Source organism: Streptomyces sp. NPDC107528 (assembly GCF_055639295.1).
The window spans coordinates 353,852-411,522 of sequence record NZ_JBVKAV010000010.1; the positions used below are offsets into that span (position 1 = coordinate 353,852).

Annotated in this window: 45 protein-coding genes and 7 pseudogenes; 26 read left to right on the plus strand and 26 right to left on the minus strand. The window is 66.0% G+C overall.

Annotated features, from left to right (window positions below; all coding sequences use genetic code 11):
- Positions 1–67: 67 nt before the first annotated feature.
- Positions 68–919, minus strand: coding sequence for an SDR family oxidoreductase (locus ACZ7L5_RS31000; protein WP_471520746.1), 852 nt, complete (start codon positions 917–919; stop codon positions 68–70).
- Between the two features lie 63 nt (positions 920–982).
- Between ACZ7L5_RS31000 and ACZ7L5_RS31005 the strand changes: the two genes are divergently transcribed.
- Entirely contained in the window at positions 983–1,324 is a 342-nt protein-coding gene (locus ACZ7L5_RS31005; protein ID WP_471520748.1) for a winged helix-turn-helix transcriptional regulator, read from the plus strand.
- Here the strand turns inward: ACZ7L5_RS31005 and ACZ7L5_RS31010 are convergent.
- The 4 genes and pseudogenes from ACZ7L5_RS31010 to ACZ7L5_RS31025 form a co-directional block, all read right to left on the minus strand.
- Positions 1,230–2,138, minus strand: a complete 909-nt coding sequence (locus tag ACZ7L5_RS31010; RefSeq protein WP_471520750.1) for a tetratricopeptide repeat protein — start codon at positions 2,136–2,138, stop codon at positions 1,230–1,232. The two genes, ACZ7L5_RS31005 and ACZ7L5_RS31010, sit on opposite strands and share 95 nt — an antisense overlap.
- Before the next feature lie 155 nt (positions 2,139–2,293).
- A complete protein-coding gene (locus ACZ7L5_RS31015) occupies positions 2,294–3,757 on the minus strand; it encodes a DUF1996 domain-containing protein (RefSeq protein WP_471520752.1) in 1,464 nt (487 codons plus the stop codon).
- Positions 3,758–4,351: 594 nt separating this feature from the next.
- Positions 4,352–4,713: pseudogene (locus tag ACZ7L5_RS31020) on the minus strand (enoyl-CoA hydratase/isomerase family protein); the annotation flags it as partial.
- Positions 4,714–4,756: 43 nt separating this feature from the next.
- Positions 4,757–4,974, minus strand: a pseudogene (locus tag ACZ7L5_RS31025) (helix-turn-helix domain-containing protein); the annotation flags it as partial.
- Here ACZ7L5_RS31025 and ACZ7L5_RS31030 point away from each other — a divergent pair.
- Positions 4,900–5,199, plus strand: coding sequence for a hypothetical protein (locus ACZ7L5_RS31030; RefSeq protein WP_471520914.1), 300 nt, complete (start codon positions 4,900–4,902; stop codon positions 5,197–5,199). The pseudogene ACZ7L5_RS31025 and the gene ACZ7L5_RS31030 sit on opposite strands and share 75 nt — an antisense overlap.
- A 313-nt stretch (positions 5,200–5,512) precedes the next feature.
- On the opposite strand, the gene ACZ7L5_RS31035 is transcribed toward ACZ7L5_RS31030, so the two are convergent.
- Positions 5,513–7,432: a ricin-type beta-trefoil lectin domain protein gene (locus tag ACZ7L5_RS31035; RefSeq protein WP_471520754.1), complete on the minus strand. Its 1,920-nt coding sequence runs from the start codon at positions 7,430–7,432 to the stop codon at positions 5,513–5,515.
- 865 nt (positions 7,433–8,297) lie between these two features.
- Between ACZ7L5_RS31035 and ACZ7L5_RS31040 the strand changes: the two genes are divergently transcribed.
- A complete protein-coding gene (locus tag ACZ7L5_RS31040) occupies positions 8,298–10,094 on the plus strand; it encodes an alpha-L-fucosidase (RefSeq protein WP_471520756.1) in 1,797 nt (598 codons plus the stop codon).
- A gap of 91 nt (positions 10,095–10,185) precedes the next feature.
- On the opposite strand, the gene ACZ7L5_RS31045 is transcribed toward ACZ7L5_RS31040, so the two are convergent.
- From ACZ7L5_RS31045 to ACZ7L5_RS31060, 4 genes are all read right to left on the minus strand, one after another.
- Positions 10,186–11,298, minus strand: a complete 1,113-nt coding sequence (locus ACZ7L5_RS31045) for an ABC transporter permease (RefSeq protein WP_471520758.1) — start codon at positions 11,296–11,298, stop codon at positions 10,186–10,188.
- 80 nt (positions 11,299–11,378) lie between these two features.
- Positions 11,379–12,077, minus strand: coding sequence for an ABC transporter ATP-binding protein (locus ACZ7L5_RS31050; protein ID WP_471520760.1), 699 nt, complete (start codon positions 12,075–12,077; stop codon positions 11,379–11,381).
- On the minus strand, positions 12,074–13,105 hold the full coding sequence (locus tag ACZ7L5_RS31055) for a peptidoglycan-binding protein (protein WP_471520762.1): 1,032 nt from the start codon (positions 13,103–13,105) through the stop codon (positions 12,074–12,076). Before ACZ7L5_RS31055 ends, ACZ7L5_RS31050 begins: the two co-directional genes overlap by 4 nt.
- Before the next feature lie 37 nt (positions 13,106–13,142).
- Positions 13,143–13,625, minus strand: coding sequence for a hypothetical protein (locus ACZ7L5_RS31060; protein ID WP_471520764.1), 483 nt, complete (start codon positions 13,623–13,625; stop codon positions 13,143–13,145).
- 268 nt (positions 13,626–13,893) lie between these two features.
- Between ACZ7L5_RS31060 and ACZ7L5_RS31065 the strand changes: the two genes are divergently transcribed.
- Positions 13,894–14,565 (plus strand): response regulator transcription factor, encoded by a 672-nt coding sequence (locus ACZ7L5_RS31065; RefSeq protein ID WP_471520766.1) that lies wholly within the window; start codon positions 13,894–13,896, stop codon positions 14,563–14,565.
- Positions 14,562–15,713, plus strand: a complete 1,152-nt coding sequence (locus tag ACZ7L5_RS31070; protein ID WP_471520768.1) for a sensor histidine kinase — start codon at positions 14,562–14,564, stop codon at positions 15,711–15,713. The genes ACZ7L5_RS31065 and ACZ7L5_RS31070 overlap by 4 nt, the downstream gene beginning before the upstream one ends.
- Positions 15,714–15,744: 31 nt before the next feature.
- Here the strand turns inward: ACZ7L5_RS31070 and ACZ7L5_RS31075 are convergent, their stop codons facing one another.
- Positions 15,745–16,443: a TetR/AcrR family transcriptional regulator gene (locus tag ACZ7L5_RS31075; RefSeq protein WP_471520770.1), complete on the minus strand. Its 699-nt coding sequence runs from the start codon at positions 16,441–16,443 to the stop codon at positions 15,745–15,747.
- Positions 16,444–16,495: 52 nt separating this feature from the next.
- Between ACZ7L5_RS31075 and ACZ7L5_RS31080 the strand changes: the two genes are divergently transcribed.
- Complete coding sequence (locus ACZ7L5_RS31080; protein WP_471520772.1) at positions 16,496–18,205, plus strand: CocE/NonD family hydrolase; 1,710 nt, start codon at positions 16,496–16,498, stop codon at positions 18,203–18,205.
- Between the two features lie 860 nt (positions 18,206–19,065).
- Positions 19,066–19,353, plus strand: coding sequence for a hypothetical protein (locus ACZ7L5_RS31085; RefSeq protein ID WP_471520916.1), 288 nt, complete (start codon positions 19,066–19,068; stop codon positions 19,351–19,353).
- A gap of 28 nt (positions 19,354–19,381) precedes the next feature.
- Here the strand turns inward: ACZ7L5_RS31085 and ACZ7L5_RS31090 are convergent.
- A pseudogene (locus ACZ7L5_RS31090) lies at positions 19,382–19,615 on the minus strand (hypothetical protein); the annotation flags it as partial.
- Between the two features lie 128 nt (positions 19,616–19,743).
- Here ACZ7L5_RS31090 and ACZ7L5_RS31095 point away from each other — a divergent pair.
- The 4 genes from ACZ7L5_RS31095 to ACZ7L5_RS31110 all read left to right on the plus strand — a co-directional run bounded on the left by ACZ7L5_RS31095 (position 19,744) and on the right by ACZ7L5_RS31110 (position 22,900).
- A complete protein-coding gene (locus ACZ7L5_RS31095; RefSeq protein ID WP_471520774.1) occupies positions 19,744–20,055 on the plus strand; it encodes a hypothetical protein in 312 nt (103 codons plus the stop codon).
- A 548-nt stretch (positions 20,056–20,603) separates the two neighbouring features.
- The gene (locus ACZ7L5_RS31100; protein ID WP_471520776.1) at positions 20,604–21,398 is read left to right on the plus strand and encodes an alpha/beta fold hydrolase; all 795 of its coding nucleotides are present in this window, start codon (positions 20,604–20,606) and stop codon (positions 21,396–21,398) included.
- Between the two features lie 570 nt (positions 21,399–21,968).
- Positions 21,969–22,211, plus strand: coding sequence for a hypothetical protein (locus ACZ7L5_RS31105; protein ID WP_471520778.1), 243 nt, complete (start codon positions 21,969–21,971; stop codon positions 22,209–22,211).
- 143 nt (positions 22,212–22,354) lie between these two features.
- Complete coding sequence (locus ACZ7L5_RS31110) at positions 22,355–22,900, plus strand: class I SAM-dependent methyltransferase (RefSeq protein ID WP_471520780.1); 546 nt, start codon at positions 22,355–22,357, stop codon at positions 22,898–22,900.
- Between the two features lie 310 nt (positions 22,901–23,210).
- Here the strand turns inward: ACZ7L5_RS31110 and ACZ7L5_RS31115 are convergent, their stop codons facing one another.
- Together ACZ7L5_RS31115 and ACZ7L5_RS31120 are read right to left on the minus strand one after the other, a co-directional pair.
- On the minus strand, positions 23,211–24,068 hold the full coding sequence (locus tag ACZ7L5_RS31115) for a hypothetical protein (protein WP_471520782.1): 858 nt from the start codon (positions 24,066–24,068) through the stop codon (positions 23,211–23,213).
- A 782-nt stretch (positions 24,069–24,850) separates the two neighbouring features.
- Positions 24,851–25,360, minus strand: coding sequence for a hypothetical protein (locus ACZ7L5_RS31120; protein ID WP_471520784.1), 510 nt, complete (start codon positions 25,358–25,360; stop codon positions 24,851–24,853).
- Positions 25,361–25,636: 276 nt separating this feature from the next.
- Here ACZ7L5_RS31120 and ACZ7L5_RS31125 point away from each other — a divergent pair.
- Both ACZ7L5_RS31125 and ACZ7L5_RS31130 read left to right on the plus strand, forming a co-directional pair.
- A pseudogene (locus tag ACZ7L5_RS31125) lies at positions 25,637–25,781 on the plus strand (DUF58 domain-containing protein); the annotation flags it as partial.
- A gap of 445 nt (positions 25,782–26,226) precedes the next feature.
- Positions 26,227–27,312 (plus strand): hypothetical protein, encoded by a 1,086-nt coding sequence (locus ACZ7L5_RS31130; RefSeq protein ID WP_471520786.1) that lies wholly within the window; start codon positions 26,227–26,229, stop codon positions 27,310–27,312.
- 31 nt (positions 27,313–27,343) lie between these two features.
- Here the strand turns inward: ACZ7L5_RS31130 and ACZ7L5_RS31135 are convergent, their stop codons facing one another.
- The 5 genes and pseudogenes from ACZ7L5_RS31135 to ACZ7L5_RS31155 all read right to left on the minus strand — a co-directional run.
- Complete coding sequence (locus ACZ7L5_RS31135) at positions 27,344–28,465, minus strand: IS630 family transposase (RefSeq protein ID WP_471520787.1); 1,122 nt, start codon at positions 28,463–28,465, stop codon at positions 27,344–27,346.
- A gap of 215 nt (positions 28,466–28,680) precedes the next feature.
- Positions 28,681–28,881 (minus strand): hypothetical protein, encoded by a 201-nt coding sequence (locus ACZ7L5_RS31140; protein WP_471520789.1) that lies wholly within the window; start codon positions 28,879–28,881, stop codon positions 28,681–28,683.
- Entirely contained in the window at positions 28,863–29,060 is a 198-nt protein-coding gene (locus ACZ7L5_RS31145; RefSeq protein ID WP_471520791.1) for a pentapeptide repeat-containing protein, read from the minus strand. The genes ACZ7L5_RS31140 and ACZ7L5_RS31145 overlap by 19 nt, the downstream gene beginning before the upstream one ends.
- A 2-nt stretch (positions 29,061–29,062) precedes the next feature.
- A complete protein-coding gene (locus ACZ7L5_RS31150; RefSeq protein ID WP_471520906.1) occupies positions 29,063–29,290 on the minus strand; it encodes a pentapeptide repeat-containing protein in 228 nt (75 codons plus the stop codon).
- Positions 29,224–29,730: pseudogene (locus tag ACZ7L5_RS31155) on the minus strand (pentapeptide repeat-containing protein); the annotation flags it as partial. The pseudogene ACZ7L5_RS31155 and the gene ACZ7L5_RS31150, both read right to left, overlap by 67 nt.
- Between ACZ7L5_RS31155 and ACZ7L5_RS31160 the strand changes: the two are divergent.
- Positions 29,666–29,860 (plus strand): annotated as a pseudogene (locus ACZ7L5_RS31160) (helix-turn-helix domain-containing protein); the annotation flags it as partial. The pseudogenes ACZ7L5_RS31155 and ACZ7L5_RS31160 overlap by 65 nt on opposite strands.
- A 221-nt stretch (positions 29,861–30,081) precedes the next feature.
- Positions 30,082–30,726, plus strand: a complete 645-nt coding sequence (locus ACZ7L5_RS31165) for an SMI1/KNR4 family protein (protein ID WP_471520793.1) — start codon at positions 30,082–30,084, stop codon at positions 30,724–30,726.
- 160 nt (positions 30,727–30,886) lie between these two features.
- Here the strand turns inward: ACZ7L5_RS31165 and ACZ7L5_RS31170 are convergent.
- Positions 30,887–31,237: pseudogene (locus tag ACZ7L5_RS31170) on the minus strand (IS630 family transposase); the annotation flags it as partial.
- A gap of 732 nt (positions 31,238–31,969) precedes the next feature.
- Here ACZ7L5_RS31170 and ACZ7L5_RS31175 point away from each other — a divergent pair.
- The 3 genes from ACZ7L5_RS31175 to ACZ7L5_RS31185 all read left to right on the plus strand — a co-directional run bounded on the left by ACZ7L5_RS31175 (position 31,970) and on the right by ACZ7L5_RS31185 (position 34,863).
- Positions 31,970–33,490 carry a DNA primase family protein gene (locus ACZ7L5_RS31175; RefSeq protein WP_471520795.1) on the plus strand — a complete coding sequence of 507 codons (1,521 nt, stop codon included), beginning with the start codon at positions 31,970–31,972 and terminating at the stop codon, positions 33,488–33,490.
- The gene (locus ACZ7L5_RS31180; protein WP_471520797.1) at positions 33,487–33,873 is read left to right on the plus strand and encodes a DUF6009 family protein; all 387 of its coding nucleotides are present in this window, start codon (positions 33,487–33,489) and stop codon (positions 33,871–33,873) included. The genes ACZ7L5_RS31175 and ACZ7L5_RS31180 overlap by 4 nt, the downstream gene beginning before the upstream one ends.
- A gap of 600 nt (positions 33,874–34,473) precedes the next feature.
- Positions 34,474–34,863 (plus strand): nuclear transport factor 2 family protein, encoded by a 390-nt coding sequence (locus tag ACZ7L5_RS31185; RefSeq protein ID WP_471520799.1) that lies wholly within the window; start codon positions 34,474–34,476, stop codon positions 34,861–34,863.
- 977 nt (positions 34,864–35,840) lie between these two features.
- Here the strand turns inward: ACZ7L5_RS31185 and ACZ7L5_RS31190 are convergent.
- A complete protein-coding gene (locus tag ACZ7L5_RS31190; protein ID WP_471520801.1) occupies positions 35,841–36,347 on the minus strand; it encodes an ATP-binding protein in 507 nt (168 codons plus the stop codon).
- Positions 36,348–36,501: 154 nt separating this feature from the next.
- The gene (locus ACZ7L5_RS31195; RefSeq protein WP_471520802.1) at positions 36,502–39,180 is read right to left on the minus strand and encodes an SAM-dependent methyltransferase; all 2,679 of its coding nucleotides are present in this window, start codon (positions 39,178–39,180) and stop codon (positions 36,502–36,504) included.
- Positions 39,181–39,386: 206 nt separating this feature from the next.
- On the opposite strand from ACZ7L5_RS31195, the gene ACZ7L5_RS31200 reads away from it, so the two are divergent.
- Positions 39,387–39,764: a hypothetical protein gene (locus tag ACZ7L5_RS31200; RefSeq protein WP_471520804.1), complete on the plus strand. Its 378-nt coding sequence runs from the start codon at positions 39,387–39,389 to the stop codon at positions 39,762–39,764.
- A gap of 2,389 nt (positions 39,765–42,153) precedes the next feature.
- Here the strand turns inward: ACZ7L5_RS31200 and ACZ7L5_RS31205 are convergent.
- Both ACZ7L5_RS31205 and ACZ7L5_RS31210 read right to left on the minus strand, forming a co-directional pair.
- A complete protein-coding gene (locus ACZ7L5_RS31205) occupies positions 42,154–43,008 on the minus strand; it encodes a GNAT family N-acetyltransferase (RefSeq protein WP_471520805.1) in 855 nt (284 codons plus the stop codon).
- A complete protein-coding gene (locus tag ACZ7L5_RS31210) occupies positions 43,008–46,337 on the minus strand; it encodes a serine hydrolase (RefSeq protein WP_471520806.1) in 3,330 nt (1,109 codons plus the stop codon). Before ACZ7L5_RS31210 ends, ACZ7L5_RS31205 begins: the two co-directional genes overlap by 1 nt.
- Positions 46,338–46,624: 287 nt before the next feature.
- On the opposite strand from ACZ7L5_RS31210, the gene ACZ7L5_RS31215 reads away from it, so the two are divergent.
- The 5 genes from ACZ7L5_RS31215 to ACZ7L5_RS31235 are packed head-to-tail and all read left to right on the plus strand — an operon-like array spanning position 46,625 to position 53,738.
- On the plus strand, positions 46,625–48,184 hold the full coding sequence (locus ACZ7L5_RS31215) for an ABC transporter substrate-binding protein (RefSeq protein WP_471520807.1): 1,560 nt from the start codon (positions 46,625–46,627) through the stop codon (positions 48,182–48,184).
- On the plus strand, positions 48,184–49,146 hold the full coding sequence (locus ACZ7L5_RS31220) for an ABC transporter permease (protein ID WP_471520808.1): 963 nt from the start codon (positions 48,184–48,186) through the stop codon (positions 49,144–49,146). The genes ACZ7L5_RS31215 and ACZ7L5_RS31220 overlap by 1 nt, the downstream gene beginning before the upstream one ends.
- 2 nt (positions 49,147–49,148) lie before the next feature.
- Complete coding sequence (locus tag ACZ7L5_RS31225) at positions 49,149–51,050, plus strand: dipeptide/oligopeptide/nickel ABC transporter permease/ATP-binding protein (RefSeq protein ID WP_471520810.1); 1,902 nt, start codon at positions 49,149–49,151, stop codon at positions 51,048–51,050.
- Positions 51,047–52,021: an ABC transporter ATP-binding protein gene (locus ACZ7L5_RS31230; protein ID WP_471520812.1), complete on the plus strand. Its 975-nt coding sequence runs from the start codon at positions 51,047–51,049 to the stop codon at positions 52,019–52,021. The genes ACZ7L5_RS31225 and ACZ7L5_RS31230 overlap by 4 nt, the downstream gene beginning before the upstream one ends.
- Positions 52,022–52,049: 28 nt before the next feature.
- Entirely contained in the window at positions 52,050–53,738 is a 1,689-nt protein-coding gene (locus tag ACZ7L5_RS31235; RefSeq protein WP_471520814.1) for a PucR family transcriptional regulator, read from the plus strand.
- Here the strand turns inward: ACZ7L5_RS31235 and ACZ7L5_RS31240 are convergent.
- Both ACZ7L5_RS31240 and ACZ7L5_RS31245 read right to left on the minus strand, forming a co-directional pair.
- The gene (locus ACZ7L5_RS31240; protein WP_471520816.1) at positions 53,722–54,717 is read right to left on the minus strand and encodes a pyridoxal-phosphate dependent enzyme; all 996 of its coding nucleotides are present in this window, start codon (positions 54,715–54,717) and stop codon (positions 53,722–53,724) included. The genes ACZ7L5_RS31235 and ACZ7L5_RS31240 overlap by 17 nt on opposite strands.
- The gene (locus tag ACZ7L5_RS31245) at positions 54,714–55,649 is read right to left on the minus strand and encodes an ornithine cyclodeaminase family protein (protein WP_471520818.1); all 936 of its coding nucleotides are present in this window, start codon (positions 55,647–55,649) and stop codon (positions 54,714–54,716) included. Before ACZ7L5_RS31245 ends, ACZ7L5_RS31240 begins: the two co-directional genes overlap by 4 nt.
- 139 nt (positions 55,650–55,788) lie before the next feature.
- Between ACZ7L5_RS31245 and ACZ7L5_RS31250 the strand changes: the two genes are divergently transcribed.
- Both ACZ7L5_RS31250 and menC read left to right on the plus strand, forming a co-directional pair.
- Positions 55,789–56,199 carry a carboxymuconolactone decarboxylase family protein gene (locus tag ACZ7L5_RS31250; protein WP_471520820.1) on the plus strand — a complete coding sequence of 137 codons (411 nt, stop codon included), beginning with the start codon at positions 55,789–55,791 and terminating at the stop codon, positions 56,197–56,199.
- A gap of 92 nt (positions 56,200–56,291) precedes the next feature.
- Positions 56,292–57,404 (plus strand): o-succinylbenzoate synthase, encoded by a 1,113-nt coding sequence (gene menC, locus ACZ7L5_RS31255; protein WP_471520821.1) that lies wholly within the window; start codon positions 56,292–56,294, stop codon positions 57,402–57,404.
- Positions 57,405–57,671 lie beyond the last annotated feature (267 nt).

The window sequence follows — 57,671 nt, forward strand, 5'->3', positions numbered from 1 at the left end:
GAGTACCTGTCGTCGACTCGCCTCCGAGGACCGCCCCGCCCACCCGCGGCCAGGCCGGACTGCCCCGTCAGAAGGCGATGTCGGCCAGCCATTGCGCGGGCGTGCGGGGCGTGATGCCCAGCAGCCGCTGAGCCGACCGCTCCGGGTCGATCTCGAAGCCCGGCAGCCTGCCGAGGGCCTGGTAGAGGGCCGCGACACCGGCTGCGGCGCCCTCGCCGATGACGGGAGCGACGGCGGCACCGAACTCCTCGGGAGCCAGGGCCTCGAAGCCGACCGGCCGCCCGGACCTGGCCGCGAACGCCTCGGCCAGGCCCGGTCCCGTGACACCCGGAAGCTGCCCCACGCTCACCACCCCGGTGATCTCCGTACGGTCGACGAGCAGCGCGGCCGCTACATCGGCCATGTCCAGGTGCGAGGCCCACGAGACCCGGAAGTCCCGCCGCAGCGGGTAGCCCAGGACATCGCGCTCGCGTACCCCTGCCGCGACGCTCGGCAGCAGAAGGTTGTCCAGGAACAACGTCGGTGCGATCACCGCGTGGGAGAGGCCGAGGTCAGTCAGGCCGCAGGCCAGCACGGCGACCGCGTGGGGCTCGCTCCCTCGCGGCTCCAGCGAATCACCGCTGGTGGAGAACACCACACGCGCCGGCCGGGTCTCGCGGAGCGCGGCGAGGACGTTGTGGGCCTGAGCCACACGCTCCTCCTCCGGGCTGAGCGGCAGGTGGACGAATACGCCCTTGGCGCCCTGGTAGGCACCGATGAGGTCCGCGGTCGAGGAGGCGTCGGCCACCACCACGCGCGCTCCGGGCACCTCGGCGTCCGCACGCCGGGTCAGTGCCGCGACCTCCCTGCCCGCGGCGGCGAGAGCGGCGACGACGGGAGCACCCTGGGCGCCGGTGGCGCCATGCATCACATAGGTCATGGGGCCATTAGTGCATAGAGTGCACCAGTTACATCAACTGCACTATTGGGCTACGGTGGAAAAGTGACGAAAAAACCGCTCCCGGAATGCGGCGTCGCCCGATTCCTCTTCCTCACCGTGCTGGACGGGCCGTGGGCACTCCTCATCGTGCGTGAACTGCTCGGCGGACCGCACCGCTTCACGGCCCTGCGCGACGCCCTGCCGGGCATCAGCCCGCACACTCTGACCCGTAGGCTCCGCCAGTTCGAGGCCCACGGCATAGTCATCCGCACCACCTATCCGGAAGTACCGCCGCGTGTGGAGTACAGCCTCACGCCGATCGGCGAACAACTGCGTGATGTCCTGGACGCCATGGCCGCCTGGGCTTCTGCGGTCCCGGACGCCGCACCCGCACGCGAGGCGTGAATCCGGTCGGCCGCGCGTACCCCCTGCGCCGTTCCCACTCCTGGAGCAACGTCTGATGTTCTGGGCCGGCGCCCGGTAGGGGTGCGTCAGCGGCCGCGTCGCCACCAGCGCCGTCCGGGTTCGGCGCGGAGGGTCTTGAGGTTCTGCGCCCCGACCGGGTTGCCGGACTCCGCCGAGCGCCGGAACCAGGTCTCCGCCTCGTCTGTGTCGCCGCGCTCGGCGAGCAGGCGGCCGAGATTGTTGGCCGCGTCCGCGTCCCCCGCTTCGGCGGCCCCAAGAGCCGATCGGCCTCGGCGAGGTCGCCCCGGTCGCGCACGAGGACGCCGAGCAGTACCGCGCCGTTGGTGCTGCCGGCGTCGACCGCACGCCGGAACCAGGTCTCGGCCTCAGCGAGGTCGCCCCGGTCCCGGAGCAGAACCCCGTAGGTGCCCGCGCCTTGAGGATCGCCGCCCTCCGCCGCCCGGCGCAGCCACAGCTCGGCCTCGGCACTCTCGCCGCGCTCCTTGAGGAGGGTGCCGAGGTAGAACGCGGAACGGACGTCCCCCAGTTCGGCGGCCCCGCGCCACCACACCTCCGCCTCGGCCAGATCCCCGTCCCCGGCGAACAGCAGGCCGAGTACATGCGGCCGGCCCGGGGAGTCCGGCTCGATGGCCCGCCGATAGCGCTGCCGAGCCTCATGTTCCTCACCGGCGTCCCGCAACCGCAGGCCGAAGAGATAGACCGCGTTGATCTCGCCCGCGTCGGCGGCCACCTCCAGCCCCGGGTGGTGGCCTTCAGGTCTGCCTGCCGAGTCCGCCGAGTCCGCCGTGTCCATCCTCCGGTGCTCCCTTCCCCCTGCCCCAACCGGCAGGAGGATTATCGCCGAGGCCCGGCAACACCGCCATGTCGCACGTGAGTTACCCGCCCCCCCGGGGGGAGCAGACCCACCGCATCCCGAGGCCGGGGGAGGCGCGACGCAGGTTCAGCCGGTCATGTGCACTTCTGACCCCGGTTGATGCAGTTGGCGATCTTGCGCGCCAGGTTTCCGGTCGTGATGTTGATGAAGTCGTCGTGATCGGTGGCCGCCTTGTGCATCTGCTCGGGGAAGCCGTCCACCGCGTAGGGGTTCTTCACCTGCCCGTTGACGATGGCCGGCCGGTCGACCTTGTACACGAGACGCATCGTCAGCTGCGGGATCGCCTTGAAGCCGTTCGCGCAGTTGCCGTTCCGGTCGGTGAAGGCGACATGGGAGCGGTGGTTGGCGCTGTCGGCGTTCTTCCCGTCCCAGCAGCTCTGGAAGGCGAACGAGCGCACCACGTTGCTGCCCCGCGGGCAGATCGGGTACTGCTCGGTCAGCTGCACCCGGTCCTCGAACCCGGTGCAGCTCCAGTTCGCGTTGGCGTTCGCCAGGCCGTTGGTCGTGGTCTTGGCATCACCGGTGATGATCCGCAGGAACTGCGGCATCGGCACGACCTTGCCGTTGCGGTTGCCCACGTACCTGATCTCGACCTTCTGCGGGGTGAGGATCCGGCCGACGTTGCCTTCCTTGCCACCACCGGGCTGATTGTGGTCGAACTCCTTCGTGCCGTCCTGCACCCGGAGCACGGGCCAGTAGTAGGAGGATCTGTCGTTCTTGTTCCGGCAACTGGTCGCGCCTTGCAGGAAGTTGCTGTTGTCGGAGAACGCGTCGATCTCCTGGTTGCCGACATAGTCGTGGGTGTGATGGGCACCGTTCGTGACACCGGGCGCCACGATCACATTGTCCGAGTTGTACAGCTTGTTGGCGTTCACGCCGCATCGTGTGATGAAGGTGCCGGTGGAGGCCTTTCGGCCGTTGGCCGCCTCGGCGTGGATGTTCGGGCGGACCTTGGTGATGTCGACGAAGTCCGCCGCGGTCGGCCCGTTGCCGGCCTGCCCTCCGTTGCCGTCCTGCCGGCCACCGCCGCCGTCCTGCCGGCCACCGGTGTCGGTCTGGCCGGCGGGCACGGCGGTGCACCGGGCGAGATCGAGGAGATCTCCGGGCGCGGTACCGCCCGCCTGTGTGATCTTCACCGGGATGCGCTGAAGCACGGTCGTCCGGCTTCGCTGGAGCAGCCGGATGAGGGAATTCTCGATGAAGTCGGGGTCCTTGGCCTGTTCCTCCCCCGCAGCCGCCAGCCGCTGGTTGAAGGCGGTCGTCTGACGGTCGAGACCGGCCAGTTCCCGGTCGATGTCACCCTGGATCGCGGGAGGCACGGTCCCCAGTCTCGGTCTGACGTCCGGACAGGTGATGGCCACGATGCGATTCGATGCCGCCGTGGTCTGATTTCCGGCCCCTGTGTGGTTGGCCGACTCGTCTGCCGAGGCGTAGAAGTTCGCCCACAGCAGCCCGCCCCCACCAAGCGCCAGAGCTGCCGAGGCGGCTACCGCCTTGACGGCCAGCGGTGTACGGCGCTTTCGTGCGTTGCGCTTCATGGAACTCCTCAAGCTTCCTGGCATGCTCGCTGCGGCCCGTTCGTCGCCTGCGAGACATCCGCGATGTTCCCCGTGGCTGCTGCCTGTCCCCGATGGCGTCGGGTACGGCGAGGTCAGGCCGACCGTTCATGCCCTTTCCGGCTCCATCCGGTACGGCGACCGCCCGCTGGTCGAGCTCAGTGCTCGTCCGGCAGCCGTGGCCCGCCGGCGCCCGTCACGGCCGAGCGAGGCTGAAATCCGGGCCCTTTGAGGCACAAGGGGCCCGTGGCCTGGGGTTCCGGTCTGCTCCGGCCCTATCCGCATCCCGCTCGTGTGGTCAGGCCGGCCGTCGACGGCGGGCCGTCCGGGGGCGTTGGCGAGGCGTCGGCGAGGCGTCGGCCGGCCGGGGAATCGCTCGCCCGGCATGAGCGGTGCCGACTCCCCGGTCGTAAGGGGGCGACGCGGTCCCATGCCCTGGGGCATGAGCCTTCGCCGCGCATCGTCTCCCGCGTTCCCGCGCCGGAGCCTGCCGCCGTTCACCCCGCGGCCCCGTGCCGGAGCCGCCGGTCGCCCCGCGGCCGCGCCCGCGCCCGCGCCCCCACCCTGGGAAGCGGCGAGGTGCGACGCCAGCAAGTGCGAGTCCAGCAGCCCGGCATCGGCGGCCCGTCCGGCGCGGGCGTAGCCCGCCAGCATCCGCTTGGTCAGGACGAGCGCCTCGGGCGAGCGTCGCAGCAGCGGCTTCGTCCACGTGCCGAGGACATGGTCCAGCCGGTCCAGAGGGGCCACCCCGTGGAGGAGGCCCATCCGCTGGGCGGTGAGCGCGTCGAACCGGTCGCAGGTGAGCATGAGTTCGCGGTCCGCGCGGAGCCGGCCTCGGCGCGGATCCGCGCGGAGCCGGCCTCGGCGACGAGATGGCCCATGGCCTCGCCCCACGCGGGCGGGAGGCCCAGACCGACCTCAGGCATCCGGAACCGGCAGAGTCACGACCGGGCCTCGTGCCGGACAGCGCAGGCCGCGTGCTCACGCGAGACCGGCGGAGATGGCCCGGCGGACGGCATCGGCCCGGTCCCGGGTGTCGGCCTTGGCGAACAGGTCGCTGATGTGTGTCTTCACGGTGGCCTCACTGATGAAGAGCCATTCGGTGATGGCCTGTCGGGAAGCCCTTGTCCGATCAGAGCCAGCACTTCACGTTCACTGGCGGTGAGACCGGCGGGCAGCGCCACTTCCGGAGCGGGGGCCGTGCCCGGGTCATGCGACTCCTCGCGCAGCGCACGCACCGTCCACTGGGCCTGTTCCAGTTCTCCTTCACCCACAAGGTGCAGGTCGCCGAAGGTCTACGAGACCGCTCGGCGGTCACCGCATGGCGGGCCGAGGACAACGCTGCGACCCGGCTGCGGCACGACGAAACCCTTGCCGCCATGTGCCCAGCCGATGAGGTGTTCGCCGGCACAGCGGCGACATAACTGCGCATGGCCCGTAGGGTGTCTCGGCCCTGCTGTTGATCATCGACCAGGTGACCGTCCAGGTGACGGTGCACCACTCGACCCACACCGTCGCGACCGTAGGCGCCAGCCGTACGGAACTGCGCTGCCGGCAGCGCCTCCGGCACGAGGTTCCGGAACAGCTGACAGCCAGGCCGCCCGTCTACGACTACGGGGCGGGCGGCCATCGGGATTCGACGTGCGGTCGGCTGCCTCCTCGAGCCCGGCACCGAGCTCCCGCTGCTCGAGCTCGGCACTTCCTGGATGCCGGCAGAAGGAAGCAGGTGGTCCTCACCTACTTACGCGACCACTGCTGGAGAGCCGTCAGCGGCTCCGTGCATGCGCTCAGTTCCAGTGCGGCACCAGGCGTCGTCTGGCCGCCGCGTACGCTCAGGCACAGACCGGTGTTGTCGTGCACCAGCGCCTTGTCGGCGGCGCGGTAGGTCCACGTCTGTGCGGCTGCACCGGCGCTGTTCTCGTCGGCGCACGGTGAAAGCTGAACGCCTGTGCCCGCGACCGCTGGTGTGTCCTTCGGCACGATGCATGACCACCTCATGGCCAATTGCCCATTGGTTTTGGAGGTGACGTCCTTCGAGCTGCGTTTGTAGCTGCCGCATGTACCCGTGACGAGGTCCTTGTCCGCCACCGCGTCGTTGCCTTCCACGACGAGGCACAGGCCCGTCGCACCCGGGCTCCAGAAGGTGGTCGGAGTGACCTCGCCGTCGCCCCCGGCATAGTCGCTCTTCTTCCAGGCGTACTTGATCCGGTCGTGGAGCGACCCGTTGGTGAGGTTCAGCTGTGCTGTCGTCGTTCCGGCGCCGCTGAGCGTCGTCAGGGAGAAGCCGTCCTCCTCGCCGTAACCGGGCCAGTACAGGCCCCCCATCCCCGCTTCGCGGATGACCTCCGTCATGGCGTACATGTAGGACACGTGCATGTCCCCGTCGCGCGGACCGTTGTAGTCGATGCCGGACCGGGACCAGTCACCGAACTCCGTGACGACCGTCCGGGCCGAACAGAGGGAACCGGTTTGGCCGGAGGGGATGCCGAGGCGGCTGCGCATCGTGCTCTTCCAAGCGGAAACCGTCGTATGGAAGGACTCAAACACGCTGTACTGGTGGTAGCTCAGCACTGTGCCGTTCAGGCGCGGGTCGGCGCAGATCTCCCCGGGGTTGGTGTCGTCCTTGGTGCCGGCGACGACAACCTGGTTGCGGGGCAGTTGCGGGTACGTGTGGAGAAACTGCACCGCGAGGTCCCGCCACCCCTGACTCGTTCCGTTGGGCTCGTTCACGATGTCGGCGTAGAACCGGGGGTTGGAACCGTAGGCGTCGACGAGGGTGTCCCAGACAAGCGTGAAGTCGCTCGCCGGAATGGCGGCATACCCCCCTCCCGCGTAACCCGCCCAGAGGCCGACCATGATGTTGAGGTCCTCGTCGAGTGCGGCGTCCAGCGCGGCTCGGTAGCCGCCCCAGTTCTTCACCGTGGCAGAGTTGACGCCGAATCGTATGGTGTCGGCGCCCAGCCGCTTGAACTCACGCACGATCGGTACGGCCTTCGCATACGTCGCCGCGTAGTCGTCGGATGCGCTCAGGCCCGAGGGGACGATCGGATCCCAGCGGAAGTTGTCGCCCTTGGCCGACCAGTTCACCCCGCGTAGAGCAGCAGGTGGCTTGGCCGTGATCACATCGGGAGTGGTCCACCGTTGGTTGGGTCCGTACGTGCACGATTCGAGAGTGACTCGACTCCCGTTCGGCACGGTCCCGTCGGGCTTGGTGACGCACAGACCGCTCGCCGAGTGCACGAGGGTGTCGAACACACCGCGCGAGAACTTCGGCGTGATGCTGAGCGTCGGCGTGCTCGCAGGCTGACACGTGGCCGTCCGCACTTGGGCCCCCGCGACGAGCGCGCCGTCGGCGCTCTTCAGGCACAGTGTGTCGGACATCGAGCGAAGTTCGCCGTTGGCCCGGAACGTAAACCTCTGGTTGACCCCTGAGTTGCAGGACCACACTCCGAGGACCCCGCCGGGGCTCCAGTTCATGCCCTGAACGTCGAGGCATTGCCCTGACTCGGTGTTCACCAGGGCTACGGACTCGGCTGCTGCGGATACTTCGGCGGCCGCGGTCATGGAATCCGGCGCGATCACCTCGAAGGCGGCGCCAACGACCAACAGCCCCGCAGCCGTCGCCGCTGCCGCGGCCCGGCGGCGGACCCACCTCATCGGTGCTCTCATCTCATTCCTCTGCAGATCGGCGCCGGGGTGACCGCCGCGGTCGAAAGTTGCAAGAAATTAGCATGACTCTGATGAATTGGACCCCGTTCGGAAAATAATTATCACCACTTGGTGGCCGGAGATGCTCACCGAGTCGCCGAACACGCACCTGAGATGGGCGGACGTGCGATGCACACGCGCAGCAGTCAACGGCGCCTTCGGTTCGGCGCCTGGGCTCGCGACGCGAGCACACCCGACGACGTGGCCGTGTCCCCGGAATGCTCGCGTGGCCCGGAATGCTCGCGTGGCGATGACACTCTCGGCCATGTCCGCTCACACCGCGATGCTGCCGCGGCCTGGATGAACATGTCTCGACGGGGTGAAGCAGCCGCAGGAGCCTCCCGGGCTCGTGAGGCCGGCGAAACGCGAGGTGTCGTAGGACTGCACACCACGTGGTGACGGCACTGGTGCCGTGCCCTGGATCCCAAGCCACCGCGAAATGCTCACGGATGCTGAGCGTTACGTGCGGGAGCACGCTCGTCCGCGATGCGCGCGACATGCGAGCCACTCGGCTTGTCCGGCATCGAGCGCTGCGGTGATGCCGCGAAGGCCGTGGCGCATCGGGTTCGAGCGAGCCCGGGCGCATCGGCCCCCGGCCCCCGCCGCTCTTTGTGGTGCCGTCCGCATAGTCGTGTCCGCGCACAAGCGCAAGAAGTCGAACAGAAATCAGCATCTCGTGTTCGGCCGCCCTGGACGCTTCCGGACGCAGCGTCAGATGCTCCTGGACGTGGCGACGCGGCACGCTGATGTGCCTGCAGCTGCTTTACCGCTTGCTCTCAACTCCCCAAGCACTTCCCCTTTCTGGAGGTCACCGGTGTCCTCGGCCCATCTCACCAGACGCTCCATGATCAAAGCTGTCGCGTTGGCCGGAGGAGTCGCGGCCTTCGGGCTGCCGCAGGTCCTGTGGCCCGCGGCAGCCCAGGCGTACACCGTCCCCGCGAAGCTGAACTGGTGGTATCAAGCCCGCTTCGGCATGTTCATCCACTTCGGGTCCTACTCCCGTCTGGGCCACGGCGAGTGGGCGTTCCACAGCGAGAAATGGACCAAGGCCGACTATCAAGAACAGGTCAGCGCGCCCTTCGCCCCCACCTCCTTCAACGCCGCGACCATCGCCGAGCTGGCCGAGAAGGCCGGCATGAAGTACCTCGTGATCACCGCGAAGCATCACGAGGGCTACGCGATGTGGAACTCCGGCGTGGGCGGCTTCACCGACACCACGGGCACCCGGCGGTACAACACGTACGACTACAGCGGCCACCAGGTCGACCTGCTCGCGGCGTTGAAAACGGAGTGCGAGAGCAGGGGCGTGAAGTTCGGGCTCTACTACTCGATCCTGGACTGGAACCACCCGTCGCAGACCATCGATCACCAAGCCGTCTTCTCGACCATGGGGTCACAGGCGGCCCGCACCGGCTACATCGCCGATATGAAGGCGCAGTTGCAAGAGCTGCTGGACCGCTACGACCCAGCCCTGCTCTGGTTCGACGGCGACTGGTGCCGCGACGAGCCCACACCCACTCTCGCCCACTGGTGGACGAGGGCCGACGGCGAGGACCTGTACAACTGGCTCATCGACCGCAAGCCCGCCCTGATCGTGAACGAGCGGGTCAAGCGTGGCCTGGGCCTCGGCGACTTCCTCTGCCCCGAGGAAACGATCCCGGCGGCTCCGCTGAACCGGCCCTGGGAGACCTGCCGCACCATGAACGGAGCGTGGGGCTACAACCAGGCGTCGGAGCCGTACTACCGGTCCGTCCGAGAACTGCTCAGGGAACTTGTCACGGTTGTCTCCCGCGACGGCAACTACCTTCTCAACATCGGCCCCAAGGGCGACGGCACCGTCACCACGGGCTCTTTGAACATCCTCAACGGTTTCACCGCATGGATGGCCGCCCACGGCAGCAGCATCCACGACACCAGCGGCAGTCCGTTCGCCGCGGAGCCCGCCTGGGGCAAGGTCACCAAGACGAACGGAAAGCTGTTCGCCCATGTCTTCAACTGGCCCGCCAGCGGCGTGCTTCGGATTCCCGAGGTCCACAACACCATCAGCGGCGTGTACCTGCTGAACAACCCCTCCGTCCCCCTCTCCCACACTGTCAGCGGCGGCACCATCGACGTCACGGTGCCGGCCACCGCACCACATCCCGACGTCTCGGTGGTCTGCGTAGAAGTCAGCGGCATGCCCGAGGTCTTGAGCAACGGTGTCTACCAACTCGTGTCCGCCCACAGCGGCAAGGCCCTGGACAACGGTAACGTCACCACCGAAGGCGGCCCGGTCATCCAGTGGACCACGAACGGCGGAGCTCCCCAGCGATGGGAGGTCACCCACACGGGCCATGGCTACTACAGGCTGATCTGCGTCCGCAGCGGCAAGGCCCTGGACAACGGCAGCCTCACGACCGATGGCGGGCCCGTCATCCAGTCCGCCTCGGACGGTGCCATCGCCCAGCAGTGGGCGATCTCCTCACTGGGAGGTGGCAGGTACACACTTGTCAACCGCCACAGCGGCAAGGCCCTCGACAACGCCAGCAGGACCACCGAAGGCGGCAGGATCGTCCAGTGGACCAAGAACGGCGGCGCCCCGCAGCAATGGATTATGACCAGGACCGGCTGACTCGAGGGCCGTAACTGGCGGGGACGGTCCCGGGCGGTCCATACGCCGCTGCCCCGCACGGCGCCCAATGTGGTGCCGTGCGGGGCGGTTCTCATGCGGCTTGGAGTGCCAGGGTGGGGGAGAGGCGCGCTGCCCGCACGGCTGGATACAGGCCTGCTACGGAGCCGATGACGAGGGTGGCGGCGAAGCCGCTGCCCATGGCCCATGGCGGTACCACCCAGGGAATGCCCGACGAGAAGGCGTACATCCACGTCGCGATCGATCCGAGGACGACGCCCGCGAGCCCCCCGAGCCCGGACAGCATGAGTGCTTCACTCACGAACTGCAGCCTGATGTGCCCGCGTGTGGCGCCGAGGGACCGGCGGAGGCCGATCTCGTGCCGCCGTTCCAGCACGCTGATGATCATCGTGTTGGCGACACCCACTCCTCCGACCAGGAGCGCGACCGCACCGAGTCCCAGGAGGAGGTTGGTGAAAGCCGCCTCCGATGACGCCTTCGCTGCGAGAGCGTCGGACGGGTTGGAGACGGCCACCTTGCCGGGTTCCTTGGGGTTCGCCGTCCGGGCGAGCAGCTCTTGGACCTGCTTGACCCGGTGGTCCGCCGATCGCTCGAAGATCGTCGTCGGGTACCCGTCGAAATCGAGCAGATCCCGGGCCGCATCCCAGCCCACCATCGCGGAGCGCTCGATGTCCGGCACGAGTGGCAGTGGATCGAGGATGCCGAGCACGGTGAAGTAGCGGCCATCCATGAACACCTTCTCACCGGCCGCCGAGATACCGAGGCGCTCGGCCGCGACGTTCCCGAGCACCACAGACGGATACTTGCCGGTCGCGCCGTTCAACCACGTCCCGGAAGCCGTCGTGCCCCGCAGTGTGCCCAGTAGTGACTCGCTCGCCGCCAGGACTTTGATACCGGAAGTCAGGTCCGGGTCGATGTGCTCGTTCCGGTAGATCGACGCCTTGGTCTCTCCGACGGAGCCCACGTGCTCGACACCTTTGATCTGTTTGATCATCGAGGGCGCCTCCTTGGGCAACTTGGGCTCCTCACCCCCGAACGACTGCCCCGGCGTGATCCGCAGCATGTTCGTGCCCAGCTTGTCCAACTGGCGCATCAGGTCGGCCTTGGAGGACTCGGAGATCCCGACGACACTGATCATCGTGGCGATGCCGAGGGCGATACCGAGCGCGGAGAGAATGACGCGCATCGGGCGCCCCCGCAGGCCCGCCGAACCTACCTGCCAGGCGTCCAGTCCCGACAGCCGCGCCGGCGACAGCCGACGCGCCCTCACAGCGCACCCGCCAGGGCCGTGTCCATGACGATCTGCCCGTCGTGCAGGGCGACCTGACGCGGCAGATTCGCGGCAAGATCACGGTCATGGGTGATGACAGCGATGGTCGCCCCGTCCTGATGCAGATCGTGCAACAGCTCCATGACCTGCTCACCGGATTGTGAGTCCAGAGCGCCGGTCGGCTCGTCCGCGAGGAGCAGATCGGGCTCTCCGGCGACGGCGCGGGCGATCGCGACGCGCTGCTTCTGCCCACCTGACAGCTCATGCGGCCGGTGCTGCATCCGTTCCTCGAGACCGACCCGCGCAAGGGCCTGCGCGGCCCTTTCCCTGCGGACGGATCGGCTCAGCCCCGAGTACCGCAGGCCTTCCATCACATTGCCCAGTGCGGTCAGCGCAGGGACGAGGTGAAAGGCCTGGAAGACGAAGCCGATGTGCCGCGAGCGCAGCGCCGACAATTCCCGGTCCTTCAGGGCGCTGATGTCGTGGCCCGCTATGCGCACCGTCCCGGATGTGGGCTTGTCCAGTGTGCCCACGATGTGCAGGAGCGTCGACTTTCCCGACCCGGACGGGCCGACGATCGCCAGCAGCTCGGACCGACCGATGGTGAGGTCCACCCCGCCGAGTGCGGTCACCCCACCGGGGTAGAGCTTGGCTACCTGGTGCAGGGCGACGACCGGTTCTGACGCGGACGTCATTTCTTCGGCACCCCGACCTTCATTCCGGCCCGCAACCCTTCACCGCTGACCTCCACGCGACCGTTTGCGAACAGCCCCAGCTTCACGGATACCTCCCGCACCCGGTCGTTCTCGACCACTTGGATCCCGAACCCGCCCGCTTGGAGCGCCACCAGTGCTTCCACCGGGACGGACAGGACGTTCTTGCGCTTCTCACCGGCAAGGTGCACGGTCACGGGCGCCTCATCGACGCCGGTCACCTTCGTCTTCTTGTCGAACTCGACGGTCAGGCTCACCGTTGGAGCCTGGGCCTGCTGCTCCTTGGCGGCGACCTTGCCGATCGTCGAGACCTGGCCTTCAACCGTCTTACCGTCCGGCAGATCCACCTTCACCGGGTCACCGGCCTCGACGCGCGCGGCCTCCTCCACCTCCAGGTCGAACTTGACGATCTTGCCCGATCCGGTGGTGTCCAGCACTGGTGTGCCGGGCTGCAGCACGGCACCGGTCGACGTCTTCGCGGCTGCCACGCGTAGCGCGCCCGGTGCGAAGGTCACCTGCTCTGGAGTGATCTCACCGGTCTGCTTGAACCCGTGTGTCTTCTGCCAGGCCTTGGCAGCCGCTTTTGTGCCGGATGTGAACTCGTCGTCCGGGGCGATTCCGTTTCCGAGCCCGAGAGCGATGAGGTTCTGTTTGAGCTGCGCCACGTCGGGGCCCTCGTCACCCTCCTTGAGCGAGCGGGACATGGGCCGCTTCCCATAAAAGAGGTAGACCGGTCCATTGCCGATCTCATACACCTTGTCGTCCCTGCCGATGTCGGCGCCGGTGGAGGGCAGCCACGTCACCACACCCGAGCCACCCGCGTTGAGTGTGCGTTTCCCGGTGAAACCGAGTGTTCCGCTCACCTGCGACGTGACCTGCAAGTCCCCCTGTGTCAGGGTCGCCGTCGCGGGCGGCAGGTCCGCGTCCTGCACCCCGCTCGATGAACCGCTGCCACCATCCAGGGTGACCGCGCCGAGCCCGCCGACGGTAGCGAGCACACCGGCCGCCACTGCCGCCACAATCAGTTTGCGCCTCATCACGGTCGCCTCAGCCCTGAATCTTGGACTGGCACTTGGCGTCCGCGTCCTTGACCTTGGGGTCGTTCTCCGGGCTCGTCTCGAACTGCGCCCCGCCGTTCTCGAACTTGGGGTCCGCGAAGTCCAAACCCTGGTCACGCATGCATTGGGCGTAGTCGAGCAGCATTTGCTGCGTCTTCTCATCCATCTCCGTCACATCGCCGGGCCCGCTCGAATCCAGACCGCACTCCTTGTTCACCTTGTTCTTCTCGGCGTCGGTCATGTCGCCGTACTGAAGACCGCGCATGCCGTCAGCCTCGTCGCCACTGAACGTCACGCCGTGCTTCTTCAGGCATTCCTCGACCTTGAGCTGATCGTCCTGTGCCTTGCCGTCGGACGACGTGCCGCCGGAGCCTGACGATCCATTCGAGGACGTGTCGCTGCCACCGTCTGATGAGCATCCCGTCACCATCAGGGCCAGTAGGGACAGCCCGGTGAGGGCGAACATCTGCATACGGTTCTTCTTCACGGGAGAGCCTCTCGGTCGCACCGGATCGGATGCCGAGAACCGTGGCCTGCGCTGACGTCTCTTCGCTCGAACAGCCGGTGTTACGGCCACGAGACGCCGGACTGAGGTACACCTGGCGTGCCCTACGCGACTACGCAGGACCAGCACCCCATGGCTGTGAAGCCGCGACTGTCAAGCGAATCGTCGCAGTCTGATGAGACGGAATGCCGTCTGACCAGACGGAATGCCCACGTCCCCTGCCACGGAGGAGCACATGCGCGTGCTGGTCGTCGAAGACGATGTCTTTCTCGCCAAGATGATCGCCGATGGCCTGCGCCGCGATGCGCTCGCCGTCGACACGGCCGCCGACGGCCTCGAAGCGATGCGAAAGCTTCAGTTCGGTGCTTACGAGGTGATGATCCTCGATCGAGACCTTCCCCGACTGCACGGCGACGAAGTCTGCCGGCGCGTCGTCGCCCAGAAGCTCCCCACCCGCATCCTCATGCTCACCGCGTCTGTGGACTTGCACGAGAAGGTGCAGGGGTTCGGACTCGGCGCCGACGACTACCTGGGCAAGCCCTTCGCCTATGACGAACTCCTGGTCCGCGTCCTTGCCCTCGGCCGGCGCACCCAGCCCGCCCTCCCGCCCGTCCTGACGTTCGGAGGCATCCGGCTCGACACCACCAGCCGCCAGGTCACCCGCGACGGCCAGAACCTCTTCCTGACACGCAAGGAGTTCGCCGTCCTCGAAACCCTCATGCGCGCCGGCGGCGCCATCGTGTCCCGGGACGACCTGGTCGAGGCGGTCTGGCCCGAAGAGATCGGCTACGACACCAACGCCACCCGCGTCACCCTCTCCCGCCTGCGAATCAAGCTGGGCGAGCCGGCCGTCATCGAGACGGTGCCCGGCCTCGGCTACCGCATCGCCACCGGGATGCGCACGTGAACCGCGTCCGCGCGGCCGCGTGTTCTCTCGCAGGGGAGCGCGGACGTCTCACCGCCCTGTACGCGGGCATGCTCCTCATCGCGGGCGGCGGACTCATCACGCTGATCTATGTCCTGGTGCAGCAGGGCCTGAGAGCGTCCATCAGTGGTGCTGTCACCCGTCAGACCACTGACATTCCGCATCCGCAGCCGTCACGCGGCGCAATAGACGATGGGCCGCCTCCGCCCGGAGCGCACAACCTCACGTCCAGCATCGAACAGGCCACTCTCCACCGTCTGCTCATCGTCTCGCTCGTCGCGCTCGCCTTCTTCGCGGTGATCTCCGTCGCCCTTGCCTGGTGGATGGCCGGCCGTGTCCTGCACCCGGTCTCGGTCATCGCGCGCACGGCACGTCGTCTCTCCGGCACAACCCTCCACGAACGGATCGCTCTCGATGCCCCGCCCGGCGAGTTGAAAGAGCTGGCGGACACCTTCGACGGCATGCTGGACCGCATCGAGGAACTGCTCGCGGCTCAGCGCCGATTCGCCGCCAACGCCGCACACGAACTGCGCACTCCCGTGGCCAGGCAGCGCGCCGCAGCCGAGATCGGGCTCGCTGGTCACCCCGACGAGAAGCAGATCGCGTACGTCCGCCACGAGCTGATCCAGTCCAGTGAACACAGCCAAGCACTGATTGACGGGCTCCTGCTGCTCGCAAGATCGGAGCGGGGACTTGAGACGCGGCAATCGGTTGCACTGCACGAAGTCGCTGCGAACGTAGTGCGGCAGTCGGCCGACGACGCAACCCTGCATCGCGTCACGGTTCACGTCGAGGCGGGGCCACTCACGGTCGCCGGCGACCCCCGCCTCCTGGAACGGCTGGTCCACAACCTCGTCAACAACGCGATCCGCTACAACGTGCCCGGCGGGCACGTCCTGGTTCACACCGGGCGCGACGGGCTAGCTGTCACCAATACCGGGCCCACCATTGCCGCAGATGCGGTGGAGGGCCTTTTCGAGCCCTTTCACCGCTTGACCGAACGCCAGCAAGCACCAGGTGAGGGCGTCGGGCTCGGGTTGTCCATCGTCGCGGCCATCGCACGTGCTCACCACAGCCGCATCCATGCCGAGCCGAACCCAGGCGGCGGGCTGACCGTGCGCCTCGGATGACCGCGCCCGGTGCAGGCCTCATTTCTTCGTGTCAAGGGCGTCGCAGGAGCGCTGCCGTCAGTGTCGAACGGACCCACTGCTCCAGTTCGTCGTGCGTCATGCCGGCTCGCCGGACCAGTAGTTCGTAGGACTCCGGGCTGGCGATGACCCAAGCGGTGTCGGCGGCCTGAGTTGTGCTCAGTCCAGGGCGAAGGCTGTCGGCGGGCATGGCGTCCATGAGCGCCTGGAAGGCCTCACGGCGGGTCTGCTGAAGTTGCTGCCAGTCCGCGGCGATGTCGGTATCGGTCGCGGCGGCGTCCCGGTAGGTCTGCCATGCCGAGGCGGCTCGCTCGGCAAGGACGCGGTAGCGGTGGGCCACGTGAGCGAGGAACCGTTCGGGATCAGCCGCGTCGTCGGCGGTGATCGAGCCGAGGAGAGGTTCGTGCAGATCGCGGCCGCTCACGAATCCCGCCTCGTGGTCGGTGACCGCGGTCTCCAGCACGGCCCGCAAGACGGCCCTCTTGCTCCCCCAGGCGTGGTAGACGGTCTGGACGGCGACATCGGCTCGGGCGGCGATGCGGGCCACGGTGGCCTTGGCGTACCCGCGCTCGGCGAATTCCGCTGTCGCGGCGGACAGGACGCGCCGACGCGTCTCGCGGCGCGTGACGGCCCCGGCTTCCTGCTGCCGGCTGACGCGCCTCGTGGGCTTGTCCGGCGGGTTCCGGTTGACTTCCGGCTCTTCCCTCGTCATGGTTTGGAATAGTACTACAAACCTTTGTAGTCGTACTCTAAGGAGGCGGAGCATGGGTACGAACCACGACGACGCGGCTGGTCACGACAAGCCCTGGCACAGGCCCGGGCGAGCGCGCTACGCCGCCGCCCGCGTCCGCGGAATGCTGAGGCCGTCGTTCTCGGTGTACCGGCCCGAGCCCGGAAGCATCGTCATCGAAAACGATCAGCAGGTCGTCACCAGAGATGGCACCGTCCTCCGCGTCAACGTCTACCGCCCCCGGAGCGAGGAACCGGTGCCGGTCGTCATGGCGACCCACCCCTACGGCAAGGACAAGCTCCCGAAGTTCACTCGCGCGGGCCGGTGGAAGGTCTCACCCCAATACCGGATCCTGCGTCAGACGGGGACTGTCCGGTTCTCTTCGCTCACGAGCTGGGAGGCGCCGGACCCTGCATGGTGGGTCCGCCAGGGCTACGCCGTGGTCAACTGCGACCTTCGCGGCGCCGGCACCTCCGACGGCGTCGGATCACTGATGTCCCAGCAGGAAGGCGAAGACATCCATGACCTCGTCGAGTGGTCGGGAGCGCAGCCGTGGAGCAACGGCTCCGTCGGACTGCTCGGGGTCTCCTATCTGGCGCTGTCCCAGTGGAGGGCCGCCGCGACCCGTCCCCCTTCTCTGAAGGCGATTGCACCGTGGGAGGGGTTCAGCAACGCCTATCGGGGCCTGCTCCGCCCCGGCGGCGTGCCCGAGGTCGGCTTCCTCAAGCTCTGGAACCTCGGTATGAAAAAGACGCGCCAGACGTACTCCCTCCAGACGGAGAGCGCACAGCGACCGGTGATCGATGACTGGTGGCTTTCGCTGGACCCGGACCTGGCCATGATCAACGTGCCGGCACTGATCTGCGGCAGCTTTTCCGACAACAACCTGCACAGCCGCGGTTCCATCGCAGGATTCGAGAAGATCAGTTCCACCGAGAAGCACCTCTACACCCATCGTGGCGGCAAGTGGGCCACGTTCTACAGCGACGAGGCCCGGACCGCACAGCTCCAGTTCTTCGACCGTCATCTGCGTGGTCGAGACGTCCCGTCCTTGCCTCGCGTCCGGCTCGAAGTACGTGACCGCGCCGACCACATCGCGCAGGTGCGCGAAGAATCAGCCTGGCCGCTGGAACGCACCCAGTGGACACCGCGCTACCTCGGCGCAGACGGACTCACTGCGAGCCCCTCGCAGAGCGGATCGATCTCCTTCGACGTCCGCCGCGGCGCAGCACGGTTCGGCTGGACGGTTCCCGAGGACCTCGAGGTGACCGGGCCCATGTCGCTGCGCCTGTACGTCGAGATGTACGGCGCGGACGACATGGACCTGGTGGTGGGTGTCGAGAAGTGGAACCGTGGCCGGTTCGTCGGCTTCGAAGGCTCCTATGGGTACGGCCGCGACCGCGTGACCACGGGTTGGCAGAACCTCGCGCTGCGCGAACTCGATCCCCAGCAGTCGCGCCCCTTCGAACCCGTTCCCGCCTGCCTCACCCGCAAGCCGGTAGCGGCAGGCCAGATCGTCCCCGTCGACATCGCCCTCGGCGCCTCCTCCACCCTGTTCCACGCGGGCGATCAGCTGCGCCTCGTGGTGGCCGGCCGATGGCTCTCCCCCCGCAACCCCATCACCGGCCAGTTCCCTGCCGCCTACCGGACCCGTCGCCAGGGAAGCTGCAGGCTGCACTGGGGGCCCGACCACCGGGCGCACCTGCTGCTTCCGATCATTCCGGAGCAGTCGCCGGGGCGGTGATACCGCTTCCATGGAGGAACTCGCCCGGATCGTGCCGCACTTAGGGTGGGCGACTGTCTCCTCGAAGTGAAGAGCCCAGATAGGGCGTGCACACCCCGTCCCTTGGCGTACTAGACGCCGCCGAGGCTGATCGCCGGGCCGTCGTCGGACCGTCGTCGGCCCGTCTGCTTGCTGTGCTGCGGTCGCATTCTAGGCTCCCATCCGTTAGTCGCGGACACTCAGTCCAGAGCGCTCAGACGAGCGTCGCCCATAGGCGGCATAGGCAGGGCGGCGACGGTCGTCACGGTATGCGCGCGCTGAAACGCAGGGTGCTCCCGCCGTAGGTCGCCATGGCGTCGGCGCACAGGAGGAACGACGTGTCAGGGTCGCGTTCGACGGTGTCGTCACGTCCCAGGGGCACGGTGAAACGAGCCGCCTGTGACGAGTTGGCTCTGCGGGGGGGGCAATGGCGCGTAACTGCCAGCCAACTGAGGCGGACGCGTTCCCGAAGGCGGCCCGCACGGTGAAGGCCTTGTCGCGCGCCGCGCGCCCGGGGCCGGACGCGAGGACGCGTGCCCTGCAAACTGTTCCACCAGCAGGATCGCGATGCGTCGGTCGGTCAGGGAGCGCACGATGGGCAGGAGCCGGCCACCACGATCGGTGCGAGACCCAGGCTCAACTCGGCGAGCAGCAGGAGCCGAGTTGCCCGTCTTGGCCGCTGGAGACAGCAAGGCGCGGGCGAGAACGAGCATCTGTTGCCCGCCGCCCGACAGCCACTGCAAGCAGGAGGGGGGAAGGGGTCCGGTTCGAGCTGTTCCTCGCTCCACGGCGTTGCGTGGGGGCCGGCCTGGGCGCAGGGGCTGTTCACGCTGATCCTGACCATGGCGTTCGCGCAGCTGTCGGGGACCGTCCCGGACCTGCAGTTGTTCTACATCCTCGCCTGCTTCCCGCCCTACGCGCCGGACACCCTGCCCCAGCGCCTGGCCGGTGTGGCCGTCGGCATGACGCTGCTGTGCTGTGTGAGTGGCGCTGCCGGACCCGGAGGAGCCGTCGGCCGGCGGGCGGGTCGCCGACGCTCTCGATCTCGCGGCCCGCGCGGCCTTGCCGCCACCGCCCCCGGCGGTGACGATCTCCACAACTGGTGTCGAGGACGAGTCCGGGGCCGGTGAAGTATCCGGCGTAGCTGTGTCCGCCGGAGCGCAGTGCCAGCGGTATGCGGCTGGTGCGGGCGAAGTTGACGCATCCGACGACGTCGTGGACGTCGGCCGGATAGGCGATCGCCTGAGGGCGGATGCCGTCGAAGCGCTGGTTGACCAGCAGGCGAGCCTGTTCGTAGGCGGCCTGTTCCGGCCGCAGCAGCACGCCGCGCGGACTCGCCTCCAGCGCCGGCCAGTCCGCCCCGCCGTCCCGGGTGGGCATCCGCCGGGTCATGGTGGCGGGTACACGCGTCCTGCGCAGCGCGGACAGGGTGTGGATGTCGGTGAGTACCGGGTAGTCGAAAGGACGAGGTCCGGTAAGCCGGCGCCGGTGAGGTCCGCGGCGTCCGGGAGGGCGGCCAGTTGCAGACGCCGGTCGGCCACAAGTTCCCCACCGACGTCAACGCGCTGAACGGGGCGCTCGAACTGCGCGAGCCGGTTCCGGCCGTGGACACCTCACACTTCACCGTGGTGCACGGCGTGGTGTCGGCCCGCTTCCAGGGCACCCCCCGACCGGACCGGGAGTCCTTTCTGCTGGCCGGCGGTGAGGGGATCAGCTGGCTGGGCCCCGGCCAGCAGGTCGGTGTGATGCCGAGGTGCGCCTCGGCCAGTTTCATCGATTCGGTGCTCACCTGCTGCTCGATGAGCGTGTTTCCCTGCGCGTCGAGCTTGTAGTACCAGACGCCCTGCGCCGGAGCGGGCCCCGCATGCCGATCAGGAACTCGTCGTCCCCGTCGTTGTCCATTACCCCATCGAAGCGACCGCCATGGTGCTGCGGTCAGACCTTCCCCAGCCCAGCGCCCAGTACGACGCCGTAGGACACCACGGCGTCGTGGCGGACTTGCCCTCGTCGGCGATCTCCAACCTCATGCACTGGTGCTCGGCCGCGGCGAAGCCAGCGTCCACTTGCCCGTGCACATCATGCCCGCGCCGGGGTTCCGCAGCCAGGAGATCTTGCCGTGCGGGGATGGCCCCGCCGCGGATGCCGCTGGACACACCCACCGCAACTGCACCACCGACGCGCCCAAGACGCGCGGCCTCAGCCCCGTGAGAGGGCTACCCAGGACGGCTCCACCTGACCGCGTGCGGCCAGTGGTTGCCGGAAGGCGGAGCGTGTGTCGAGCGCAGCCGCAAATTCAGTTGTGGAAATGCAGGCTGTAGTTCACGCTGGTGCGCTCGCCTGGCGACGTCCCCCTGACCCGTAGTTATGAACAGGAGTAGTTGTGCCCCTCACCGAAGGACCCGCCGGTCCGGTGCATTGGACGGGTAGCGGCCGTGGAGAGCCGGTGGTGTTGCTGCATGGGCTAGGGGGGGACGCGTCGTTCTGGGAGGCGGAGAGGAGTTCGCTGGCAGACCACTTCCGCGTCATCTCGATCGACCTGCGCGGTTCTGGTCTTACGCCGACGTCCGCCGTCGGAGCCCGCATCGACGACCTGGCTGACGACGTGGCAGCGGTCCTGGCCGGCCAGTCCCTCGGCCCGGCCCACGTAGTGGGGTTCTCGATGGGCGGCCTGGTGGCGCAGTCGTTCGCGGCGCGCTATCCCGAGGCCACTGCCGATCTGGTTCTCGCCGCTACCTATGCCGTGATGAATCCGCAGGCCCGGCTGTTCCTCGACGCAGTCCTCGATGTCTACAGCGGCGGAGCAACGCCCCGGCAAATGTTCGATCTCATCTGCCCCTGGCTGTTCTCGACCGCATTTCTCGCGCACCCCGACAACCGCGCCTATCTCCAGTATCCCGAGAACGACCCGATGGAGCAGTCCCTCGACGACTGGAGAGCTCTCTATCTGGCTCAGCGAGCCTTCAACGGAATCGATGCCCTCCCCACGATCAGCGCACCCACCTTGGTCCTCGCAAGCGAGGAGGACCGGCTGGTCTCAGCCCAGGACTCCGAGACACTTGCGCGCCTCATTCCCGGCGCACGCCTACAAACCCTCCCCGGCGGACACCTCTTCAACGTGGAGGCCCACGACGCCTTCATCACTGCTGTGCGCAACCACCACACCCACAGGCACTGAGATACGCCCCGGCTAACACGGGCATGGGCATGGGTCACGTCCGTGAAAGCCACAGGCGCAAGCAAGCCTCCTGGGCTGTGAGGGGAACCCCAAGTCAGCTGCCCCCTTCGAGGGCGCGGGCGCTGACGGAGCCGATCGCGCACCGCGACCAGTCCAGGTCCCGCGGAAGCCGAGTCGTCCTGGAGCAGGCGGTGGCGAACTCGGCCCACGCCCGGGCCTCGGCCCAGTAGTCGGCGAAAGTTGGTCACCCCCGACAGCCCGAAAGCCCGAAACCCGGTGGCAGTTGGTTCCAGGTGTATCCCGAGGTGGCCACGAAGATGATCGCGGTCACTGAGGATGACGGTTTCGTTAGAAACCCCGCTGCCCGAATCAAACGCTTACCTCGCAGCCTCTGCACATGACTCGTGATCCGTTCCAGTGCCGCTGCGTCCTCTGCCATGAATACGGTGACCGGGACGAAGCGGACCGCATTGGATCTGACGATCATCGAGAATGTGCAGCAGCATGGATGGCACGTCGTAATGGTTTCCGAGGACGAGATCGCTCCTGGAGTATGTCCCGCTACTTCAAGTGCGCGAACGCCCTTGCCCTTGGCCTGGCCGCCTGACCACGGTCACCGGCCTGCCAGCAGTGACTAAGGCCATCCTCGCCGTCCGTGTCCGCGCCGGCACACTGATCGGCCCAGCAACGTCCAACCTGAGCCGCCTTGGCCACGTCATCGTCACCGGCCGCGATCCCGTCGCCGTCGACGACCACGCGGACCGACTCCTGCGCCAGATAACGATCACCGTCGACCAGGAGAGCCAGATATGAGCACACCATCCGTCCCGGCAGATACGGCCGGCCATCAGACGACCAGCGCAGCCAGTTCGACCGGCTCTTTCGCAGCGAGGACCACGACAGGGCTTTCAGCAACATCGCACGCTTTCGACCCCGCCCTGCCCCCGGACCTCGACATGTTCTCCTCCCTCTGCGCCGACCTGCACCAGCGACACGGCCTCGTCGACTTCCGATGCGGCTCCGGCGGACCCGGCCTATGGATCGCCGGCCTCGCACACGCGACCCTGGTCGGCCTCGACTTCTCCCCAGTCGCCAACACGCAAGCCCGCCAGCGGGCCGCGGCTCTGCCGGTCGACGCGTCCTTCCACGTAGCCGACTTCGCCAGTCTCCCGTTGAACGAACAGTCCGTGGACCGCGCCTTCTCCCTGGACTCCCTGCAGTACGCCTCTGACCACATCGCCGCAGCCCGGCAGATCCACCGGATCCTTCGGCCCGGCGGACGCCTGGTGCTCACCGGCTGGCAGCCGCACACCCCTGGCGACGAGCGCCCTTCCCCACGCCACCGGCACACTGACTGGACTCGTGTGCTGCGCAAGGCGGGATTCACCGACGTGCACTGCGACGACAACCCCGTGTGGGACTTCGCCTATCAGGAGATCTGCCGCTTCGTGCTGAGGATGCCCGCCGAGCCCGGAACGGCCCTCGCCGGGCTCCGACGCTAGACCCAGGGTCGTCTGCCCACCGCACATCTGCTGCACCGTGTCGCTGTAGCCGCCGTGCGAGGCTGAGCTTGTCTGTACCCGTTGCCTCCGGTGGCCCGATGCCAGAGTGTCAGTGCCCGGTGGTAACTGTAGGGCGTGGAAGATGCGATTTCCCGTGCGATAGCCCTCCTGCGGGAAGCCATGCCGGCAGAGGTCCGGCACCGCCCTATGGGCTGGGAGGCAATGCGGGCGTGGGAGCGCCGGCACAGCGTGGTGTTGCCTTAGCCCGGTTGCCCCGACGGCGCCGAGCCTCAGTCCGTGGCCCGTGGTACTAGGTCCATCGGACGCCCGGCGTCAGTTCGATCCGCGTCGCGTCGTTCTCGCGGAAGATGTAGACGGAGTCGGTTGCCGCATTCCATCCGACGGGTACCACGTAGTAGTTGTCGTCACGCTCGATGAGCAGCCGCAGGCCCGTGTAGCGGTAACGCAGATAAGTGCCCGCACCCAGATCGTCGGCCTTGAGGCCGGACGGGCCGGTCAAGCTCAGACGCTCGGTGCTGAAGAGGACGATCCCGGGCCAGCGGACGACATGGTCCGCTGCCTGCTTCGCCTCGCGATCGCCGAGCTGTGCAGCAAGCAGAGTGAGGGCGAGGAGCAGGAAGGCTAGGGCGGCGAAGAGCGGTACTGCCCTCTCGAGGAGCCCTTGGCCTCTGCCACGCAACGCGGCCTCGCTCTGACCCATCATCAGACCGGCGGCTACCGTGGCGGGGGCAGCCCAGTTCGGCTCGATCCGCGGCCACAGCAGGAAAAGCACAAGGCCAGCTGCCACGAACAGCCAGTACTGCCGCGCCAGGGCGCCCCACGCGGCTGCGGCACGTCGTCGGAGGCGGCTGGTGAGCGGTAGACGCCTGATGAAATGCGGTGCGCTTGTGAGCAGAAGCAGGGCGACCACGGCGACGAGAACCGGTCGCGACAGCAGCTGGAGACTCTCGACTACGTATTCGTTGAATCCAAAGCCGAGGGAGGAAGGAGAGAGATGGAAGTTGCGATAGTACCGGTTGGTGTAGATAAGCCCCACGTAGAACATGAGCGCTGCGATGAAGGACGCCTCTGCGATGACGAGCTTCAGGATCGCTGTCGAGTCGACGTCGCGACCGGAATCCCCGCGTGCATTGTCCGGAGCCGTCACGGTCGGGCGGCGCCTGGGGTGATTCCGTCAGTCGGGACACCACCGTCGCTGCCGTCCGGAGTCGGCTTAGGGCCGTCGCTGCTGGGAGGGGGAGGAGGAGGGGGAACGTTGGTGTCTCCGCCGCCATCAGTCGGGGCCGGCTCGTTGGTGTCTCCGCCGCCGTCGGTCGGGGCGGACGTGTCCGAAGGGGGGGTGGGCTGATCGGTTTCCGGTGTGCTGGTCTCGGTGGTGGCTTCCGGTGATGGGCTTGCCGATGGTTCGTCGCCACCGTCATCCCCGTTACAGGCGGCGACAGCCAGACAACACGCCACCAGTGGGCCGACCAGCGTCACACGGTGGACCGCACGTCGCATTCGGAACCTCCTCGCTTTCGCCCCGGACAGTAGCCTCCGAGGGTGAAACGGACACACGCCCTCCTCTTGTGTCGGCCAACTCCACGCTGATGGCTCAGGCGGCGCCCGAGGGGGAGATTGGCGGAGCGTCGACGTCGACGCTACTGAGCCGAGTACGTTTCCGCGTACCTGGCTGAGTGGGCAGCGGACCAGTAGGAAGCTCGGGAGGTGCGTTCGACGGTAGCTCGCTGGTGCCCAACGGCCCCCTCGCCCTGTCTCTCGCGTCCTGGGATTAGTCGACGAAGTCGGCTACCAGAGTGGCGAATTCGTACGGGCTGGTAGGAGGATGCTCGCCATCCTGCCCGCCCTCACTGACAACGCCCCTGGGACTCGATCAGTTCTTGGCTGGTCAAGGCAGAAGAGAGCTCGCACTGAGCTGAGTGCCAGCTCTCAATCTTCATGCGACACACCGAGGTCGTGGCGCATGGCGGTTCTCATAGTTCGGAGCATCTCCCAGACCTCGTACTGGGCCTGGGCCGCGGTCTCCATTGTTTCGCCTGGTTCGGGGGCACCGCGTTCGAGGCGCTTGACCTGGCCGTAGACCTTGTTCAGGGCTTGGTTGACGACACTCGCTCGCCTGAGTACTTCTTCGGGGGCGATCATCTGTGCTTCGGAGTATCGATCGCGGTGCGCGTTCTTCGCCTCATCGAGTGCGTCGCTGTCGGCCTCCTCCACGCCGCGTTCCCTCATGACGTACAGGTGTCGGTTGAGAGCGGTGGTGAACTGCCGGGCATCCCGGTTGAGTTCCACATAGCAGGTGCGTCTCAGCGAACAGGCCTCGCGAACCTCCTCATGGTCTCGAACGAGCTCGATCTCCAGGCGCTTCGCTCGTTCGGAGCCGCGCTGGGTGAGTAGCGCCCCTCCCAGGGTTCCTGCGACGCCTGCGACAGCGATGATCACTGAGCTGAGATCCACCGACGTACCCCGTGAAATTCTTCGGCCTCGTGCCGGCTGCACATGGCCCAGGCCGTCAAGTTTGCGCTCCTCGGTGCGCCGGGGTTTGGTGCCCTTCTCGTGGTGGGGCGGGGCGGCTGTATGCCTCGCCGGTGGCAAGGACTCACGTCATGACGGATGGCCGGGCGGCGGTTCTTCGAACGCGGCGGCCGGCCAGGCCCGGTACGAAGCCGTTTCGGTGCACTGGCCGGGGAGCCGGCCTTCCGCACAGGTTCCTGACCCCCTGCGGACCCGGGCATCCTCGCGGTCAACGCCCCCCTGGTAGCGGCCTGCGCCTGCGACTTCGCCCTGGCCGCCCCCGTACGCCGCCTCGGCCTGACCCGCTCAGGCGACACCTCCGTACGCCTGGGCGAAACGTGTGGCGTGAGCCTATTCGGCGGAGCCGGTCTCCCAGGGGCGCGGAGATCGGTGGCCAGCGGCCGCGCGAGCCGGAGCTGGGCAAAGGCGGCGATCACTAGCCACGTCCACCGGTCGGAAGCCGGCGAGCTGCGAATTCGGGGCTTGGTCTACTCGAGTGTCTGCTTGAAGAGGCGGCGCACCTGGCTGGAGGAGCAGGCGGGAATCCGCCAAAGGCCCTTCGCGCGCCTGGACAAGTCAGCCTTTCACCTGTCCGCCGCTCGGGCGGGAGCCCTCATCGTGAAACTGGCACCGCTAGTGCTGTGATCACATACGTTCACGGGGTTCCGTGACACACACTCGTCCGGGTCCGTGACATCGAGGCCGCTGCCTTGCGTTCGTGGCAACCGCTAGCGGCCACGGCCGCTCCCTGTAGGCTCTGCTGCGATCACAAGCGTGGACTCGGAGGATGGACGTTGACGGAGGCGCAGCGCCGCCACATCGACCCGATCGAAGCCATAGAGCATCTGCTTGCATTGTGGCTGCCGCGATGGCGCTTGGCGGTCGTCGGCGGCGAAGCTCAGGCGTCCTACGAGGAAGAGTGGACCGCCGCTCCCTCCCTGGCCGAGGTGTCGGACTACGGGAGGTTCCCGTTTACGTTCGCCGGCCTCGACGGGCGGCGTTATCCGGTAGCCGTTGAGCGGTTTGACATCGAAGACCCGGACGAGACATGTGACGGCCCCTTGCATGCCTCGTGGGGCCTTCCGGACGACGGTGCGGAGCAGGCGTTCGCGTTCCTCGTCGAAGCGTTGGAGTCGGGACCTGACGGCCTGGACCGGCGAGGCCGGGCGCTTGCCGGATATCTAGCGGGCTGCCGGGCGGCAGACGGTACGGACCTGCTGCGGATCACGGTGGCCGCCGAGCCGGGCGGTCTCGCGCTGGACGATGAGCTGCACCTGCTCGTGCGCTCCGGCAAGACGACAACGCGTCTGGCACTGGCCCCCATGCCGGTCGCCTCCGCCGCCAACGATGGGTCCGAATACCGGATCGCCTGCGTTACAACACTGCTCAGCGAATTCCTGCGGATCAACAACGTCGACGCGGTGACCTTCGATGTGACCTTTGGAACCCATGACATCGACTTGAGCGTCGCCGACCCTGACGCTGCCTTCCGTGCGGGCTGGGCTGGAGATTGCCACTGGCTGATCGCGGAGGAGGGCGACAATGAAACCGACGACGTCCTTTGGGCACTGGATGCCGCTTCCTTGAAAGCCGCGCTGACACAGTCCGAGCAGAACATGGTCGCGGTGGCCCGAGCTCAGACCCTGATCTGGGAATTCGACTCCACGACGCCTGAGATCCCCGGCGATGAGCTCGTCTCCTGGCTCGCCCGCGAACTCCTCGAAACGATCGTCACCGAGACCACTGGGGCGTCCGGAATCCCACCTGTCCTCGCCTATGCCAAGAACTTTCCCCTCGAATCGGTCCTGGACGGCGAGGGAGATTCCTGTCTCCTCCTGGTCGGGGCACAACGCACCGCCCTCATCTACATCAGCGGCTAGCGCTGTTGCGGTATAGATCCCCCGTGTTGGATCACGCAGCCGTTTTGAGGGGGCCTCCACCCCAACGGATGCCTTTCTCGCTTCGGATGCGGGCACGTTCCTTGCGTTCGGCGGCCAGGACATCGCGGTGGCGGGCGTTGGCGTTGCGCCAGTGCAGGTAGGCGTGCAGGGTCCGGGTCTGCACGGGGTGGTTGGGGTGGTTGGAGTTGGCGATGGTGAACTGCCTCAGCGGTCTGAAGTGGGCCTCGATGGGGTTCGCCCACGAGGCGTAGGTCGGGGTGAAGCACAACCCGACCTTGTTCTTCTCCGCCCAGCGACGGATCTTGTCGCCCTTGTGGGCTGACAGGTTGTCCAGGATCACGTAGATGGGGGCTCCGTCGGCCCGGGAGGCGCGGATCGACTTCAGCGCGGCCAGCGTGTTCGCGGCGCCCTTTCTGCGGCGGTTGACACCCCAGAGAGTGTCGTCGCCGACCGAGTAGCAGCCGTGGAAGTACCGCACCCCGTGGGTGCGGTGGTAGGTGGCCGGCAGCCGGTCGGGGTGTTTGCGTGCGGTCCAGCCGGAGCCGGCGGCGGGCCTGATCCCGAGCGGTCCGAACTCGTCGAAGGCGAAGACCCGGTCAGGGAAGCGATCCAGGACCTCCTCGATGCGGTCCAGCTTGGCGTCGCGTTCGAGGTCCGGGGACTCCTTCCAAGCCTTGGTTCGCTGGAAGGTGATGCCGCGGCGAGCGAGCAGGCCGCGTAACGCCTCGCGGCCGATGAGGATCATCCGGCGGTGCACTTTCCGCAGGTAGGCGACGAGCTTACGCAGGGACCACCGGGTGAAGGGCTGGCCAAGTTTGGTGGGGCGGGTGGTGGCCGTCTGGATGACGAAATCTTCCTCGTCAGGGGTGAGTCGGCGGGGACGGCCTCCCGCCCACTGAGGGTCCAGGCAGACCAAGCCGGTCTCGTTGTAGCGGTGGATTACGTCCCGGACGGTGTCCTCATCGGCCTGGACCAGCTGAGCGATCACTGGCACACGGTTCCCGCCGGCCGAGGCCAGCAGCATCATTGCGCGCCGGTAACGCACCGAGTTGGTGCTGCCGCGGCGCACGATCTGCTGCAGCTTCTGCCCTTCCTGATCGGTCAGTCTACGCACACGGACAGGCTCGGCCACGACGCCTCCAACGGTCGGATCAGACGTCACCGCGCATCCAACCGCGACGACCACCAACCCGGCGAACCTATGCGGTCACAGCACTAGGTGGCCGTCGGAAGGCAGGAGACCACCTCGCCCTGCAACGAGTTCCGGGACGTACTTTCGCACCACGATGCCGCTGATGCCGGTCAGGCGCTCCGCGGCCGGCGCCCCGACGTCTTCTTCGGCGGCCGTCAGCCGGTCTCGGTGACCAAGGCGTCCTGCATGACGAGCTCCGTGGCGGGCTGATTGACCAGGATGTCGTACAGGTCGGCAAGCAGCCACACCACGAAGCTGTGCGCCACGGCCTCCTGCGGAGGGATGATCCCGAACTGGTCGCGCCAGGCCACGAGGTCCACTCCCATCGCGGCGGCCGTCAGCACTGCGGTGACCATCGGCACCTGAGCGGGGTCGGCCAGCTTGAAGTCGGGGAGCCTGCGATCACTGCCGGTATCAGATCGCTCAGCGGGTCGAGACGCCCCTCCTCCCCCTCCATACCGCGCAGATCGGACTTCATCAGGTCCACGCCGCGCAGGTCCGCACCCCTCAGGTTCACGCCGAATAGGTTAGCCATGATCAGGGTCGCTCGCGCAGAGTCGCGTCGAGCAGGTTCGCGTCCTTGAGCTTTGCACCGCCCAGGTCGGCGCCGCGCAGATTCGCCTCCAACAGATCCGCGCCGCGTAGGTCTGCGCCATCGAGGGACGCGCCACGGAGTCCGCGGTAGCCAATATCGCGCCGCTCAAGTCTGTCTCCGTCAGGTGTGCCTCGCGGGGGTTTGCGCCGTACAGATCTGCGTCGCTCCAGTGTGTCTGGCTCAGATCCGCGGCTGCTAGGTGAGCACTCGGTGGATCGCTTTCGCTGTCTGAAGGCCAAGGGGCAAGGTCGGCCTGAGGCAGCCAGGCCGAGTGGAGGTCTAGGGCAAACTGCTTGTCGTGAGCGACATCGCGGGTAACGAGGACCGTGACGGCCGCTTGCACGTCGGCCGGGGCACCCCGGTCCTTGGCGGGACGCTTGCTGGCGTGGGTGCGGACGTAAGTAGCCAGGATGGTGGCGATGGTCGGGTGGTCACGGTGTGAGTCCTGCACGATGCGCTCAAGGGCACACTGACTTCGGCGTCTTGGGGTCTGGATCTGTGTCGGGATTGGTGACGCGGTCCGTCCGGGCTGGTACGTCGGAGGCATGCGGTATCCGGATGAGGGCGGGCTGACCGCAGAGCAGCGCAAGCGCCGGGAAGAGGTGCGCATGCGGGCCGTTGACCTCTTCGAGGAGGACGGAGGAAGTCCCTGCATCGCCAGGGAGTTACGGGTGGGTGAGAAGTCGGTTTACCAGTGGCGCCGTGGCTGGAGGAGGGACGGACGCGAGGTGCTGTGCTCCATCGAGCGCGATCAGTAGCCGAAGAAGTGAGGCGGCATCTGCCTGACTTGCACGCACTCCAGCCGCCGCCCCTCTGGCCATTGGATTAACGGTCGGCGGGTGTCGTCGCCTGTCATCACGGAGTCCCCTCGCGCGGCCCAGAGACGGCCCCAGTCGGCTGCATCGGGGGCACGGCCACAGTCTACGGAGGTTGTCAGCAGCAGGTGGCAGGATGCCGTGCCATGACAGCACCGATCAGTGAGTCGTGGACGCGAATCGAGAACTGGCTGGCCGAGCACGCCCCGGCGACCTACGCCGCGCTGGCGCCGCCCGCGGATCCGGCGGACATCGCCGCAGCCGAACGCGTCATCGGCCGGCCACTGCTGAAGCCCTTGGTGATGTCACTCTTGCGGCACGACGGTCTCCTCGACCAGCGATTCTCGCTTCTGCCAGGGTTCTACAGACCGATGAGTGCACGCGAGATAGCGGATGAGTGGCGACTCTTCACCCGCTTCTACGACAAGCGTACGGCGGACGAGGAAGGAGAGGAGGTGGACTACGACTTCATGAAGATCGGGGCCAGCCACGTCCTGTACGGACATCCGCAGTTGATCCCCATCGCGCGGAAGGTTGGCGGGGGTTACCTCGTACTGGACCACCGTCCCGAGATCGACCGGGGGCGCGTCCACGACGCTGAGGCCACGGAAGGCATTATGCGTGGATCACACGAGATGTGGACGTCTCTGTCGGTGCTCATGGAGACGATCGCCACGTCTCTCGAGACTAACCAGCCCCTCAACGACTACATGCCCGTAGTGGACGAGGAGCAGAGGCTGTACTGGGACTTCATACCGCTCCGCAGTGACCGGACTTTGCATCGGTCATGACACAGCAGCGGATAGTGAAGTCGGTGGAGCTGCTTCGGGGCGAGTGATCACGGCCCCGTAAGCTTCTGGCGAGTCGGGCAGTGTGTGGACTGCCCGTTACCTGACTATGGCATATTTGGGTCAGTTCGGTCTGTCGAGAGTGAGGCCGGTCCCGGCGAGGGAGCTCGGGCGCGTATCCGGGCAGCAGGATGACCGTCGGCAATTCCTGCTCGGCCACGAGCGCCTGCATCGTCTTGGAGGTTTGGGTGCTCAACCGGTCCCACACCACGATGAGCGGGGCCTTGAGCAGCTGGTGGGCGCCGTTGAGCAGGCGGATGTAGTTCGTCTCGCTCAGCGAGCGACGCTCGCCCTTGCGGCCGGTGTGCCGGCGCAGCCGGTAGCACAGGCGGGCGGGCGGGCCCGGCCTGAAGCACAGCAGTCTGGCCACCGACAGGCGGCCACGGCTTCTGCCGAAAACGCGCACTGTCGGGGTGATCCCGCGCCGACCCCAGGTGCGGCCCTTTGGCGGCCTGCAGTCCTCTACGTTTGAGGCGCTGGCGAGGAGCGTCTGCCCCTGGCGGTCGACAACGGGTCAGTGTCGGCGGGCGGCGCCGTGCCCATACACACTTCGCTAGTGTGTTTCCGTTGTTGGGTTGCTTGGGTCGCTGAGGGGGCTCTGCCCTGCTGGTCGACACGGCGCCGACTTCTACCATGAGGTGCGCATTCCGTATCCACACTTCGCTAGTGTGTTTCTGTTGCTTGAGTCGCTGTCAGGGGGAAGCATGTGTGCTGAGCTGCGAGTTGTGCGCAGCTGCTCACGGCGTGTTTGTCCCGGTTTGATAGCTTATACGTCCTGTTCGACTACAGCTCAGCCGGGCCACAGCTGTAGCGCGCGCTGCCGAGCCTGCCAATTGGCTGCACACACTCTTCGCAACAGTCCATGCCACTCATTCGACTGCTCGTGTCAACCCGCCGCCGGTGTTAGGAGCGCCCGCCTGGGACGGACGCTTCCTGCCGGTTTGGCGGATTTCATTTTCTGCCGAGCAACGTCCGAACAGGCTGGCTGCCGAGGGGAGTTCCACCTCACTGCACTCACATGGGAGGCACCGGTCGCGGCGGGGTGGCCCCTTCCTGAGGTGCCTTCTGATCACGTACTTGCCCAGGCCGCTGTCGTCAATAGCCATGATCAGGAGGTACGAGCCCGCCAGACTGCATCGAGCCCTGTAGCCCATAGTGCTGGTAGAGCCTCCGTGAGGAGCCGTACATGACGGCTTCTGATGATGGAGGGCGCCTGTTCGATTTCGATTCGCAGGCTGTGGCTGCGCGCATCCTCGCGGCACCAGCGCACCTTCCCACTCAGCTGCGAGAGCCGCAGTTCACGATGGGCGAGGTCGCAACAACTACTGCAACCGGACTGCTCCCGGACACACTGAGCGACCGGGGTAATGCGAAGCTCTTTGCCAGTCTCTATGCCGACGACTACCGGTACGTCCCTGGTCTGGGCTGGTTCAAGTGGGCTGAAACCCGTTGGCAGATGGACGAGGACGACACCGTTGTGTGGGCTGCAGGTGACCTCGCGGAACGCCTTGCTGATCATGATCCACGCGGCGTTTTCACCACTGCAGTTCTGCAACAGCACCGCCGCCGCTCGCTGTCCACGGCTGGTATGAACGCAATGCTGAGCCAGGCCAGGTCAGCGCCCGGAATGGTTGTGAGCGCAGCGACACTTGACGCAGACCCTTACGCTTTGTGTACCCCTGTCGGGATCGTGGATCTACGCACCGGTCAGATTCGGCGCGCCGACCCGCAGAGGGACTACCACTCCCGTTCGACATCGGTAGGTCCTCAGCCGCGCCCTACTCCTCGCTGGAATCGCTTCCTGGCGGACACCTTCGGGGATGACCGAGAGGGTGCGGAAGTTGCTGACTTCCTGCACTTGCTTCTCGGATACTCGATCACCGGCGATGTAGGTGGTCAAGTCCTGCCATTCCTTTTCGGTGCAGGCAAGAACGGAAAATCGGTTCTTCTGGACGTGCTGATGAAGCTGCTGGGTGACTACGCCGATGCTGCCCCGCCTGGTTTCCTCATGACCCGTCCCTACGAAGGCCACCCCACTGACCTTGCGGAACTCCACGGGCGACGTGTGGTGGTCTGTTCCGAGGTGAAACCAGGCGATAAGTTTGACGAAGCCCGGGTGAAGCTTCTGACCGGTGGTGATCGCATCAAGGCGCGCCGCATGCGCCAGGACTTCTTCAGCTTCGAACCCACTCACAAACTCTGGCTCCTGGGCAACCACCATCCCGAAGTTGGAACGGGTGGTTTCGCGTTCTGGCGCCGCATGCGGCTGATCCCGTTCGAACGCGTTGTCTCTGACGACCGAAAGATCGACAACCTTGCCGATGTGCTCGTTGCGGAGGAGGGGCCTGGCATTCTCAACTGGCTGATCGAAGGAGCCGGCCGTTACCTTGCGGGGGACAGGGACCTCACAGGCCCAGCACGCGTACGTCTAGCGACTACGGCTTACGCCGAAACAGAGGATCATACCGGCCGGTTCCTGGGGGAGTGCTGCACGATCAATCCTGAATTCCGAACTGAGCAGGCTCGTCTGTACGCCGCATACAGGCACTGGTGCCAGAATGAGGGAGCTCCCGCGATCTCATCCCGGGCATTCGCAAGCCGGGTACGCGAAACGATCGGGTTGTGCTCCCTCAAGGACATGATCCTTTCCAACCAGCGCAAGTACTATCCGGGCATCGGGCTCAATGCCGACGAGGAGACAGAGTGAGCTCCCTTATTACCGAGGATGAGATCAAGCACGAGACTGACTTCGTCTGGCTTGAAGACACAGCAGACCTCGACTATGTGCGTCAGAGCCTCGACCGGCTGCCTAGCAGGCGAGCGAAGCCTGCATACCATCGCGACGGACGTATGGTGGGCTACGCGATCCTGGGGCCGAGAGCCAAGGCCTCCCCGTGCTCAGGCACTTTCCGCAGGCGTGTCTTCTGGCTGCTGCCGCACGATCGCGACAGCGACCCTAAAGGTGTCTATGCGACAGGAACACCGGCTGAGGCTGTTGACCCGCGGACACTCGTACCGGCCCGCAAGGGGTACAAGACCGAGCGATCCGACGGGCGGACTTCTGTTCGCGATGCAAAGTACATGAGGTAACTATGCCAATCCTGCCTTCAGCGACTGCAGCAAGAGTTGACACTGACGAGGATTCTTGAAGCGGGCGCTGGCCGGCAGTTTCATGAAGTTCCAAGCCGGCGACGGGCGGGGGTCGTTTTCCGACGGCTTCCTGCCGTGACGAGTACGGCGATCGAGGAGGTACTGCTTCCCCGGATCGACGTGTGGTGGAGGGCGCCAGCGACTCTTGCGGTGCCTTGGTGGTTGAAGTGGTGCCCGCGGCGCGGTCGGGCTGCCGGGAGCAGGCGAGGCGTCTGCGCTCACGTACGACACAGATGATCGCAGCCAGGGACTCGCGGTCATTAGCCCGAGGTCGACCTCCGCCTTGCGGACACTTCGCCTCGGTCGGTGGCACCACCCGCCGGAACAGTACCCACAACTCGTCGGGTACCAGCCACTCAACAGATATACCCTCCACTGCTCGACGAACCGGTCTCAGCACCAGGAACGGCGTCCTAGGGCCGTGTGTGTGGCAGCGTTGGGCTACCTGAGACTGCGGGGGCTCCTGGAACAGGCTGTGCGTCGCTTGCCAGCAGTTAATCCGGTTGCGGTAGGCGCGGTGGAGACGGCGAGAATTACTCCATGGCTAGTGCAACAGATGATGTGAACCAAGCGATTGCGGCCGAGCTGCAGCTCATGGACCCGCGTGTTCGGGCCTCGCGGGAACGCGCCGCGCAACTCCTTGATCCGGAGTTCGTCGAGGTGGGTGGGTCGGGGCGGCGGTGGACACGTGATGTCATGCTCGATGAACTGCCGGACCATCCGGGCAGTTCGGTGGACGCTCCCCGTTATGAACCTTCGGGGATGTCGGGCGTGCTACTTGCCCCGGGGTTGGTGCATCTGACCTTCGAGACCATGATCGGCGAACGCAGGACCAGGCACAGTTCGATCTGGCGCAACAGAGACGGAGCCGCCGCGGGCTGGCGCATGTACTACCACCAGGCCACCCGGGTGCCGCCTGGCGTGGACTGAGCCGTTGCTGATCCGCCGATGTCGGTAGGGGTTTTGTCGGCGCTGTCGGCGCTGTTGGCGCGCCGCGGGCCGCTTCTTTCTGCGCGGCCTGACGCGATGCAGAGGGGGTCAGAACCACAGTTCGGCGGTGCTCTGTGGCTATTGTTCACCGTCGGTGGATTCCACGATGTTGTGGGAGCTTGCTTGCACGCGGCTGGAGCCTTCAGGTGAGGGCCCCAGCCGTCGGCCGGCCAATGGTGGCATCGCTCCGCGACGGTCGATCACGAAAGCCGACCTTGCAGCTGATCCCTGTTGGTCGCCCTTCGTGCTTCCTATGGCGGGCAAAGAAGGGGAGCGCCGGTCTGCGCCGTTGGGATCCGCCTGGGTGTCGTTGACGGCCTAATGCGCCGCTCACCTGGCCGAATGTGGTCCGGCCGACTTCCTTGAGTCGCTGACCGCGGCCTGTCGAGTCTGCCCCGCACCTCGTGGCGTTTGTTCGCCGATCGCTGGATCTCCCACGGCCTGCCAGTTGCCGTCGCAGGACCTCCCAGAACGCAGCAGTCCTAGTTCACTGATACGGATGCCGAGGGTGAAGCGACTTACGGTGCCAGTCCGTTCCATCATGCGTTGCACGCGGCGTTGCACCGTACGGTGCCCGAGCGACAGCCTGTGACCTATCGCGACGTCCGGCAGGTTAGCTCGCATGAGCTGCAGGATCTGGAAGTCAAGGTGGTCGGAGCAAGGGTTCGTGAGTGTTTGCGACTCATTCGCTATCGAACCTAGGTTCGATTCCGAGGGGTACCGTTTCATATGGGGTCGCTCCTGACTAGCGATACGAGACGGTTCGTCTTGGCCTAAGGGTAGATGAGGGCACGGGTTGATCCGTGCGTGCTAGGGGGCCTAGCGCGGGACGCGGAGAGTTCTTTGGTTGCGCTGTATCCGAGCCGGGCTGCCCAATGTTGCGGCGATGCGCGTCTCAGCGAAGTCGAGCGGGGGCATCAAAGGCCTTGAATGCGGCATGTGATGTGCTTGCCTCCGCCGGGATCCGGATGCATTTCCCAGCCGGGAGCGATGACGTCCAGCAGTGCGAGGCCGCGCCCGCTTTCTGCGTCCGTATCATCGAGCGCGGTTCGCCGGTCCGGAACCACGAAGACTGGTTCCGGATCATGAACGGTGATCTCGACACCGTCTTTCACATTGACCGCGACCAGCAGGGGCACATTGGTGCCGCACGCCCTGATGGCGTTTGACACGAGCTCTGAGACGGCGAGTACCGCGCCATCGCGCTCCTCCGGTCCGACCCCTGCCTCGCAGAGCGTGGCGCAGACGAGACGGCGCAGTTGAGCTAGATGATCGGCCGAGGCGTGCATATGGACGCAGCATTTGGTGGGGCCGCGTGCGGCGGTGAAGCGGCACTCCACCGCCGATTCTGGCCGATCGGGCGAGACTGTGCGCTCGAGGATCTCGGTGCTGGGGCGCTTCAGCTGGGTGGTTGTGGCGTTCATGTGAACGACGTTAGGAGCGTGCTCTCACCGGGAGGAGTGTGCAGCCGCGGAGTGTCTATGTGCTTTCGCCGCTGAATGGAGGACGTTGGTGTGCGCCCGCGCCCGCATCGTGTGCAGGCGCCTCGTGGCCTGGTCCGCGGCGCCTGTGGGGAGCCTACGGGACGCGCGCCACTCCACCCCACATGCACGCTTGAGCATTCGTGGGCCAAAGGTACTCAGGCTCGTCCGGGTGCCAGAGTTGCGTGGAGACGATGCCGGGCTCGATCAGCTCAAGGCCGTGGAAGAATGGCTCAATCTCGGCGAGGCTGCGGAAAGTCAGACGGTAGCCGCAGCGGCGGTACTCCTGCTCGATGGCCTCAGCCATCTCTGGGTCGAAGTCCGGAGTCAAGTGTGTGAACACCACATAGCTGCCCGTGGCGAGCCGGTCGACGAAGCACCGCACAATCCGCTGTGGATCCTGCTCGTCCCGGATTGACTGCACTACGGCGTTCATGCTCAGCGCGATGGGCCGCCGGAAATCGAGCACGTCCAGGACCTCTGGTGAGTCCAGGACACTCACCGGATCGGTGATGTCGGCCTGAATGTAGGCACTCTGACCAGGGGGGCCGACCAGGCGGCTGGGGGCGTAGGCAACCACTTCCGGATCACGGTCCACGTAAACCACCCGCGCCGTTTCGTCAACAGACCGTGCGATCTCGTGCAGGCTCGGCGGTGTCAGCACACCCGTGCCGAGATCCAAGAACTGCCGAAGCCCCTGCTTTGCGAGCCACAGGGTTGCCCGGTGGCCGAAGCTCCGGTTCGAACGCGCGGCAACGACTGTGGCCGGAGCGTTCTTGATGACTGCTTGCGCGGCCCTCCGGTCAGCCACGTAGTTGGTGGTGCCACCCAAGTAGTAGTCATACATCCTGGCGGTACTCGCCTGTTCCGTCTCCCCGCTCTTGCGGTCTGCTGCCGAGATCGGCCCTGCAGCTGTGCCTTCCGGATTCAGTCGCCGGTCCAGGGCTTGCGGCCAGCCTGCCAAGTCCTCTGCGCCGTCGAGATACAAGGCCAAGGCCAGCTCGTGGCGCTTTCCTGGATAGGAGAGCATCAGGTGAGTCAAGGCACCCGCCCTTCGCAGCGCCTTGCTCACCGTGTTGCGGTGGACTCCCAGAGCCGCTGCGGTCTCCTGACTGGACAAGTTGTGTCGCACCCAGGTAACCAGCAGCTCCCGGAGTTCGCCGGACAACGGCTTGAGTACTTCTTGCTTCCACTCCTGCGCCCGCGGATGGTCCAGGGCCACGCCCAGTGACACTGGCCGCTCCAAGTCCTTCGGTGTCGGCGGGGGGAGAGTCGACAGTCGCAAGGCAAGGTCCAGAGCCACACGATCCCAGAGTGAGCTTCTGCTCAGTCCGCACATTCTGGACAGCTCCGTCAGCTTCTTGCTGATGGTTGAAACGGACCATCCACCCAATCGGTTCATGGCCTCGGCCTCACCGAGGAAGATCGCCGTCCGGCAGATCCGCAGCAAGTTCTGACGCTCCTCCTGCGAGCAATCACTCCGCTCTGTCGCAGGCCGCAGGAGTTGCGCCGCCCAGATCCGGGCGTCCAGACCTAGCCGGCCGACAAGCGCGGCCCTCCCGTCATGCACTGCGATCCTCTGGTGCAGCGACCTGCCTTCCTCGAGTGCCTCCGTTGCCTGGTCGTAAGCCGTCTCGGTCTGCTCCCACGGCGTGGCGGGACTGACACCCGCGACGCGGCCCGGAAGGGCGCCGACCACCGGTTCCAGCAGGAACGCCGTCCCGGTGCTGCGGCCGCTCGGGACCAGAGCGATGACCTGGCGGTGCTGCACCGGACACAGCAGAACGAGCGCATGCTGCGGACTCAGAGTGCGCTCCACCTCGCTGGCCAGGGTCCCGCGATTCTCGCCGGGCGCCCCCTCCACGATGACCACCTCGCCCGCGCCCGCCGAGACGAACCCGGGGAGCAGTGGCTGCGCGGCGCGTGCTGCGGAAGGCAAATTTCCGTCCATCAGGTGCTGGAATACCGAGACGCGAATGGCCATCGATGCCTCCGCCAACCGCGCCTCCCGTACGTCCAGGCTCTCCGCACGCAGCACCGAGGTCACCCCCAGTGCAGTTCTCTGAATCAGCGCCTGCTCGCTGCCAGACCACGGCTGGGTTTGCGGGCGGACGGCGACCATCAGGTGGTAAGGCCGGCTTCCGACAGGATGGACGAGCGCTTGCTCATCCGGCGAGGTCAACCACAGGGCCTCACTGGTACGGCCTGTCACCAGATCTCGCAGCGCTGCTCCGTGTTCCAGCAGCGGCGCGAGCATTCCCGCGTCGTCAAGGTCGGGAAGCAGAGTCACGCGACCTCCGATGCACTGTTGCAGATGGTTCACCAGGGCATCCGGCCCGCGGCCGTCCAAAAGGAGCCGTGACAGCAGTTCGGCGTACTGCTCTGCTAGGCGGGCGCGACGCTGTTCAGCTTGCGCCCAGTCCTGTACGGCTTCCAGTTGCAGACGGAGAATGCGTTCGACCAGCTCAGCGGTGGTGCTGGGTACACTGGGCACCAACACGGGGACGGCTGTGGGCACAGACAACAATCGCTCGTCCGCGTCGGGAATTTCGGTGACCACCAAGCCCACGGCGCCCGCACGGGCCATGAACGCAGCCCTCTGACGCATCTGCTGCGCATCTCCATGCCAGTCAGAGGGGCTGCGGATGACGATCAACGAGCCCTTGCGCACCTTCCCCTCCGTGGTCACATGGTCCACTTCCTGGGCGGCGGCAGCCGTGGACACTGGAGCGAGGCACCGCAAAACCGGGTGTTCACCCTCGATGAGGTCGTTCAAGGTCAACACAGGACAACACCGCCATGACTCACTCTTCAGAGATGCGCGACGTTCACACCAGAAGGATAGCGAGCAAGGATGTGCCTAGGGGAAGCCCGGCGTACCACTGGCTATCCCTCTTGCCGCCCGATGGGAAGGCATATGCACACGGCCGGTCCGTGCCCGCACACAGTCATCTCTGCCTATCGTGTCGTAACGTCGCCCACATGCGCCGTTTGACTTACCTACTTCGCGCGGAACTCGATCTGGTCGATGAAGATCAGCTTCTTGAGCAGGCGAAGGAGCATGCGGCCGAGCTTCCGGCAGGCACAAAAACAGACACGGTCCACGATGCACTACGAACTCTCTTCGTTGCCTGCGACCAGGAGCTCATCGAGGAGCCTGGCGCGTTCGGGCTTCGCGCTCACCTCATCAGCGTCATTTTGTCGAGCCATGCCGAAGAATCCCCGGACTGGCTGGACGATCCATTCCCCGGATTGCCCATGAACTCGGTGATCTGCAGAGCTGACACTGGCTACGCACTGGATGCCCAGCACTACGACAAAGATCTTCTGCTTGACGCATGGAAAGCTCGATGCAAGTGATTGTGCACCGCCACTCTGCGGCGTCGCTCTCGCCCCGGTTGAATCGCGGTGGCGTTGACGACGACGGTCACATGGTGTGTGTCGGAGGGACCTACTCAGGGGCGACAGCGCGGTTTGCTTCGGCATCCGCTGTGCTTGGTCACTATCACTTCCTCCATCGCAGGCACCCCGAACGCTTCATGATGACCACATCGCTGCCGGTGCTGGAGACCTCTGGAGCCAAGCGACTGCCCATCGCGCGCATTTCCAGCCCCTGCAGCGCCCCGCCTGGCTGGACGCAACGTTCGGAACACCTGACGGGATCTCGGTCGCCCGGACGCGGCACGGGCGTTCCGTTCCGACCCCGCACGATTGCTGTGAGGGTCGTCTGACGGACCGGCCGGCGGGATGCCGCGCGATGCGCTGCCGAGCGCGTGCGTGCCGTTAGGTTGCGAATGTCTGGGGCGGGAGGCGCTGTTGGGACGTGGCGCAGCGGGTGGTGTGAGCCCGTCGGCAGGTAGAAGGAACTGTCGGCCGGGCTTCAGGAAGACGGCGCAAAGGCGTCAGGATGGTCGGTTGTCTGTAGCGACCTACCATGACAGTCTTTCATTGGCCGAGGTGGTTATAAATCAAACCGGCTGACGAATGGACAACAGAGCTGTTGCTGCGCTGTTTCCATCATCCGTGCGCATCGATCAGTTCGCGGGATACTGGTGCGCGGCATGGTCGTGCACCAGCTGCCACTGGTCTTGAGGAGATACAGCGGTCGACTCAGTCTCCTGGTGGACAGTGGGAGCTGTTGCGGAAGCCCCTGTGTTTGCTGCTTATCGCTTTTCGCGGTTCGCCCCGAGTCCCCCGGCTGCTTTAACCTCCCTGAGGCGGTCCGGGGGTTGGATGCCCCGGCTGCTGAATCCCCCTCTGTCAGCCGGGGTATCACCTCTCGTGGCGGGAAGCTTGAGAGTATCTCGGGGAAGTTCCAGTTCAGGACGTGCAGGAGACCCTCGCTCAGCGACCGAAGCGACTCAGATTCGCAATTTATCTGGCGAGGTATTTTTGTTGATGTTTGTCCCGAATTTGTGCGTCCAGTCATAATAGCGGTCGATCTGGTCAGCGCCGATCCACGTCGCAAGTCGTCATGAAACTCACCCGATCAAGGTGCGGCGGTCTCTCGGGATGCAACAGACCGAGTTCGCTGACCCGCAATCCCAAGGCGAAGCGTCCTGTGGCACCTGTGCGTTCCATCATCCTTTGTACGCGCCGTTGAACTGTTCTGTGTCCCAGGGCCAGTTTGTTTCCGATTGCCGAGTCGGGCAGTCCTTTGCCCATGAGTTCAAGAATCTTGCAATCAACCTGATCGAAACAGTGGGCGGATGACTCCGCACACTTCGTTGTGTGTCGGTCTGACACGTCGGACTCCCCGGATTCTGCTGATCGCCTGACCGTCGGCTGCACACAGGTGTGGAACCGACGCATGCACCCACCCGCTAGGGGTGATCATGGTGTGAATCGACCGCGACGTTCCTCCTGTCAGTGGTACGGATCGGCGGCTACCGTTGACGCCTGCGTGAGCCGTCTCCTCTCGTGGGTGTTCACTGTGGAGCAGGACGCCAACGTCTGCTGTGTTGGCACGTCGGCCTGCGCACTGATGGCGCGATGCTCGCGCACACGACGGAGACTTGGGACTGCTGCCGTTTCCGGGCAGGCATGCCAGGCGAGGTGTGAATGGCAATGCTCCGCATCATCTACCGATGCCTTGGCTTGACACCTGCCTCGGAGGTCAGGGGGCATCGGAATAACGTGCCGTGTGTGGGGGTAGGTGTGCGATGTACGACGTCCGCCGAAGGCGGCCGGCAGCAGCGCGGCCGATCGGGCTTGGGAGCAGTCGCACGCACAGAAAGCAACAAGCCGCAAAGCGGCGGCACCTCGGTTCCTTGCCCGGCTCACGAGGTGGTGGGGCATCGGAGCACAGGCTGATCGTTGATCCTGGCAGACAGCGAACAATGACAACAGTATGAAACTGTCACCCACCTATCCCGGGTGCAAGGTCCTCCCGTGGCGGCAATACGCCATGCTCCCCGGGCAGTTGAGCCGATGGGTTTGAGCGCTGCCGGGTCTGCGTCGGCCGCCACGACAGCAGCTAGGGCTGAAGCTTGGTCAGTGCTCACGCCTCGTTCCCGAGGTGCTAGCCGCCCGGCGCACTCGATCACCACAGGCCAAAAGTCCTACAAGCTCGACCTGTTCACCGCACTTGCCTGAGAAGCCACCGCCGACGAAGCACTCGGGCGCACGCTTACGCTGCTGCACGAAGGGGCGCTCGTCGCAGACGGCCTTCATGCATTCTTCCTTATGCTCTTGTCGTCGAACGGGGGCAGGCGCGATCCCTTGCGGTAGGGCGCGCCTGCCCCCTCGCTCACGTCGTGTGCGGGTGGCGCAGAATGTAACCGAAGCGCCGGTCGAATCCTGTGATCCGAAAGTCTTCCTTGAGCGCGCGCTGAAGGGTTTTGCGGACGGCATGTCGCCATGCGATGGCCAGGTCGGGTCTTTCCTGCCGCAGCGCGTCGATGTTCTCCGGGAGCCGGCAGGCAATCAGTTCCGCAGTCCCACCCCAGCGGAGGAGGGGTCTTTGCTCAGCGTCGTGGTCGAGCACTGCTTCTACCGGCTCGTCACCGACGGGGCGGGAGGCGTTCGCGTGATGCTCGGCGGGCCGCCATTCGATCAGTAGCCGGTCGCTGCCCCAACCGGAGTTCACCCCGTCTGACATCTCGCCATAGAAGTCCACGTAGTAGCGGGATGCGGTCGCCCCGAGTTTCTGCAGGTTGAAGTGGGCGTTCCGGCTTACCAACGGGTCGAATGTCCAGCTGATGAGATCGATGTTGCGACGCAGCGCCCAGGCGCCCTGGTGCAGCTTGAGAGCGAAGCCCACGTGACTGCCCTGAGCCTCCCGTGCGACCCCGGTGATGTGCGAATGCAAGTGGACGCCACCGCCTGTGTGGCGGTCGTCGGCGAGCAGCCCCACTGCCACCCCGAGGAGCTTCTCGCCCCGGTAGGCGCCTGCGGTGTACGCACCACTGAAACTGAGCACACGTAGAACCTCGCGGGCGAGGGGCGAATGGCCGGGGCCGACGGACCAGATGTCGGACAGCAGCTGCTCCGCTGCGCGAAATTCGGAGTCGCGCGTGAGTTCCCGGACGTCCACGTCACTGCGCTGAGCAGCCTTGGCTGCCTGTGCTTCTGCCGCCGTGAGCGGCGAGCGAACCACGGTCATCAGTCCATACTCCGATTCGCCCGGAAGCCATAGTGCATGTACCGGGAACCGTCCGGGAGTTGGTAGAAGGTGGCTGGTGACCATGCGTCCCCACTACCGCGGACGAGGCACTGGCCGTCGGCCGTTGCCACCATCTCCTGTTCATGTGTGCCAGCCGTCTGCCCCAGTGCGGACGCCAGCTCCTCGGAGTCGGTAGAGCGCATGATGAGCTTGCCGTGGCGTTCGACCACCTCGGTCCGCACTCCGGACCGCGAGTAGGTCCCGACGAACTGAGCGTGGTCGATCGGCGCTGTCGGCGGCAGAGAGGGGGAGGGCGGTGAAGGCATCCGGATACTCGTGCGGTCCGCTGTCGCCTCGGCGAGCAGGCGATTGAACAGGTCACGTATGTTGCCGCCGTTGGCAAGGACGGCTATGGCGACACCTTGATGCGGAAATAGCCGAAGACATGCGGCCTGGCCGATCGTGCCCCCATCGTGACCGACGACGGGCACCCCGCCCCAGTCGTCCAGCATCCAGCCGAGTCCCCAAGCCTTGGCCATGTCGCCGGCCGCAGGCACTTCGACTTGTTGCGTCTGCATCGCCGTGACACTGGCTTCGGAGAGCAGACGCTGCCCATCGCTGTGCACGCCGTCAGCAAGGTGCAGCCGTGCGAAGGTGAGCAGGTCGTCGACTGACGCGGTGATCAGGCCGGCGGGACCGCAGCTGCGCGGCAGCATCCATCGTTCAGCGGGCTTCAGCTCCCCGTCGACGAGCAGATGGCCTACAGCGGCCCGGTTCAGCAGTGCTCCCTCAGGCAGTGTGATCGTTCGGCGCAGTCCCAGGGGCTCCACGAGATAGTGATGCAGCGCGTCGTCCCAGCTCATTTGAGTCAGCACTTCAATGACACGGCCTGCAATGCCGAAGCCCGAATTGCAGTAGGACATCGTTGCCCCGAGGGGGTGATCGGCTCCCACTCCTGACATGTGCGAGACATACTCGGCGATGCAGTCGTCCCCCCGCCCCGTGTCCACGAACACGTCACCGGCGAGTCCACTTGTATGGGTGACGAGATGCCAGATCGTGAGGTTGTCCGTCAACTCCTCGCTGGAGCACTTGAAGTCCGGTATGAGGTCGACGACACGAGTGTCCAGCGTCAGGCGCCCCTCCTCGACGAGACGCATGAGAAGGCAGGTGGTCCAGACCTTCGTGATCGAGCCGATCTGGAACAGCGAATCGACCGTCGCTTCGACACCCGTGTCGCGGTTGAGGACGCCGTACGCCGCCGTGGTGACCTGGTCGCTGCCCCCAGGGTTGAGAGTGAGGATGCCGAGCACGGCGCCGGGTACGTCGCATTCCCGCGCAATCTGTGCCAGCCGGGCGGTCCAGTCAATGGCTGGTGGGCCATGGTCGGCTGGCGCTTGCCGGTCCATGAGCCATTCGGTGAGTCTTCTCTGGTAGTCCAGCCGATGCGAAGGCCGGCCGTCCAGGATGAATGTGTGAGAAGCGCCTGGATAGACGACCAGCCGCGTCTCAACCTCTTGCTGGCGCAGTGCGGTGAACCATTGCTCGGCCTGACCGAGCGGACAACGGTCGTCGGCCTGCCCATGCAGGATCAACGTGGGAGTCTGCACGCGGTTCACCTGGCTGATGGGCGACATCTCCCGGAGCCTGGCAACGTTCTCGTGCGGCAGAGCGCCGAACTCGTACCGCGCCATCGCTTGGCCCGCATCGGATGTGCCCGCCATGGACACGAGGTCACTGACTACGCCGCCCGCTACCGCGGCGCGGAATCGCTGCGAAGTGGCCGTCAGCTTGCAGGTCATGAAACCGCCGTAGCTGTATCCCGTCACGCACAGCTTGGCGGGATCTGCGAGGCCTCCCTCCACAAGGTGGTCGAGCGGCTCCATCAGATCTTGCTCGTCGATTTCGCCCCACGCGCGATTCACGGAGCAGTAGTGCTCATGGCCGTATCCATCACTGCCGCGCGGATTGAGCAGCAGTACATTCCAGCCCGCCGCCGCGAACACCTGGTGATAGGTGTGGGCGGGGTCAGCGGTTCCGCTCCAGGCATTGTGCGGACCGCCATGGATGTCGAGCAGCGTCGGTGCGGGGCCGGCGGTTGAAGGAGCCCGGAGAAGCCAGCCGGACACGGATGTACCGTCGCTGAGGTCGAACGTGCGGGGCTCGGGTGCGATGAGCTCGACATCAGGGAGGCTCCCGGGCCCGTGTCGGGTGAGCTGTCGTGCTGTCCCACCGGCCAGATCGACGACGGCTATCTCGCTGTAGGCCGTTGGTGTGCTGAAAGCGACCGCAGCCAGACTGCCGTCGGCGCTGACGGACAGCCCGGACACCACCGACTCACCCGCAAGTGCCTCCACAGCCACAGGTGATCTGGTGTCACCACTGAGGCTGTACAACGCAGTGCGACCAGCCGTACGTGCACAGAACAGTAGAGTTTGGCCGATGAACACCGGCCGCGCGCCGGGGTAGCCAACGCCTCCTGGCATGACGTTGAAGTCGAAGGCGGGTGCCAGTTCAGTGGCTGCTCCATCGGACAGCCTCACGCGCAGCAGCCGCGACGGCGCGCTGTCCACTTCTTGCGCGCCGACAACCAGCAACGCGGACCCGTCCGGGAACCACTCCACGGCTGTGGCCATGCCGGTGCCTGCGCCTACACGGCGGGCAGGCCGGGAGCCATCGACACCTACCACATAGACGGCCGAGGCCGCAGTGCTGTCGTCTGCCGGCCTGCTATGTGCGGTGAAAGCGAGTGAGTTGCCATCGGGCGACCATGTCGGGGTGCCGGCTTGCCAGTCTTCGTCCGTCAGGCACCGCACAGTCCCGGTAGCGAGTTCGAGGACGTGCAGCTGATGGCGTGTGAAGCCGCTGTAGCCGTCTCCGTCAAATTTGTAGATGAGCTGGTCTGCAACGAGCGGTGCGTGCGGTAGACGCGAGGAGCCATGCATATCGACCGGTGCGGTGAAGGCAATGTGTGCCCCGTCTGGACTCCAGACCGGCAGGCCCGTTCCACCAGGCAGGTCGGTGCAGCGCACGGGATCACCGCCGAGGGCGGGGATACTCCAGATCTGGTTGCAGTGAGTGCTCTTGCGCACGAACGCGATCTGAGAGCTGTCAGGTGACCATGCAGGTGAGCTGTCGTTCGGCCCTGTGGTCAGCTGCTGCGGCCGGCCGCCGTCGACGGGAGCAAGCCACAGTTCGCGCCGGTCGATGTCAGCTGCCGCATCGGGCGTACTGAGGACGTAGGCGACAGCGGTTGCATCCGGCGACACCGCAGGCTCGCTGGGGCTGCTGAGAGTGAGGAGATCATCCAGGCGGGGGGCACGAGACATGAGCCAACGATCGGCTCATTGCCGTAGGTGTGTCTTTGGCGAAAAGAACGAAGCTTCGCGCTGTCTTTGAGTAGCGCAACACCACATTCCGTCACACTGCTAAGTCACAGTGGCGGCTTGCCGCCAGATCTTGCGTCCCAGGCTGATGAGGTAGTCGTACTCGACGATGCTGGTGAGGACTCTTCGGGATTCTCCACAAAGACCCGAACGAGCCATCCACACATACTGGTGCACCACTTGAATCAGTGTTTTCCCTGCTTGGAGGGCTCATGCGGACGTCTAGAGTTGTGCTCGGCGTCGTGGCCGGAGCGGTGGTCGCGTCCGCGGGCTGCAGCGCCGGCGGTAGTAAGGGGACCGCGGCCACCGACACGGTGACCATCGCGATCAAGGAAGACCCGGGAAGCCTCGACCCCCACCACTCGACCCGCTCGGCCGCCCTCGAACTCGCGCGTTTCGCCTACGACACACTGGTGCACGTCGACAGCGAGGGCAAGACGGTCTCCGGACTGGCTGCTTCCTGGAAGCAAAGCGGCAGCACCTACACCTTCACGCTGAAGGACGGGGCAAGTTGTGCAGACGGGACGCCGGTCAACGCCAAGGTAGTCGCGGACAATCTTGCCTATGCCGCGGATCCGAAGAACGAGTCACCCCTGCTCGGCCTTGCTGTCCCGGCCAAGATGAAGGTGACCTCTGAGGTCAAGGCAGGGACAGTGACGATCAAGGCCGACAACCCAGGGGCCTTCTTCCTGGAGGGTTTGGCCACCGTGCCGATCGTCTGCGAGGCCGGCCTGGACAACCGGAGGCATCTCACGACAAAGACCGTGGGATCGGGTCCGTACGAGCTGACCGCTGCCGTGCCGAACGACCGTTACACCTACAAGCTCCGCGACGACTACGCCTGGGGGCCGGACGGCGCTTCGGCCAAGGCGAGCAGCATGCCCAAGACCGTGGTGTTCCGTGTTGTAGAGAACGAAACGACCACTGCCAACATGCTCCTCTCCAACGATGTCCAGATCGGCGCGGTCGCAGGCTCCGACCGCAAGCGGATGGAAGGCAACGACTTCTTCCGACGCGACGTACGCAACATCGCTGGAGAGATCTTCTTCAACGAGGCGTCCAATCGTCCGACTTCAGACGAACGAGTGCGCCGCGCGCTGGCGATGGCTCTCAACCTTGACGAAGTCGGCAAGGTGCTGACGAGTGGTTTCGACACCAAGGCGACCGGAATGATCACGCTGGAGCCCCGGGTGTGCACCGCCGACACCGTGACCGGAAACCTCCCGAAGCACGATCTTGCAGCCGCGGAGTCGCTCCTCGACCGCGCTGGGTGGAAGGCGGGCCCGAACGGTATCCGAGAGAAGGGCGGCAAGAAGCTCTCCCTCGACCTCCTGTTCGGCACCTCTGAGGCGACTAGGGCCACTGCCGCTGAACTGGCAATTGAGCAGTGGAAGGGCATCGGTGTCGAGGTGAAGCCGGTCGGCAAAACAGACGCAGAGGTCAACACCACGCTGTTCAACACCGGTGCGTGGGACCTGACCTGGAACACGCTGCAGGCTCAGCTTCCGAGCCAGCTCGTGCCGTTCCTGTCCGGCGCGACGCCCGGTGACGGCGGTACCAACTTCGCGCACATCGACAACCGAGGCTACGAGGAGGCTGCTGCCAAGGCGGCCGCACTCCCCGGCCCCGCTGGCTGTGACGAGTGGAAGAAGGCGGAGACCGCTCTGATAGAGCGCGTCGACGTGGTCCCCTACATCGGTAAGACGTATCCCGTCTGGGGCCGTGGAGTGTCGTTCGAATCCACTGCCTTCGGCATCACACCGACCAGCCTTCAAGGGCGGAACGGCTGATGAGTTCGACCACCGCGACCGGGTGGATCACGTTTCTCGCCCGCCGGCTGGTCCGGCTCGCGATCTCTGTGGTGGTGCTCCTGACCGCAGTCTTCGCAATGATCCACCTGGTCCCGGGAGACCCCGTTCGCACAGCGCTGGGACAGACGGCGTCGGAAGCTTTGATCGAGAGCCGACGCCGGTCCCTCGGACTGGACCAGCCCCTGTGGCAGCAGTACTTGGACTTCATGTCCGGGGTGCTGCACGGCGACCTCGGGATATCAATGGTGAGCGGCCTGCCCGCCGTAGATGTTGTGGGGCAGAGACTCGCGCCGACCCTGGAACTGGCCGTCTACGCCTTCCTCTTCGTCATTGTTCTTGCGCTGCCGGTCGGGATGCTCGCAGCTGTCCTCACCCTGTACGGACGGCGTCCGCGCATGGAACTCGGCTTCACGAGCATGACCGGCGCACTCGGGGCGATACCTGACTTCCTCCTGGCAGTGGCCCTTGTTTCGGTGTTCGCTGTCTCTCTCGACTGGCTGCCCGTTGCTTCGGGCGCCGGAGGGGCCAGCTACGTCCTGCCGGTTCTCGCTCTCTCGATCGGGCCGCTTGCCGTACTCAGCCGACTGATCCGGGTCGAGACCCTGCGAGTGCTGGGCGAGGACTACATGCGCACTGCACGTAGCAAGCGCCTGCCAAGCCGACTGCTCTACCTCCGGCACGCCTTGCCGAATCTGCTGACCTCGACGCTGACGTGGTCTGGTCTGCTCCTCGGGGGGCTTCTGTCCGGCACCGTCCTCGTAGAGAACGTATTCGCATGGCCCGGGCTGGGGACAGAGCTCGCCCGGGCGGTGCCCGCAAAGGACTATCCGATCGTCCAGGCTCTGGCGCTGGTGTTCGGTGCCGCGGTGCTTCTGATCAACCTTGTCGTCGACATCCTGATCGCCGTGGTGAACCCCCGATCCGCCATCCGGGAGGGCTGATCATGAACGCCCGTACACGATGGATTCGTGCCCTGCGCACCCCGTCGGCGATCGCTGCCGTGAGTCTGTTCACCCTGCTGATCCTGGTCACCGTTCTCGCCCCGCTCCTCCTCGATGGTCCCGCAACGGCACGCGATGTCAACGCGATGCGCGCGGGGATGACCTCCGAGCACTGGCTCGGCACGGACGGCGCGGGACGGGACGTCCTGGCCAGGGTGCTCATCGCCACCAGACTTTCCCTCGGCCTTGCCGTTCTGACCACAGCCATCGGCGTCGTCCTGGGCACACTGCTCGGCTGCTCCCCGGCTGTGCTCCCACGCCGTGCCAGCCGTCTCGTCATTGCGTTCATCAACGTAATGGTCGCCGTTCCTGGTCTGTTGCTCGCGCTCTTCCTCGCTGTGCTCTTCGGCGTCGGCGCGCGCGGTGCGGTGCTTGCGCTCGCACTGGCGATGACTCCGAACATCGCCCGACTCACCCACACGCTTGCCGCATCCGTGCAATCCGCCGAATACGTGCAGGCAGCCAGGATGCTGGGCGCGAGCAAGGCCCGCATCATCGGCCGGCACATCGTCCCGAACATCGCCGGGCCGCTCATTGTCGCGGCAACCGTGGCCGTCGGCAGTAATCTCCTCGCCTTCGCCGGACTGTCCTTCCTTGGATTCGGCGTACAGCTCCCGTCCTACGACTGGGGACAGCTGCTCAACGAGGGCCTGGACCAGATCTACGTCAACCCTGCAGCCGCGCTTGCGCCAGGTGTGGCGATCCTCCTCGCCGGCGTCACCTTCACGATGCTCGGGGAGTACTGCACGACGGCGCTCGGCACGTCTGCAACCGGAGGCTCACCACGGCGTTCCGCAGCGACCGCGACCGCGACCGCGACCACGGCGAAAGCGGTGGCAGCAACGGATGACGACGCTGCCGAACTGCGGGCAGTCGGTCTCACAGTGGTCGCTGACGGCTCCGACGGTCCGGTTCCTCTGGTGCGCAACGTTTCGCTCAGCCTCGCCCCGGGCGAGATCGTCGGCATGGTCGGGGAGTCCGGATCTGGGAAAAGCCTCACCGCTCTGGCCATGGCGCAGCTCGACGCACCGCCTTTGCGTGTTACCGCCCAGCGGCTGGAGTTCGCTGGTGAGGAACTGCAGCAGATGAGCGCCGCCGAGCGCCGCCGACTGCTCGGCACAGGGCTCGCCATGGTGTTCCAAGACCCGCAGACCGCGCTCAACCCCATGCTGCGTGTGGGACGCCAGCTGGCTGAGGTTGCCGAGGTGCACGCTGGTGTCGACCGGTCGGGCGCTCATCAACTGGCCGTCGACAGGCTTGGCGCGGTGCGGATTCCGGCACCCGACCGACGGGCGCGGCAATACCCCCACGAGTTCTCGGGAGGCATGCGGCAGCGAGCTGTCATTGCCATGGGACTCATGGGAGACCCGCGGGTCATACTGGCCGACGAGCCCACGACCGCCCTGGACGTGAGTGTCCAGAAGAGGATCCTCGATCTTCTCGTGGACGTCGCCGATCAACGCGCTGCCACGGTCCTCCTGATCAGCCACGATGTAGCCGTTGTCAGTCAACTCGCGGATCGCGTCGTTGTGATGTACGCCGGACGAATCGTCGAGGACTTGCCCGCAGCCGACCTCGTCTCGGGAGCGGCACACCCGTACACCAGGGCGCTCATCGCGAGTGTGCCGGATCTGACCACCGATCGGTCGCGCCCACTGCCGACCATCCCGGGTGGTCCGCCGGACCCGCGGGCCATGCCTGCTGGCTGCGCATTCGCTTCTCGCTGCCCCCGTGCCGAAGAACGATGCCGCGAGGTTGATCCCGAACTTGTGCAACTGACACCGAAACACCGGGTGGCGTGCTGGAACTCCCACATCGCCATGGCCGACCAGGAGCCGAGATGAGTGCGCCCACCCTCAGCATCGAGGGCCTCACAGTACGCTTTGCGTCGGGCGGCAGGACACTGACCGCCGTCGATGGCGCAAACCTCGTTGTGCCCAGTGGCACGACTGTCGGCCTGGTGGGGGAATCGGGATCGGGCAAGTCCACTCTGGCGCGAGCCATCGCCGGCCTCGTCAAGCCTGATGGCGGTCAAATCCGGCTCGGCCGTGAGGAACTCACCGACGAGACCCGTAGGCAGGTCCAGCTGGTCTTCCAGGATCCGAGTTCCGCTTTGGACCCTCGTATGTCGGCGGGTGCGTCGGTGGCCGAGGGCCTGCTCCGGCGGACCGATCTCCGTCGAAATGAACGTACGGGCGAGGTTGACCGGCTGCTGAGTCTTGTCGGGCTTGAACCCCGCCACCGCACCGCGTTGCCCCGGCAACTCTCGGGTGGTCAGCGGCAGCGTGTGTCACTGGCCCGTGCACTGGCCGCCAAGCCGACCGTACTGATCGCAGACGAGATAACGTCCGCCCTCGACGTGTCGGTTCAGGGCGGCATACTGAACCTGCTGCGCGATTTGCAGGCCGAGCTCGGTCTGACCGTCCTGTTCATTTCACACAACCTGGCCGCAGTGCGCTACGTCTCGGACACCATTGCCGTGATGTACTGCGGGCAGGTCGTCGAAGTGGGAGCGGCCGACAAGATCACCGCTGCACCGCGACACCCTTACACAGCAAGTCTGCTTGCTGCCGTGCCCACGCTCGGCACGCCCGCAGGCACCTCCTTGGAAGAGGAGGAGGTCCCGGACGAGCTCCGCGACACCGAGACCGCCGACCCGCACCATCCACCGCCGGGGTGCCGGTTCCATCCGCGCTGTCCGCGCGGTCCCCTCGTGTACACGGACCATGACCTGTGCCGCAGAGCCAGGCCGCCTCTCGGCGACGCGGAAAGCTTGACCGACGTAGCCTGCTTCTACCCTCTGCCGATTCACTGATGGTGACCGAATCCGGGAGGTGATCACCATGGCCGCCGGCACATCCGACCCCAACTCCGTTCCATTGCCTTCCTTGTCGCGCAGGCACGTGACCATGGCGCGGGTCCTGCAGCACCTTGGTATGACGCTGCTTGACGTCGTGGCAGGGAATCCCGGATTTGCCGGTGCAGTCAACGGCGTGGCGATCTACGATCCACTTGAAGGCCCCGCCATGCCCAAGGGTGCGATGGTCCTCGGCGTGGGAGTAAGCGGGGATGAGCAGGTCGCGCAGCTGCTGCAAGCCGTCCGTGCCTACGAACCGGCAGGCGTGATCATCCGTGCAGTGGGGCAGGCCGGAGAACAGACGAAGGCGGCACTGAACGGCACTCCCACGGTGCTCCTCAGCCTCACCCGTGGGGCATCCTGGACCCAACTTGCCGCCCTGCTGCGCACCTTGCTTGCAGAAGGAGACATAGGCGGCGGACAGGACCGAAAGGACGACAACTCGATCGGCCCCGGCGATCTTTTCGCACTCGCCAATGCAATTAGTTCGCAGATCGGCGCTCCCGTCACGATCGAGGACCGGGACTCTCGGGTCGTGGCCTTCTCCGGGCACCAGGACGAGGCCGACGATGCCCGGATTGCCACTGTGCTCGAGCGGCAGGTTCCGCACCGGTTCATCGAGGCCATGGTGACGAAAGGCGTCTATCAGCGCCTCTACGAGGGCCGAGGACCCGTTTACATCGATCCCGCGTCCCTTCCAGGCCAGGACCTGCTCATTCCACGCGCCGCCATCGCCATCAGGGCCGGGGACGAACTCATGGGGTCCATGTGGGCGGCCGTCAGAGGGCCGCTCGGCCCAGAGCTCGAGCAGGCATTCGTCGATGCGGCGAATCTGGTGGCATTGCATATGCTGCGCATGCGTGCCGGAGCGGATGTGGGCCGACGACTGCGAGCTGACCTTGTGGCAACTGCCCTGGAAGGCGGGCCATCGGCATCTGATGCTGCAGACCGGCTCGGCCTGATGGGCCAGGCCGCGACGGTGCTCGCCCTTCAGCTCGCTGATCCGCCAGCTGCGGCGGGCCCGTCGATACTGGCGGCCGGCGAACGGGAGGTGCAGCGCGTCGCCGATGCGCTCTCGATGCACTTGTCGGCCCGTCATGCAGGTGCAGCAGTTGCCCTGTTGGGCCGGATCGTCTATGGCATCCTGCCGCTGCCCCGGGGACAGAGCGACGTCCAGGACTTCGTACGCATCGCGGAACAATTTCTGAAGCGTCTCAGCGACCGCCCGGATGCGGTCGTCGGGGTGGGACGCATTGTGGAAAGCATCTTCGACCTTCCAGAATCCAAGCGGGATGCCGACAGGGTCCTGCGCGTACTGCGCTCGACGCAGGTCAGTCAACGTGCGGCGTGTCTGCAGGACGTGCAGCTGGAAGCGCTTCTGCTGGAGCTCTCACTGTCCACCGAGCACGATGCATGGGTGCCCTCGGCCCCCGTCATGAAGCTCCTCGACTACGACATGCAGCACGGCACGCACTTCACTGCGACCCTGGACGCCTGGCTGGACCGGTTCGGTGACGTCGTGAGCGCATCTCAGGCTGTCCACGTGCACCCGAATACGTTCCGCTACCGGCTCCGCCGCATGAGCGAGATCTGCGGCATCGACCTGGAGGACCCGAAGGCCAGATTCGCAGCGATGTTGCACCTGCAGTTGCGGGCGATCACCGATTCCCGTTAAGCCCCGCACCAGTGAGTGAGACGAACCGCTCAAGGCCTACATTGCCGCCGCTGATGACGACGCCGGTACGCATCCCTTGGGCGCTTGCTCGGCCTGCCAGCATAGCCGCGACGGCGATGGCGCCGCTTGGTTCAGTGACGAGCTTCATCCGGTCGAAAAGGAAGGCCATCGCACTCACGATCTGCTCGTCATCGACGAGGACCACGTCGTCGACGAGACGGCGCATGGCCTCAAATGTCCACTTGCCCGGTGTGGTGAGCATCTGGCCATCGGCCAGGTGTGGCCGCAGGGGCACCTCGAGTCGGCGGCCGGCTTCCAGCGACCGCTTGGTCACTGCGGAAGCCTCGGCCTCGACACCGATGACACGGCAGGCAGGGTTCAGCAGCTTGACGGCTGAAGCGTAACCACTTATGCCGCCCCCACCGCCGATGGGAGCGATCAGAAGATCCAGCTGGCCAACCTCGTCGATCAGCTCGAGCGCTGCTGTCCCGGCGCCCGCGGCGATGGTCGGATGATCGTAAGCAGGGACGAACGGCAGATCTCGATCAGTTGCAAAGGCGGCACCTGCGACTGCCTGCGGCTGTGCCGATCGGTCGTACTCCACCACTTCGGCGCCGTAGGCGAGCGTTGCGGCGCGCTTGACGGCAGGCGCGTCGCTCGGCATGAGCACGGCGGCAGGTATCCCCAACTCCCTCGCGGCAAGTGCTACGGCTTGCGCGTGATTTCCGGAACTGACCGTGCACACTCCACCCGTGGACACGGACCGCGGCATCCGTGACATGAAGTTGTAGGCGCCCCGGAACTTGAAAGAGCCTGAGCGCTGGAAAGACTCGCACTTGAGAAAGACCGGGCCGCCGACCAGATCGTCCAGTGTCGAGGACCGCATCACGGGCGTACGGTGAGCCACGCCGTCAAGCATCCGCCGCGCACTGTGCAGATCCTCCAGTGTCAGATCCGGTCTACAGTCCTGCGTGCTCACGCGATCACCGCCTGGAACGCCATCGCAGCCGCTGCAGCGTCCTGGAATCCCGTACCGGTGGAGTCGAACACCACTGGGCGGCTGTCCCGCACCGCCAGCTCCGGCCGGCCGGAGGAGACCAGCAGCTCACCCAATTCGCCCAGAACATCAGCGGAGGTCATCAGACCGCTGTCCACCGCGTGGTGCAATTCCCCCACAGCCAGAGCCTGGCCCAGCACGTCCGGGACCACCGCACAGGATGCAGTGAGTTGAGCAGACAATTCCTGCTTGTGTGGGCTGTCAGCGCCCACCGCGGCGACGAAGGCCCCCTTGAGAAGGTCCCCGCTGTCCAGCACAGGTGAGTTGGCCGGCGTGCAGGTGGCTACGATCGGTGCGTGGGCCGCGTCGCGCGGTGCACCTACGACCTCACACGGCATCCTGAGCTGGTCGCGGATCCGCGCGGCCAACTTCTCGGCCGATTCTGGACGGCGCGCCCAGACGCGCACCAGGCTGACGGGCCGAACGCTCGTCAGCGCTCTGGCATGCTGCCAGGCCTGCTCACCAGCGCCGATCAGGCCGAGCACGGCCGCATCCTCAGGTGCGAGAAGGCGTGCAGCTACAGCACTGGCAGCGGCGGTCCGCACGGCGGTGACACTGCCGGAGTGCAGGGCTGCAACCGGCTCGCCGGTGGTGCTGTCAAAGAGCAGCAAAACCCCTTGGATCGCGGGGCGCTGAGGCGGATTGCCGAAGAACGCGCTGTTCGCCTTGACGGCGAAGTAGCCCTGGCTATGGCCCGCCTTGACGTGAAACTCACCGGTTTCCAGGTAGCTGTCGAGCCGCTCCGGCCCTGGAAAGTCCCCTCGCGCGTGGGCACGAAACGATTCGTCGATCGCGTCGATCAGAGCGGGCAGCGAAAGCTTGTCTGCAATGTCGTTGGCACTGATTACATGCATGACACGTAGTGTGCTGGGCAGGGCAGGCGACCATATCGGAGCACAGGCAGAAGATCTGCCACAGCCGTTGTCGTACAGGACGACACGGCATGTGCGGCCGAACGTGGCGCCGAACTACTCGATGAGTGAGGGTGTCTCCATGTCCGATTCCAAGCATCATCTCCTTGATCCCGACCACGCCGTCACCCCCTCGCCGGAAGAGTTCCGACGTGCCAGGGCCGAGGGCAATCAGCGACTGCGCAGCGACGCATCGCTCTTCGGATCGTTTGCCGCACTCGACGACGCCGCGTATGAACCCCGAGCACTGCCTGCCGCGACGAAGGAACTCATCGGCCTCGTCATCTCCGTGGTCAAGGACTGCGAGGAGTGCGTCTACTACCACCTGGAACGATGCGACGAAGAACAGATCGACCGAGACCAAGTGATGGAAGCCTTGCAGATCGCCCTGGTGGGAGCCGGGTCGGTCACGGTCCCCCTGCTCCGACGCGCTGTCACCTTCATGTCCAAGCTTCCTCATCTCGGTGATCTCAACCACGAACGACAGGAATGAGACGGAAGGTTGTCCTGGGCGACAGGTGAGACCCTGCCGATTTCGTACCGGCAGACGAAGTGTGATGCATTCACCTGAAGTGAGATGGACACATGAAAATCGCCGAGGTGGAGCTGCGCAGGGTTCGTCTGCCGCTGAAGGCTCCTTTCCGCACATCGTTCGGATCTCAGTCCGAGCGCGACATCCTGCTTATCCAGGTCACGTCCGATGACGGTACGCGCGGGTGGGGCGAATGCGTGGCGCTGAGCGCCCCCCTCTACTCCTCCGAGTACGTCGACGGCGCGCATAGAGTCACCCGCGACTTCCTGCTGCCTCGTCTTTGGATGCTGCCGGACGTCACTGCCTACGGGCTGGAGGCCGCGCTGGCGCCGATCTCTGGCCACCGAATGGCGAAGGCCGGGCTGGAGATGGCCGTCCTCGACGCGGAGCTGCGCACGCGCAGAACCTCATTGGGCGAGCACCTCGGTGCCGTGAAGGCCCGAGTCCCGTCGGGTGTATCGGTCGGCATAGCCGAGTCGATTCCGGCGCTCCTGGATGTGGTGGCCGGCCATCTGGACGAGGGATACAGCCGAATCAAGCTGAAGATCGAGCCGGGCTGGGACATCGAGCCAGTGCGAGCGGTCCGTGAGCGCTTCGGTGACATCCTGCTGCAGGTCGACGCGAACGCCGCGTACACCACGGCAGACGCCACCCTGCTGGCGAAGCTCGATGCTTTTGATCTCTTGCTGCTCGAGCAGCCCCTCCCAGAAGAGGACATCCGCGGCCACGCTGCCCTCGCCACGCAGCTGCAGACGCCGATCTGCCTCGACGAATCGATCACCAGTGCTCGGGCAGCAGCCGACGCCATCGCGATCGGCGCGTGCAAGGTGGTCAACATCAAGTCCGGTCGAGTCGGTGGACTGCTTGAGGCGCGCCGTGTGCACGACGTGTGCGCCGCCCACGGCGTGCCGGTATGGTGCGGCGGAATGCTAGAGACCGGCATCGGCCGCGCTGCCAACATGGCATTGGCTGCGCTGCCCAACTTCCTTCTACCCGGTGACACATCCGCCTCTGACCGCTTCTGGCGCCGTGATCTCGTGACCCAGCCCTTCGTACTCCGTGACGGCCACGTAGACGTCCCAACCGGGCCAGGACTTGGCGTCGAGATGGACGAGGCATGGCTCGATGAAGTCACGGTGTCCAAGGAATGTCACGCGCCAGCGTGACCGGCCGGCGTGTGGGCCGCGTGCGTAGGAGTGAGGAGCCGCCCCTGCCATACGCGGTGCGTGGGGGCGGGCGGGGCGGGCGATACGGCGATAGAGGGTGCCGTCGATTGCGGGGGAGAAACAGGTCTAGTCCTGTTTGTGCTACTCCGCAAGACTCGACGCCCGACGGCAGCTCCGACCGGTGTGGGGCATCACGGCTGACCCCGGCGCCGCCCGGGCGTGGTACTCGCCGACCGCCGGCCCCATCTCAGCCCATCCATCGAGCAC

Bases quoted from the DNA above. Each gene is read 5' to 3' on its own strand.
- ACZ7L5_RS31000 (WP_471520746.1), bottom strand. From the start codon at position 919: ATGACCTATGTGATGCATGGCGCCACCGGCGCCCAGGGTGCTCCCGTC.
- ACZ7L5_RS31200 (WP_471520804.1), top strand. From the start codon at position 39,387: ATGCGCCGTTTGACTTACCTACTTCGCGCGGAACTCGATCTGGTCGAT.
- ACZ7L5_RS31065 (WP_471520766.1), top strand. From the start codon at position 13,894: ATGCGCGTGCTGGTCGTCGAAGACGATGTCTTTCTCGCCAAGATGATC.
- ACZ7L5_RS31235 (WP_471520814.1), top strand. From the start codon at position 52,050: ATGGCCGCCGGCACATCCGACCCCAACTCCGTTCCATTGCCTTCCTTG.
- ACZ7L5_RS31205 (WP_471520805.1), bottom strand. From the start codon at position 43,008: ATGACCGTGGTTCGCTCGCCGCTCACGGCGGCAGAAGCACAGGCAGCC.
- ACZ7L5_RS31050 (WP_471520760.1), bottom strand. From the start codon at position 12,077: ATGACGTCCGCGTCAGAACCGGTCGTCGCCCTGCACCAGGTAGCCAAG.
- ACZ7L5_RS31015 (WP_471520752.1), bottom strand. From the start codon at position 3,757: ATGAAGCGCAACGCACGAAAGCGCCGTACACCGCTGGCCGTCAAGGCG.
- ACZ7L5_RS31075 (WP_471520770.1), bottom strand. From the start codon at position 16,443: ATGACGAGGGAAGAGCCGGAAGTCAACCGGAACCCGCCGGACAAGCCC.
- ACZ7L5_RS31045 (WP_471520758.1), bottom strand. From the start codon at position 11,298: ATGCGCGTCATTCTCTCCGCGCTCGGTATCGCCCTCGGCATCGCCACG.
- ACZ7L5_RS31085 (WP_471520916.1), top strand. From the start codon at position 19,066: ATGGCGTTCGCGCAGCTGTCGGGGACCGTCCCGGACCTGCAGTTGTTC.
- ACZ7L5_RS31060 (WP_471520764.1), bottom strand. From the start codon at position 13,625: ATGCAGATGTTCGCCCTCACCGGGCTGTCCCTACTGGCCCTGATGGTG.
- ACZ7L5_RS31145 (WP_471520791.1), bottom strand. From the start codon at position 29,060: ATGGCTAACCTATTCGGCGTGAACCTGAGGGGTGCGGACCTGCGCGGC.
- menC (WP_471520821.1), top strand. From the start codon at position 56,292: ATGAAAATCGCCGAGGTGGAGCTGCGCAGGGTTCGTCTGCCGCTGAAG.
- ACZ7L5_RS31140 (WP_471520789.1), bottom strand. From the start codon at position 28,881: ATGGTCACCGCAGTGCTGACGGCCGCCGCGATGGGAGTGGACCTCGTG.
- ACZ7L5_RS31165 (WP_471520793.1), top strand. From the start codon at position 30,082: ATGACAGCACCGATCAGTGAGTCGTGGACGCGAATCGAGAACTGGCTG.
- ACZ7L5_RS31175 (WP_471520795.1), top strand. From the start codon at position 31,970: ATGACGGCTTCTGATGATGGAGGGCGCCTGTTCGATTTCGATTCGCAG.
- ACZ7L5_RS31245 (WP_471520818.1), bottom strand. From the start codon at position 55,649: ATGCATGTAATCAGTGCCAACGACATTGCAGACAAGCTTTCGCTGCCC.
- ACZ7L5_RS31220 (WP_471520808.1), top strand. From the start codon at position 48,184: ATGAGTTCGACCACCGCGACCGGGTGGATCACGTTTCTCGCCCGCCGG.
- ACZ7L5_RS31110 (WP_471520780.1), top strand. From the start codon at position 22,355: ATGTTCTCCTCCCTCTGCGCCGACCTGCACCAGCGACACGGCCTCGTC.
- ACZ7L5_RS31230 (WP_471520812.1), top strand. From the start codon at position 51,047: ATGAGTGCGCCCACCCTCAGCATCGAGGGCCTCACAGTACGCTTTGCG.
- ACZ7L5_RS31185 (WP_471520799.1), top strand. From the start codon at position 34,474: ATGGCTAGTGCAACAGATGATGTGAACCAAGCGATTGCGGCCGAGCTG.
- ACZ7L5_RS31210 (WP_471520806.1), bottom strand. From the start codon at position 46,337: ATGTCTCGTGCCCCCCGCCTGGATGATCTCCTCACTCTCAGCAGCCCC.
- ACZ7L5_RS31010 (WP_471520750.1), bottom strand. From the start codon at position 2,138: ATGGACACGGCGGACTCGGCGGACTCGGCAGGCAGACCTGAAGGCCAC.
- ACZ7L5_RS31225 (WP_471520810.1), top strand. From the start codon at position 49,149: ATGAACGCCCGTACACGATGGATTCGTGCCCTGCGCACCCCGTCGGCG.
- ACZ7L5_RS31035 (WP_471520754.1), bottom strand. From the start codon at position 7,432: ATGAGGTGGGTCCGCCGCCGGGCCGCGGCAGCGGCGACGGCTGCGGGG.
- ACZ7L5_RS31080 (WP_471520772.1), top strand. From the start codon at position 16,496: ATGGGTACGAACCACGACGACGCGGCTGGTCACGACAAGCCCTGGCAC.
- ACZ7L5_RS31250 (WP_471520820.1), top strand. From the start codon at position 55,789: ATGTCCGATTCCAAGCATCATCTCCTTGATCCCGACCACGCCGTCACC.
- ACZ7L5_RS31190 (WP_471520801.1), bottom strand. From the start codon at position 36,347: ATGAACGCCACAACCACCCAGCTGAAGCGCCCCAGCACCGAGATCCTC.